Annotated in this window: 50 protein-coding genes and 4 pseudogenes (1 of these 54 only partly in view); 26 read left to right on the top strand and 28 right to left on the bottom strand. The window is 64.0% G+C overall.

Annotated elements, in window-relative coordinates; genetic code table 11:
• On the bottom strand, positions 1-228 hold the 5' portion of the coding sequence (locus IOC82_RS16080; RefSeq protein WP_290547213.1) for a RidA family protein. Its footprint begins 177 nt before the window's first position; 228 of the gene's 405 nt are visible here — the first part of the coding sequence; it begins with the start codon at positions 226-228; its stop codon lies off the left edge, out of view.
• A 164-nt stretch (positions 229-392) separates the two neighbouring features.
• On the opposite strand from IOC82_RS16080, the gene IOC82_RS16075 reads away from it, so the two are divergent.
• The 9 genes from IOC82_RS16075 (at position 393) to IOC82_RS16035 (ending at position 8837) form a co-directional block, all read left to right on the top strand.
• Positions 393-887 carry a single-stranded DNA-binding protein gene (locus IOC82_RS16075; protein ID WP_290547212.1) on the top strand — a complete coding sequence of 165 codons (495 nt, stop codon included), beginning with the start codon at positions 393-395 and terminating at the stop codon, positions 885-887.
• Between the two features lie 185 nt (positions 888-1072).
• Positions 1073-3790, top strand: coding sequence for a DNA gyrase subunit A (gene gyrA, locus IOC82_RS16070; RefSeq protein WP_290547211.1), 2718 nt, complete (start codon positions 1073-1075; stop codon positions 3788-3790).
• A 101-nt stretch (positions 3791-3891) separates the two neighbouring features.
• On the top strand, positions 3892-4503 hold the full coding sequence (locus IOC82_RS16065) for a LysE family translocator (RefSeq protein WP_290547210.1): 612 nt from the start codon (positions 3892-3894) through the stop codon (positions 4501-4503).
• Position 4504: 1 nt separating this feature from the next.
• Positions 4505-5011, top strand: a complete 507-nt coding sequence (gene coaD / locus IOC82_RS16060) for a pantetheine-phosphate adenylyltransferase (protein ID WP_290547209.1) — start codon at positions 4505-4507, stop codon at positions 5009-5011.
• Between the two features lie 51 nt (positions 5012-5062).
• The gene (locus tag IOC82_RS16055; protein WP_290547208.1) at positions 5063-5575 is read left to right on the top strand and encodes a peptidylprolyl isomerase; all 513 of its coding nucleotides are present in this window, start codon (positions 5063-5065) and stop codon (positions 5573-5575) included.
• A 4-nt stretch (positions 5576-5579) separates the two neighbouring features.
• Positions 5580-6101 carry a peptidylprolyl isomerase gene (locus IOC82_RS16050; protein WP_290547207.1) on the top strand — a complete coding sequence of 174 codons (522 nt, stop codon included), beginning with the start codon at positions 5580-5582 and terminating at the stop codon, positions 6099-6101.
• 67 nt (positions 6102-6168) lie between these two features.
• Positions 6169-7227 (top strand): tRNA preQ1(34) S-adenosylmethionine ribosyltransferase-isomerase QueA, encoded by a 1059-nt coding sequence (gene queA / locus IOC82_RS16045; protein WP_290547206.1) that lies wholly within the window; start codon positions 6169-6171, stop codon positions 7225-7227.
• Positions 7224-8366 (top strand): tRNA guanosine(34) transglycosylase Tgt, encoded by a 1143-nt coding sequence (gene tgt / locus IOC82_RS16040; protein WP_290547205.1) that lies wholly within the window; start codon positions 7224-7226, stop codon positions 8364-8366. Before queA ends, tgt begins: the two co-directional genes overlap by 4 nt.
• A 24-nt stretch (positions 8367-8390) precedes the next feature.
• Positions 8391-8837, top strand: coding sequence for a CoxG family protein (locus IOC82_RS16035; protein WP_290547204.1), 447 nt, complete (start codon positions 8391-8393; stop codon positions 8835-8837).
• 129 nt (positions 8838-8966) lie between these two features.
• Here the strand turns inward: IOC82_RS16035 and IOC82_RS16030 are convergent, their stop codons facing one another.
• From IOC82_RS16030 to IOC82_RS16010, 5 genes are all read right to left on the bottom strand, one after another.
• Entirely contained in the window at positions 8967-10109 is a 1143-nt protein-coding gene (locus IOC82_RS16030) for a hypothetical protein (RefSeq protein WP_290547203.1), read from the bottom strand.
• Between the two features lie 203 nt (positions 10110-10312).
• Positions 10313-11125: an ABC transporter permease gene (locus tag IOC82_RS16025; protein WP_290547202.1), complete on the bottom strand. Its 813-nt coding sequence runs from the start codon at positions 11123-11125 to the stop codon at positions 10313-10315.
• Positions 11115-12041: an ABC transporter permease gene (locus IOC82_RS16020; protein WP_290547201.1), complete on the bottom strand. Its 927-nt coding sequence runs from the start codon at positions 12039-12041 to the stop codon at positions 11115-11117. The genes IOC82_RS16025 and IOC82_RS16020 overlap by 11 nt, the downstream gene beginning before the upstream one ends.
• A complete protein-coding gene (locus IOC82_RS16015) occupies positions 12038-13048 on the bottom strand; it encodes an ABC transporter ATP-binding protein (RefSeq protein WP_290547200.1) in 1011 nt (336 codons plus the stop codon). The genes IOC82_RS16020 and IOC82_RS16015 overlap by 4 nt, the downstream gene beginning before the upstream one ends.
• Before the next feature lie 65 nt (positions 13049-13113).
• Complete coding sequence (locus tag IOC82_RS16010; protein ID WP_290547255.1) at positions 13114-14259, bottom strand: ABC transporter substrate-binding protein; 1146 nt, start codon at positions 14257-14259, stop codon at positions 13114-13116.
• 126 nt (positions 14260-14385) lie between these two features.
• Between IOC82_RS16010 and IOC82_RS16005 the strand changes: the two genes are divergently transcribed.
• The 9 genes from IOC82_RS16005 to IOC82_RS15965 all read left to right on the top strand — a co-directional run bounded on the left by IOC82_RS16005 (position 14386) and on the right by IOC82_RS15965 (position 23903).
• On the top strand, positions 14386-15714 hold the full coding sequence (locus tag IOC82_RS16005; protein ID WP_290547199.1) for an 8-oxoguanine deaminase: 1329 nt from the start codon (positions 14386-14388) through the stop codon (positions 15712-15714).
• A gap of 15 nt (positions 15715-15729) precedes the next feature.
• Positions 15730-16545, top strand: coding sequence for an alpha/beta hydrolase (locus tag IOC82_RS16000; RefSeq protein ID WP_290547198.1), 816 nt, complete (start codon positions 15730-15732; stop codon positions 16543-16545).
• 227 nt (positions 16546-16772) lie between these two features.
• A complete protein-coding gene (gene clpS / locus IOC82_RS15995; protein WP_290547197.1) occupies positions 16773-17096 on the top strand; it encodes an ATP-dependent Clp protease adapter ClpS in 324 nt (107 codons plus the stop codon).
• A gap of 4 nt (positions 17097-17100) precedes the next feature.
• Positions 17101-19521, top strand: a complete 2421-nt coding sequence (gene clpA, locus IOC82_RS15990; RefSeq protein WP_290547196.1) for an ATP-dependent Clp protease ATP-binding subunit ClpA — start codon at positions 17101-17103, stop codon at positions 19519-19521.
• A gap of 129 nt (positions 19522-19650) precedes the next feature.
• Positions 19651-20448 carry an ABC transporter ATP-binding protein gene (locus tag IOC82_RS15985; RefSeq protein WP_290547195.1) on the top strand — a complete coding sequence of 266 codons (798 nt, stop codon included), beginning with the start codon at positions 19651-19653 and terminating at the stop codon, positions 20446-20448.
• 38 nt (positions 20449-20486) lie between these two features.
• On the top strand, positions 20487-21281 hold the full coding sequence (locus tag IOC82_RS15980) for a transporter substrate-binding domain-containing protein (protein ID WP_290547194.1): 795 nt from the start codon (positions 20487-20489) through the stop codon (positions 21279-21281).
• Positions 21282-21333: 52 nt separating this feature from the next.
• Positions 21334-22041 (top strand): ABC transporter permease subunit, encoded by a 708-nt coding sequence (locus IOC82_RS15975; RefSeq protein ID WP_290547254.1) that lies wholly within the window; start codon positions 21334-21336, stop codon positions 22039-22041.
• Between the two features lie 9 nt (positions 22042-22050).
• Positions 22051-22740 (top strand): ABC transporter permease, encoded by a 690-nt coding sequence (locus IOC82_RS15970; protein ID WP_290547193.1) that lies wholly within the window; start codon positions 22051-22053, stop codon positions 22738-22740.
• Positions 22737-23903 carry a M20 aminoacylase family protein gene (locus IOC82_RS15965; RefSeq protein WP_290547192.1) on the top strand — a complete coding sequence of 389 codons (1167 nt, stop codon included), beginning with the start codon at positions 22737-22739 and terminating at the stop codon, positions 23901-23903. Before IOC82_RS15970 ends, IOC82_RS15965 begins: the two co-directional genes overlap by 4 nt.
• Here the strand turns inward: IOC82_RS15965 and IOC82_RS15960 are convergent.
• Entirely contained in the window at positions 23894-26860 is a 2967-nt protein-coding gene (locus IOC82_RS15960) for an NAD(P)-dependent oxidoreductase (protein WP_290547191.1), read from the bottom strand. The two genes, IOC82_RS15965 and IOC82_RS15960, sit on opposite strands and share 10 nt — an antisense overlap.
• 410 nt (positions 26861-27270) lie before the next feature.
• Positions 27271-27777 (bottom strand): annotated as a pseudogene (locus IOC82_RS15955) (transposase); the annotation flags it as partial.
• Positions 27778-28316: 539 nt separating this feature from the next.
• Between IOC82_RS15955 and proS the strand changes: the two are divergent.
• The 4 genes from proS to dnaE all read left to right on the top strand — a co-directional run bounded on the left by proS (position 28317) and on the right by dnaE (position 35172).
• A complete protein-coding gene (proS, locus tag IOC82_RS15950) occupies positions 28317-29642 on the top strand; it encodes a proline--tRNA ligase (protein ID WP_290547190.1) in 1326 nt (441 codons plus the stop codon).
• A complete protein-coding gene (locus IOC82_RS15945) occupies positions 29642-30952 on the top strand; it encodes a lipoprotein-releasing ABC transporter permease subunit (RefSeq protein ID WP_290547189.1) in 1311 nt (436 codons plus the stop codon). Before proS ends, IOC82_RS15945 begins: the two co-directional genes overlap by 1 nt.
• A gap of 5 nt (positions 30953-30957) precedes the next feature.
• Positions 30958-31632 carry an ABC transporter ATP-binding protein gene (locus tag IOC82_RS15940; RefSeq protein ID WP_290547188.1) on the top strand — a complete coding sequence of 225 codons (675 nt, stop codon included), beginning with the start codon at positions 30958-30960 and terminating at the stop codon, positions 31630-31632.
• 105 nt (positions 31633-31737) lie between these two features.
• Positions 31738-35172 (top strand): DNA polymerase III subunit alpha, encoded by a 3435-nt coding sequence (dnaE, locus tag IOC82_RS15935; protein WP_290547187.1) that lies wholly within the window; start codon positions 31738-31740, stop codon positions 35170-35172.
• 78 nt (positions 35173-35250) lie between these two features.
• Here the strand turns inward: dnaE and IOC82_RS15930 are convergent, their stop codons facing one another.
• Both IOC82_RS15930 and ppnK read right to left on the bottom strand, forming a co-directional pair.
• Positions 35251-36390 (bottom strand): tail fiber domain-containing protein, encoded by a 1140-nt coding sequence (locus tag IOC82_RS15930; protein ID WP_290547186.1) that lies wholly within the window; start codon positions 36388-36390, stop codon positions 35251-35253.
• A gap of 550 nt (positions 36391-36940) precedes the next feature.
• Positions 36941-37162: pseudogene (ppnK, locus tag IOC82_RS15925) on the bottom strand (NAD(+) kinase); the annotation flags it as partial.
• On the opposite strand from ppnK, the pseudogene IOC82_RS15920 reads away from it, so the two are divergent.
• Together IOC82_RS15920 and IOC82_RS17205 are read left to right on the top strand one after the other, a co-directional pair.
• Positions 37147-37440, top strand: a pseudogene (locus IOC82_RS15920) (ATP-binding protein); the annotation flags it as partial. The pseudogenes ppnK and IOC82_RS15920 overlap by 16 nt on opposite strands.
• Positions 37323-37745, top strand: a complete 423-nt coding sequence (locus IOC82_RS17205) for a transposase family protein (RefSeq protein WP_366935692.1) — start codon at positions 37323-37325, stop codon at positions 37743-37745. The pseudogene IOC82_RS15920 and the gene IOC82_RS17205, both read left to right, overlap by 118 nt.
• Positions 37746-37911: 166 nt before the next feature.
• Here IOC82_RS17205 and IOC82_RS15915 read toward each other — a convergent pair whose 3' ends face one another.
• From IOC82_RS15915 to IOC82_RS15840, 16 genes and pseudogenes are all read right to left on the bottom strand, one after another.
• On the bottom strand, positions 37912-38487 hold the full coding sequence (locus tag IOC82_RS15915; RefSeq protein ID WP_290547185.1) for a hypothetical protein: 576 nt from the start codon (positions 38485-38487) through the stop codon (positions 37912-37914).
• A 46-nt stretch (positions 38488-38533) separates the two neighbouring features.
• On the bottom strand, positions 38534-39937 hold the full coding sequence (locus tag IOC82_RS15910; RefSeq protein ID WP_290547184.1) for a PucC family protein: 1404 nt from the start codon (positions 39935-39937) through the stop codon (positions 38534-38536).
• A 209-nt stretch (positions 39938-40146) separates the two neighbouring features.
• Positions 40147-40332, bottom strand: a pseudogene (locus tag IOC82_RS15905) (light-harvesting protein); the annotation flags it as partial.
• Positions 40333-40344: 12 nt separating this feature from the next.
• A complete protein-coding gene (gene pufB, locus IOC82_RS15900; protein WP_290547183.1) occupies positions 40345-40500 on the bottom strand; it encodes a light-harvesting antenna LH1, beta subunit in 156 nt (51 codons plus the stop codon).
• A gap of 96 nt (positions 40501-40596) precedes the next feature.
• The gene (gene pufC / locus IOC82_RS15895) at positions 40597-41655 is read right to left on the bottom strand and encodes a photosynthetic reaction center cytochrome PufC (RefSeq protein WP_290547182.1); all 1059 of its coding nucleotides are present in this window, start codon (positions 41653-41655) and stop codon (positions 40597-40599) included.
• A gap of 13 nt (positions 41656-41668) precedes the next feature.
• Complete coding sequence (gene pufM, locus IOC82_RS15890) at positions 41669-42637, bottom strand: photosynthetic reaction center subunit M (protein WP_290547253.1); 969 nt, start codon at positions 42635-42637, stop codon at positions 41669-41671.
• A gap of 13 nt (positions 42638-42650) precedes the next feature.
• On the bottom strand, positions 42651-43484 hold the full coding sequence (gene pufL / locus IOC82_RS15885; protein WP_290547181.1) for a photosynthetic reaction center subunit L: 834 nt from the start codon (positions 43482-43484) through the stop codon (positions 42651-42653).
• A gap of 109 nt (positions 43485-43593) precedes the next feature.
• On the bottom strand, positions 43594-43779 hold the full coding sequence (pufA, locus tag IOC82_RS15880; protein ID WP_290547180.1) for a light-harvesting antenna LH1, alpha subunit: 186 nt from the start codon (positions 43777-43779) through the stop codon (positions 43594-43596).
• Positions 43780-43791: 12 nt separating this feature from the next.
• Positions 43792-44010 (bottom strand): light-harvesting antenna LH1, beta subunit, encoded by a 219-nt coding sequence (pufB, locus tag IOC82_RS15875; protein WP_290547179.1) that lies wholly within the window; start codon positions 44008-44010, stop codon positions 43792-43794.
• A gap of 108 nt (positions 44011-44118) precedes the next feature.
• On the bottom strand, positions 44119-44334 hold the full coding sequence (locus tag IOC82_RS15870; protein ID WP_290547178.1) for a hypothetical protein: 216 nt from the start codon (positions 44332-44334) through the stop codon (positions 44119-44121).
• A 45-nt stretch (positions 44335-44379) separates the two neighbouring features.
• A complete protein-coding gene (gene bchZ / locus IOC82_RS15865) occupies positions 44380-45822 on the bottom strand; it encodes a chlorophyllide a reductase subunit Z (protein WP_290547177.1) in 1443 nt (480 codons plus the stop codon).
• Between the two features lie 190 nt (positions 45823-46012).
• Positions 46013-47551, bottom strand: coding sequence for a chlorophyllide a reductase subunit Y (gene bchY, locus IOC82_RS15860; RefSeq protein WP_290547176.1), 1539 nt, complete (start codon positions 47549-47551; stop codon positions 46013-46015).
• A 5-nt stretch (positions 47552-47556) separates the two neighbouring features.
• Positions 47557-48507 (bottom strand): chlorophyllide a reductase iron protein subunit X, encoded by a 951-nt coding sequence (locus IOC82_RS15855; protein ID WP_290547175.1) that lies wholly within the window; start codon positions 48505-48507, stop codon positions 47557-47559.
• Positions 48504-49430: a chlorophyll synthesis pathway protein BchC gene (gene bchC / locus IOC82_RS15850; RefSeq protein WP_290547174.1), complete on the bottom strand. Its 927-nt coding sequence runs from the start codon at positions 49428-49430 to the stop codon at positions 48504-48506. Before bchC ends, IOC82_RS15855 begins: the two co-directional genes overlap by 4 nt.
• A gap of 469 nt (positions 49431-49899) precedes the next feature.
• On the bottom strand, positions 49900-50901 hold the full coding sequence (locus IOC82_RS15845) for a methyltransferase (RefSeq protein WP_290547173.1): 1002 nt from the start codon (positions 50899-50901) through the stop codon (positions 49900-49902).
• A gap of 85 nt (positions 50902-50986) precedes the next feature.
• A complete protein-coding gene (locus tag IOC82_RS15840; RefSeq protein ID WP_290547172.1) occupies positions 50987-51958 on the bottom strand; it encodes a polyprenyl synthetase family protein in 972 nt (323 codons plus the stop codon).
• 101 nt (positions 51959-52059) lie between these two features.
• Between IOC82_RS15840 and crtD the strand changes: the two genes are divergently transcribed.
• Together crtD and IOC82_RS15830 are read left to right on the top strand one after the other, a co-directional pair.
• Positions 52060-53571: a 1-hydroxycarotenoid 3,4-desaturase CrtD gene (gene crtD / locus IOC82_RS15835; RefSeq protein ID WP_290547171.1), complete on the top strand. Its 1512-nt coding sequence runs from the start codon at positions 52060-52062 to the stop codon at positions 53569-53571.
• Complete coding sequence (locus IOC82_RS15830; RefSeq protein ID WP_290547252.1) at positions 53568-54428, top strand: carotenoid 1,2-hydratase; 861 nt, start codon at positions 53568-53570, stop codon at positions 54426-54428. The genes crtD and IOC82_RS15830 overlap by 4 nt, the downstream gene beginning before the upstream one ends.
• Positions 54429-54642: 214 nt before the next feature.
• On the opposite strand, the gene IOC82_RS15825 is transcribed toward IOC82_RS15830, so the two are convergent.
• Positions 54643-55671, bottom strand: coding sequence for a phytoene/squalene synthase family protein (locus IOC82_RS15825; protein WP_290547170.1), 1029 nt, complete (start codon positions 55669-55671; stop codon positions 54643-54645).
• On the bottom strand, positions 55652-57184 hold the full coding sequence (locus IOC82_RS15820) for a phytoene desaturase (RefSeq protein WP_290547169.1): 1533 nt from the start codon (positions 57182-57184) through the stop codon (positions 55652-55654). Before IOC82_RS15820 ends, IOC82_RS15825 begins: the two co-directional genes overlap by 20 nt.
• Positions 57185-57378 lie beyond the last annotated feature (194 nt).

The following is a 57378-nucleotide window of genomic DNA, read 5'->3' as shown; positions in this document are numbered from 1 at the left end:
CGCGTCCACGATGTGGCGGTGGTCCATGCCGGCGGCGGCCAGAACCGCGAGGGCGTTCTCCCACGCAAGTTCGTGTTGGCGGGCGGGGTCGGCCGGGATCTGACCGTCCAGCGTCACCCCCACCTGGCCGGACACATGTACCACGCGATGTCCCGGCGGGATTTCGATCCCCTGGGCATAATCGGAAAGTGGTTTAGGGGCGGTGCCGGTCTCAAGGGTTCGGATCATCGCGGTCTCCACGATACTTTTTCGGTCTATATGTAAGTTTTCAGCCTATGACGCTTGCGCAAGAACAAAAAGAGAACTATAGAAGCATTGTGGATAAGGCTGTGTGCGCCGCTGTGCGCCATGCCGTCAGCGATTAGGGTGCCCGGAAAGCGAGGAGTGGTGTCATGGCAGGATCGGTGAACAAGGTCATTCTCGTCGGCAATCTGGGCCGCGACCCGGAAGTGCGACACACTCAGGATGGCAAGCCCATCGTCAACCTGTCGATTGCAACCTCGGAATCCTGGCGCGACCGCAACACCGGCGAGCGCAAGGAAAAGACCGAGTGGCACCGCGTGGTGATCTTCAGTGAAGGACTTGCCAAGGTTGCTGAGCAATATCTCAAGAAGGGTTCGACCGTTTACATCGAAGGCCAGCTGCAGACGCGCAAGTACACCGACAAGGATGGCGTCGAGAAATATTCGACCGAAATCGTGCTGCAGGGCTTCAACAGCGTGCTCACCATGATCGGCGGCCGTGGTGGCGCGGGCGAGGGGGCAGGCGGCGGTTACGGCGGCGGCGACGAGTTTGGCCAGTCTGGCCCGATGGACCGTCCGCGTGGCGGCGCTGGCGGAAAGGCCACGATTCCGGCCCGCGACCTCGACGACGAAGTGCCGTTCTGAGGCGCTGCCCGAAGGGCAGAAGCGGGCTCTTTCCGGATGCGCGGAAAAGCGGTGTTTAGGCCCGAAAATCAACAGCTTTTCATTGTGCCGGCGGGCCCCGCCACCTAAGTTGGTTAGACCGCCGAATCGTTGCCTAGCCGGCTTCGGTCCGGAGCTTTTTCCCAGGGCTAGCTTGCAGGTTTTCCGTGGCCGATAACGACGACGAGAAGGGCACCCCCCCGCCCTCCAATCCTTCCGAGATCGCGCCCATCTCCATCGAAGAGGAGATGCGCAAGAGCTATCTCGATTACGCGATGAGCGTCATCGTCAGCCGCGCGCTTCCTGACGTGCGCGACGGGTTGAAGCCGGTCCACCGGCGCATCCTATACACCATGGACGAGAATGGCTTCTCGCCTGACAAGCCATACAAGAAATCGGCCCGTGTGGTCGGTGACGTGATGGGCAAGTATCACCCGCACGGCAACATCGCGATATACGATGCGCTTGTGCGCATGGCGCAGAGCTTTTCACTGCGGCTCCCGCTCATCGATGGCCAGGGGAATTTCGGCTCGGTTGACGGCGACCCGCCAGCGGCAGACCGTTACACGGAGGCTCGCCTTGCGAAGGCTGCTGTTCCGCTGCTCGACGACCTGGACAAGGACACGGTGGACTTCCAGCTAAACTACTCGAATGAATTCCGCGAACCTACGGTTCTTCCCGCCAAGTATCCCAACCTGCTGGTCAACGGTTCGGGCGGCATCGCCGTCGGCATGGCCACCAACATGGCGCCGCATAATCTGGGCGAGGCGATCGACGCCTGCATCGCGGTGATCGACAATCCGGAGATCGGCATCGACGATCTGATCGGGATCGTTCCGGGTCCGGACTTTCCCACGGGCGGCCTGATCCTCGGCCGGGCGGGCATCAAGTCGGCGGCGCACACCGGGCGCGGTTCCGTCGTTATGCGGGCCCGGGTCGAGGTGGAGGAAGTCCGCAAGGAACGCGAGGCGCTGATCGTCACCGAGATCCCCTATCAGGTGAACAAGGCGCTGATGATCGAGCGCATTGCGGAACTCGTCCGCGAGAAAAAGCTCGAGGGCATTTCCGACATCCGCGACGAGTCCGACCGCCAGGGCATGCGCGTCGTCATCGAGCTGAAGCGCGATGCGATGGCCGAGATCGTGCTGAACCAGCTCTATCGCTTCACGCCGCTGCAATCGACTTTCGGCATCAACAACGTCTGCCTGACAGGCGGCCGGCCCGAGCTGCTGAACCTGAAAGACCTGCTTCAGGCCTTCGTGACCTTCCGCGAGGAAGTCGTCACCCGCCGCACCAAGTTCCTGCTCAACAAGGCGCGCGACCGTGCGCATGTTTTGGTGGGTCTTGCCATTGCGGTCGCGAACATTGACGAGGTGATTCACCTCATCCGCACCTCGAAAGACGCGGCAGAGGCCCGCGAAGCTCTGATGGCGCGCGACTGGCCGGCCAAGGACATGGCGCCCCTCGTCGCGCTCATTGCCGATCCGCGCCATGCGCTGACGGAAGAGGGCACTTATCGTCTTTCGGAGGAGCAGGCCCGCGCCATTCTCGATTTGCGCCTGCAGCGCCTCACCGCTCTGGGCCGCGACGAGATCGGGGAGGAGCTGCAGAATCTCGCGGAGGAGATAAAGGACTACCTTGCGATCCTGCGCTCGCGCGCCCGCGTGTTCGGCATCATCAAGGATGAGCTCGCCGAAATTCGGAACGAGTTCGCCACCCCGCGCCGCACCGAGATTGTGGAGAATGAAGGCGAGGTCGAGGACGAGGACCTGATCCAGCGCGAGGACATGGTCGTCACGGTGAGCCACGCAGGTTATGTGAAGCGCGTGCCGCTCTCGACCTATCGCGCGCAGCGCCGCGGCGGCAAGGGCCGCGAGGCAGGCGGCACGCGCGAGGAGGATTTCGTAACGAAGCTGTTCGTCGCCTCGACCCACACGCCGATCCTGTTCTTCTCCTCCGCCGGCATGGTCTACCGCCTCAAGGTCTGGCGCCTGCCGCTGGGGACGCCGCAATCGCGCGGCAAGGCGCTGATCAACCTGCTGCCGCTGGAGCAGGACGAGCGCATAACCACCATCCTGCCCATGCCGGAGACGGCGGCGGAGGCTGAGGACCAGTTCCTCATGTTCGCCACGCGCTCCGGCACGGTGCGCCGCAACGAGATTTCGGATTTCGAGCAGATCAATCGCGCGGGCAAGATTGCCATGAAGCTGGACGACGGCGACATGATCGCCGGCGTCGAAGTCTGCACCGAGAGGGATGACGTGCTGCTCACCACAGCGCAGGGCCAGTGCATCCGCTTCCCCGTCGGGGAGGTTCGCGTCTTCAAGGGCCGTGATTCGACGGGCGTGCGCGGCATTAGGCTTGAGGGGGAGGATCACCTCATATCCATGTCGATCCTGCGGCATGTCAAGGCGACGCCGGATGAGCGCGCAGCATTCATCAAGATGTCGCGCGCCGTGGCAGGCGAGGAGCAGGACGCCAGTGGCAGCGACGAGGAGGCCTCCTCCGAGACGACCCTCGCCCAAGAGCGCTTTGCCGAGATGAGTGCGGCGGAGCAGGTGATCCTGACGGTTTCCGCCAATGGCTACGGCAAGCGCACCTCGTCCTACGAATACCGCATCACCGGCCGCGGCGGCAAAGGCATCGTCGCTATGGCAGTGAACGAGCGCAACGGACCGCTGGTGGCGAGCTTCCCGGTGGAGGACGCGGACCAGATCATGCTGGTGACGGACGGCGGACAGTTGATCCGCACCCCCGTCAATGGCATCCGTAAGGCTGGGCGATCCACCCAGGGCGTTATCATCATAAATGCGGCGGATGATAAGCACGTGGTCTCCGTCGAGCACATCACCGAGGAGGATGGCGACGAGAGCGAGGCTTTATGATTATCGTCCTCTCCTGATTTGGCGGGAGAAGACACTTGGAAGCGGCATGTTCCCTCGGGCTTGCCATTGCAGTAGAGTTGTGTGAGTTGGGGAAGCTGACAATGACCTTCGAATCCTACCTCGCCTTCACGGCCGCCGCCGCGGCGCTGGCCTTCGTGCCGGGGCCGACGGTGACGGTCATCATCGCCAACAGCCTGCGCTACGGTCACCGGGCTGGGCTCATGAACGTCGCCGGCACGCAAGCAGGCTTCGTCATCTGGCTGGCGATTGCTGCGCTGGGGCTGGGGGCCGCAATCAGTTTGATGGGCGTCTGGTTCGACGTGCTGCGCTGGGCGGGTGCACTCTACCTCGTCTGGCTGGCAATCAAGCTGTTCCGCTCCAATGGCGATCTTGCGGTGGCGGTGGACCGGGCCAGGCCCAGGGGCAGCTTCTTCCTGCAAGGCCTCTTCGTCATCATGTCCAACCCCAAGATGCTGGTGCTGTTCGGGGCGCTGATCCCGCCCTTCATCACACCCGATGCGTCCGCTATGCAGCAGATCCTGCTGCTGGGCGCTACTTTCATGGCGATCGCCGGCTTTGGCGACGTGATGTATGCGCTGATGGCGGGCAAGGCCGGCAGCTTGCTGTCGCGCTCGCGCATCCGCGCGCTGGAAATCGTCAGCGGCTGCTTCCTAATGGGCGGCGGCTTCTGGATGGCGCTGAGAGGACGTTGAGATGGCACGCACCGGTTTCTACCCCGGCTCCTTCGACCCCGTCACTTACGGCCATCTCGACATCATCACCCGGGCGGCGCGGCTTGTCGACACGCTGGTGCTGGGCGTCGGCGTGCATCATGGAAAGCAGGCGCTGATCCCGGCCGGCATCCGCATCGCGCTGCTCGAACAGGTGACCAAGCCCATTGCGGAGCACACCGGCGTCAAGATCGCGGTCACCACCTTCAACGGGCTCGCGGTGGATGCGGCGCGCAAGACCCATGCGGGCGTCATCATTCGCGGTCTCCGGGATGCGACCGACTTCGACTATGAGGTCCAGATGGGCCAGATGAACGGGGCCATGGCGCCCGACATTGAGACGGTTTTCCTTGCTGCCTCGCCGGCCACCCGCATGATTGCCTCTTCGCTGGTGAAGCAGATTGCCCTGATGGGGGGGGACATCACGCTGTTCATCCCGAAGGAGGCGCAGGAGGTGATCGCAGGGGCGCTAGCCAAGCCTTCGCATTGACATTTTGTTCCTGTCCCCTCAGGAACGGCATAGATAACAATGGGAGTTACCATGATCCGGAAACTGGCACTGGCCGCGTTTGCCGCGGGCCTCATCGCAACCCCGGCGCTGGCCGCCGGGAAGCTCAAGGTGGAGATCAGCAAGGGCTGCTCCTTCGACATCATGCTCAGACCGGACCTCGCGCCCAAGCACGTGGCGCAGATAACCCAGCTGGCCAAGGAGGGCTTCTACAACGGCATCGTCTTCCACCGCGTGATTGAAGGCTTCATGGCCCAGACGGGCGACCCGACGGGCACCGGCATGGGCGGCTCCAAGCTCCCCGACATCAAGGCGGAATTCACCCAGGAGCCGTTCAAGCGCGGCACCGTGGGCATGGCCCGCTCGTCCGACCCCGATTCCGGCAACAGTCAGTTCTTCATCATGTTCGCGCCGGGTGACTTCCTGAACGGGCAGTATACGGTCTGGGGCCAGATCGATGAACAAGGCATGGCCTGCGTCGACAAGATCGAGCGCGGCGAGCCGCCGGCGAACCCCGACAAGATGGTCAAGGTCATGGTGGAGTAAGAACATGGCCGAACCCGAAAACACCCTCTATCTCGACGTGGCCAACGCCAAGGGCGAGCCCAAGGGCCGCGTCACCATCGAACTCCGCCCCGACCTGGCGCCGAACCACGTCGCCCGCATCAAGGAACTGGCCCGCGAGGGCGCATATAACGGTGTCGTATTCCACCGCGTTATTGAGGGCTTCATGGCCCAGGGCGGCGACGTGCAGTATGGCAACACCACGTCAGCCAGCTTCAGCCCCGGCAGCGCCGGCACGGGCAGCTCCAAGAAGCCGAACCTGAAGCAGGAATTCTCGCGTGAGCCGCATGTCCGCGGCGTCTGCTCCATGGCGCGCTCGCAGAACCCAGATTCGGCCAACAGCCAGTTCTTCATCTGCTTCGATGACGCCACCTTCCTTGACCGCCAGTACACAGTGTGGGGCAAGGTGACGGACGGCATGGACATCGTCGACGGCATCAAGCGCGGCGAACCCGTGCGCGAGCCGGACAAGATCGCCAGGATGCAGGTCGCCGCGGACGCCAATTAACATCCGGCCGCTTCCCTTCTCCCCTCGCAAGACGAGGGGAGAAGGGCGGCACGTTGAGGGGCGTTTCATGCGCGTCTCCGACTTCGATTTCGAATTGCCGCCGGAGCGGATCGCTCTCCGGCCCGCGTCCCCGCGCGACTCATCCAAACTGCTGGTGGTCCGGCACGACGCCCTTAAGGACCGCATTTTCCGCGATCTTCCCAACCTTCTGCGCGCAGGCGATGTGCTGGTGTTCAACAACACCCGAGTTATCCCAGCGGCACTCTCAGGCCATCGGACCGGTCGCCTCGGCACCACGCCCAAGATCGAGGCGCTGCTGCATATGCGGCTCGACGGGAGCCGGTGGAAGGCTTTCGTGAAGCCCGCCAAGAAGCTGGAGAAGGGTGACCGGGTCCGCTTTGGTGGCGAGGGAAAAGCCCGTCTTCTCGATACCTTGGAGGCGACAGTTGAGGAAAGAGGCGAGGCGGGCGAGGTGACGCTTGCCTTCGATTCCCACGGTCCCGCGCTGGACGAGGCCATCGCCGCGGTGGGCGAGATGCCGCTGCCGCCCTATATCGCCAGCAAGCGCGGCACGGACGAACAGGACAAGGCGGACTATCAGACGATCTATGCCGAGAAGGGGGGTGCGGTTGCCGCCCCGACGGCCGGGCTGCACTTCACGCCGCAGGTGATGGAGCGGCTGCAGACTGCTGGAATATCGCAGGAATTCGTCACGCTGCATGTCGGTGCGGGCACCTTCCTGCCGGTCAAGGCGGAGGACACCAGGGACCATAAGATGCATGCCGAGTGGGGGGAGGTGACGGCCGCCACCTGTGAGCGCCTCAAGGCGGCGCGGGCCAAGGGCGGGCGGATTGTGGCGGTGGGGACCACCTCGCTGCGCCTGCTCGAAAGCTCCGGGCTCGAGCCCTTCTCGGGCACGACGGAGATCTTCATCACCCCGGGCTACCGGTTCCGGGCCACGGACCTGCTGATCACCAATTTCCATCTGCCGAAGTCGACGCTGTTCATGCTGGTCTCGGCCTTCGCCGGGCTCGACCGCATGCGCCAGGCCTATGCCCATGCCATCGCCAATGACTATCGGTTCTATTCCTATGGCGACTCGAGCCTGCTATTCCCCGCGCCATGACTCTCCAAGAAGAGACCCCTGAATTCGGCTTCACGCTTCACGGCACGGACGGTACTGCCCGGCTCGGCTCGGTCCACACGCTCCATGGCGACATTCGCACCCCCGCCTTCATGCCGGTCGGCACGGTGGGCACGGTGAAGGGCCTCTACCTCGACCAGGTCGAGGGCACGGGGGCGGATATCATCCTTGGCAACACCTATCACCTGATGCTGCGGCCCGGGGCGGAGGAGGTGGCGAAGCTGGGGGGCCTCCATCATTTCATTGGCTGGAAGCGGCCGATCCTCACGGACTCCGGCGGATTTCAGATCATGTCGCTGTCCAAGATCCGCAAGATCACCGAGCAGTCGGCCATGTTCCAGTCCCACATCGACGGGCGGAAATACGAGCTTTCGCCGGAGCGGGCGATGGAGATCCAGCGCCTGCTGGGCTCCGACATCCAGATGCAGCTCGACCAGTGCATCCAATATCCCCACACCGAGAAGGAAGCCGAGAAGGCCATGCAGCTGTCGCTGCGCTGGGCCGAGCGTTCCAGCAAGGCCTTCGGGCGCCAGCCGGGGCGGGGCAATTTCGGCATCGTGCAGGGCGGCATCAACCAGAAGCTCCGCAAGGAAAGTGCCGAGGGGCTGAAGGCGATCGGCTTCGAGGGCTATGCCATCGGCGGCCTCGCCGTGGGCGAGGGGCACCATCTGATGCTCGAGGCCATCGAGCACACCATTCCGCATCTGCCGGAGGACCGGCCGCGCTACCTGATGGGGGTGGGCACACCGGAGGACATTCTTGAGTCGGTGGCGCGGGGCATCGACATGTTCGATTGCGTGCTGCCCACGAGGTCCGGCCGCCATGGCCAGGCCTTCACCCGCTTCGGCAAGATCAACCTCCGGAATGCCAGGCACGCGGATGATCCGCGCCCGCTGGACCCGGAGCATCCGTGCCCGGCGCTGTCGCAGTATTCCCGGGCCTATCTGCACCACCTGATCCGTTCGGGTGAGCTTCTCGGCATGATGCTCCTGTCCTGGGCCAACATCGCCTATTACCAGTCGCTGATGCAGGCCATCCGGGCGGCCATCTCGGAAAACCGCTTCGAGGATTTTCGGCTTGCGACGAAGGAACAGTGGAAGCGCGGCGATATCGCGTCATAATCGCCCGAAACTTGGGAGGACAATATGAAGCTTTCGGACGAGGTGATCATTCCCGTGCCCCGCCAGAAGGTTTGGGCTGCGCTCAACGACCCTGAGGTGCTGCGCCAGGCCATTCCCGGCTGCGAGGAGATTGTCAAGAAATCCGACACCGAGATGGAAGCCAAGGTGACGGTGAAGCTGGGACCCGTGAAGGCGAGCTTCAAAGGTGCGGTCACCCTGTCCGATCTCGACCCGCCCAATGGCTATCGCATTTCGGGCGAGGGCAAGTCGATGATGGGCGGGGCCATCGGCGGCGCCAATGTGCGTCTTGAGGAGGTGCCCGAGGGCACCAAGATGATCTATGACGTCGATGCCCAGGTGACCGGCAAGATCGCCAGCCTCGCCCAGCGCTTCATCGAGCCGACGGCCCGGCAGCTTTCCGCCCAGTTCTTCGAAAGCTTCGCCAAGCTCGCCGTCAGCGAGCCGGGCTGATCACCTCCCCGGGCGCGGTGTTCGGGGTTCCAAATCAAGCGCAGAAACTCGCCCCCACGTGCATGTGCAGGTGAAGGCGAGTTGTGCCAGCCCCGGCTTCAAGTCGATCGGTATTCCCGCAGTCCGCAATCACTCTACGAAGGTACAGCGATCATCGACACCGAGATCGCCAATCGTCTTGCCAGCGGGAACTTGAACACCATTATTGACAATCGTGATTTTGCCTGCGTTGTCCGCACTCGCCTCTGAATTGGGCCAGCACCACAGTTCGCCATCGCCCGCATTGAATGCATCGGGAATGGCGTTCGGGCCATCCCAACCCTGAATCATGAACGTGTTTCCGGGACCGGATATGATGTCGGCGGAACTGTTGCCCGACAAGGACGAGCCGCCACCGATTTCGACGTTAGACAGCACTGCATCGATGCCTGTGCCGCCGTTACCCGTGATGGCGGCGGTTCTCAGAACGAGCATGCTGTGATTGGCGCCAACACCCCGGTTTGACATGCCGCTGATCTTCAAGTTGTTGGCGTCACCCGTCTTGTTGTCGAGGTAGGCGGAGCAGCCGGAGGAGAGGTCGAGCCCCCTGTAACTATCCTTGATCAGCACTTGCCCAGCGGTGCTCGCGTTCTTCCTGACGTCGATCCACAGGGAGCTGCCCACGCCGCAGCTGACCACCCCATCCTGTGCTGTCCGGCTGCTGGTGATGGTCGTTGTCGCGCCATCGGGGCCGCTTATGCGGTCTGGCCGGCCTTCGATCCGGAGCAGGCCGCGCTCCCAGATATTGATGCCTCCTTGAGTGCCCCCCGTCAGCCGCGAATTGCTGAGCCTGCCGGTTGAGCCCTGCCAGACGCCAAAGACGTAGTTCGCTTGCGGCGCAGAGAGCGTCGAGCCGAAAATCTCCAGCACACCCCCTTTCTCGACGGACACCAAGACGTCCGCCGTGCCGCTCGGGTTGACGATATTCATCGAATAGATATTAGTTCTTCCAATCGAGTTCACAGTGTCCCAGGCGCCATTTGCGGCTGTGATCGTGGCGCCGGACTTGCCGACCAGGTAGATCGTCTTGCCGGCCGGTATCTCCAAATTCTCCACGCAGTTGCCCGTCACGTTGATCGTCGTCTCGGAGCCGGCCTTGGCTTTGTCGATCGCCGCCTGTAGCTTTTTCTTGGCGGAGCAAGCGACGTTCACCGTCGGCCTGTCAACCGCCAGCGCCTGGCCCGCGGTCAAAGCCATCAACACACCCGCACTTCCCAAAATGAACCACTTCATCTGTCAGCCTCCCATTTTGCGGAAACTTCACTATACACGTAAGACCGGTCAGAGTCTGTGACAGCCATCACAGATGACAAAATAAATATATGCGGCCTGCTTGATGTGAAAGGCGGTGCGCGGATTGCGGGAAGTCTTGGGTGCTTACGCGCGACGCGTGTCGTTCGCGTCTCGCCCCCTCGGAGCGAGCGCGCCGGATGACCTTACTTCCCCGAGCCACCCGTATGCTCGCCCTCGCGCGTCAGGTAATAGGCGGCAAGGATCGGCAGGAAAGTGACGGCAATCACAATCAGCGCCACCACATTGGTGACCGGGCGCTGGCGCGGGCGGATCAGCTCGTTCAGCATCCAGATCGGCAATGTCGCCTGCTGGCCCGCGGTGAAGGTCGTCACGATCACCTCGTCGAAGGACAGCGCGAAGGCCAGCATGCCGCCGGCCAGCAGGGCGGAGCCGATCTGCGGCAGGATCACATGCCGGAAGGTCTGCGGCCCGTTTGCGCCCAGATCCATCGAGGCCTCGATCATGCTGCCCGAGAGGCGGCGGAAGCGGGCGAGCGCATTGTTGTAGACCACCACGATGCAGAAGGTGGCGTGGCCCAGCACGATGGTCCAGGTCGAGAACGGGATCGACATGATGTCGAAGGCCGAGCGCAGTGCGATGCCGGTGATGATGCCGGGGAGCGCGATCGGCAGGATGAAGAGGAGCGAGATCGAATCCTTGCCGAAGAAACGGGCGCGCCACAGGGCGGCGGCGGCCAGCGTGCCGAGCACCAGCGCAATCAGCGTGGCCAGCACCGCCACCTGCAGCGAGAGCCAGAGCGGCCCCCAGATATCCGGCCGGTCGAACCAGGCGGCCTGGAACCAGCGCAGCGTCAGCCCCGGGGGCGGGAACTGAAAGCTCTTCTCCTCCGTGGTGAAGGCATAGAGGATGATCAGCGCCAGCGGAATGTGCAGGAACAGCAGGCCGCCGATGGCAGCTGCCTTGAGCGGGAGCGTAGCGCCGCGTTCAGAGCGCATCGAAGGCTCCCATGCGGCGGGCGATCGTGAGGTAGAACCCCATGATGACGACCGGAACCACGGTGAAGGCGGCGGCCAGCGGAATGTCGCCCGCGGTGCCCTGCAGCGCATAGACCGCGGTGCCGATGAAGGGCCGCGAATTGCCGACAATCTGCGGAATGATGTAGTCGCCCAGCGTCAGCGAGAAGGTGAAGATCGAGCCCGCGATCACCCCGGGCAGCGCGAGGGGGAGGATCACCGTCCGGAAGGTTTGGCGCGGCGAGGCGCCCAAGTCGGCCGAGGCTTCGATGAAATTCTTCGGCACGCGCTCCAATGCGGCCTGCGTCGGCAGGATCATGTAGGGAAGCCAGATATAGACGAAGACGATGAAGGTGCCGATATAGCTGAAGGACAGGGAGGACCCCCCGATCACCGGCACGGCCAGCAGCGCGTCCAGCAGCCAGCCTATATGCAGCTTCTCCGCCATCCAGGTGATGATCCCTTCCTTGGCGAGGATCAGCTTCCAGGCATAGACCTTGACGAGATAGCTTGACCATAGCGGCATCATGACCGCGAGGTAGAACAGCGCCTTCCAGCCGCCCTTCGCATAGCGCGCCGCGTAATAGGCGATGGGGAAGGCGAGGATGGCGCTGGCCATGGTGACGACCGCCGCCATAACCGCCGTGCGCAGGATGATCGTCAGGTTCGAGGCGGTGAAAAGGTGCCCGTAGGTGGTGAGGGTAAACTCGTGGACGACAAGGCCTGAGAATTCATCGAGCGAGTAGAAGCTCTGCAGCAGCAGCGCGAAAAGCGAGCCGAGGTAGACGATGCCGATCCACAACAACGGCGGCAGCAGCAGCGCGAGAGTGAGCAGCCCCGAATGGCGGTAGAAGAAATCCGAAAGCCCGCCGCGCGGGTCCGTGGTGGCGGCGCTCATGCAGCATCCATTGCGACGAGGTTGTCGGCGCTCCATGCGAGTGTAACCGTTTCCCCTTCCTGAATGGCCGTGAGACCCGCCGGCAGAGCTGCCGCAATGCGGGTGCCGTTCGCATCGACGGCCACGCGTGTCATGGCGCCCTGATAGTTCACGGAGGCGACACGGCCCATGATGCCAAACTGGCCACTGGGCAGCGCCTCATCGGGGCTTACGATACGAATCTTTTCCGGCCGCAGGCTGGTCCAGGCACGGGTTCCGCCATGGGCAGCGGCAAAGTCCGGCGGCAGCACGTTGGAGGAGCCGACGAAATCGGCGACGAAGCGCGAGCGCGGACGCTCATAGACGTCTGCCGGCGAGCCCGCTTGTACGATCCGGCCGTCGTTGAAGATCGCCACCCGGTTGGCCATGGAGAGCGCTTCGCCCTGGTCATGGGTGACGAAGACGAAGGTGATGCCGAGCTGCTTCTGCAGCGCCTTCAGCTCCTCCTGCATCTGTTCGCGGAGCTTGAGATCGAGCGCGCCAAGGGGCTCGTCCAGCAGCAGCACCTTGGGCTGGTTGACAAGCGCCCGGGCGAGCGCCACGCGCTGGCGCTGGCCGCCCGAAAGCTGCGAGGGCCGGCGCTGCTCGAAGCCCCTGAGCTTGACCATGGCGAGCGCGTCAAGCGCCTTGGCCTCGCGCTCGGGCCGCGAGACACCCTTGATCATCAGGCCATAGGCGACGTTCTCGCCCACCGTCATGTGCGGGAACAGCGCATAGTCCTGGAACACGGTATTGACATTACGCTTGTAAGGCGGGAGTCCCTCTGCGGTCTCGCCGAAGATTTCGATATGGCCCGACGTCGGCTGTTCGAAACCGGCGATGAGGCGCAGGCAGGTGGTCTTGCCTGAACCGGACGGCCCCAGCATGGCGAAGAACTCGCCCCGGGCAATGTCGAGGGACACGTCATCGACGGCCTTTACCTGGCCGAAGTGGCGTGACACGTGCTGGAAACTGACGGCTGCTGGCATGACGGGTCCTGAATTGAAGACCCCGGCCTCTCGAGGCCGGGGTCAAGCTCTTTCTGTCTCGAGCCTTACTGACTCATGACTTCGCGGTAGGCCTTGTCCCACTGCGAATAGGGAACGCAGCCGCCTTCCACGCCGCACTTCGCGGTGGGCGTGCGCCAGAACCAGATCTTGTCGAAGTTCTCGAAGCCATTGGTGGCGCAGCCGGCATCGGTCAGCAGCTCGTTGCCCTTGCAGGCGGCGGGGACCGACGGCACGGAGCCGAACCAGGCGGCAAGGTCGCCCTGAAGCTTGGGGTTAAGCGAGTGGTTCAGCCAAAGATAGGCGCAGTTCGGATGCGGCGCCTCGGCGTGCATCATGGTGGTGTCCGCCCAGCCGGTGGCGCCTTCCGCCGGAATGGTCGACGAGATGGGCTGCTTGTCCGCTTCGAGCAGGTTCACCTGGAACGGCCACGAGCCGGAGGCGACCACGCCCTCGTTCTTGAAGTCGTCGATCTGCACCATGGCGTCGTGCCAGTAGCGGCCCACGAGCTGGCGCTGGTTCTTGAGCAGCGCGATGACGGCGTCGAACTGCGCCTGGTTCAGCTCATAGGGGTTCTTGATGCCGAGCTCCGGCTTGGTCTTCATCAGGTACAGCGCGCCGTCGGCCACATAGATCGGTCCGTCGAACGCCTGGACGCGGCCCTTGTTGGACTTGCCGTCGGGCAGCGTCTGCTCCTCGAACACCACGGACCAGCTCTTCGGCGCGTCCTTGAAGACCTTGGTGTTGTAGGCCAGCACGTTGGGGCCCCACTGATAGGGAACGCCATAATGCACGCCATCGACCGTGTGCCAGGGCGCCTCCTTCAGGCGGTCGTCCAGCGTGCCCCAGTCCTTGATGAGCGAGATGTTGATCGGCTGCACCTTCTTGCCCGCGACGAGGCGCAGCGAAGCGTCGCCCGAGGCTGTCACGAGGTCGAAGCCTCCCTGGTTCATCAGGGTCACCATCTCATCCGAGGTGGCCGCGGTCTTGACGTTGACCTTGCAGCCCGTCTCCTTCTCGAAGGCGGTCACCCAGTCGTAGTTCTTGTCGGTCTCGCCGCGCTCGATATAGCCCGGCCATGCCACGATATCGACCTGGCCTTCGCCCGGGCCGATTTCCTTCCTGGCCTCCTGCGCCATGGCAATGCCCGCCACGGCGGCGAGGGCGGCAAGCGATGCGATCGCTGTCTTCATAAAGGTCATGTGTCTGCTCCCTGTTGGGCCCCTGTGCGCGTCTTGGCAGCACCCTCGGGTCCGTGTCATGTATTGTGACCCGAAGTGGACCCGAAGTTCAACCCCGGCAGAATTCTAGGTAAAACCATGCGCAGCGTCTGGATTACCTCTCCGCTCGCCATTCTGGCGGATGCTCCCGGGGGAATTGTGCTGCGCAACGGGCGGATTGCGGAGCTGCTGACCCTGGGGCAGAAGCCGTCGCAGCCTGTTGACGACGTTTTCGATGCATCGCAGCACGTGGTGTTGCCGGGCCTCGTCAACACGCATCACCACTTCTACCAGACGCTGACCCGCGCCCATCCGGACGCCATCAACAAGAAGCTGTTCGACTGGCTGAAGGCGCTCTACCCGGTGTGGGCGCGGCTGACGCCCGACTCGCTGCGGCTGGCCACCAGGCTGGCGCTGACAGAGCTTCTGATGTGCGGCGTCACCACCACCTCGGACCATCACTATCTCTTTCCAGATGGCCTCGATGACGCGATGGACATCCAGGTCGAGGAAGCGCGGCGGCTGGGCATGCGGATGACCGTCACGCGTGGGGCCATGAACCTTTCGGTGAAGGATGGCGGCCTGCCGCCGGACTCCGTTGTGCAGGACGAGGACACGATCCTCGCCGACTGCGAGCGGGTGATTGGCAAGTATCATCAGCAGGGCGAGAACGCGATGATCCAGATCGCGCTCGCCCCATGTTCACCCTTCAGTGTGACCAAGTCGCTGATGTGCGCCTGTGGCGCTCTGGCGGAGAAGCATGATTGCCGTCTCCACACGCACCTGGCCGAAACCCATGATGAGGACGCATTTTGCAGATCGATGTTCGGCATGAGTCCGCTCGATTACCTCGAGGATGTGGGCTGGCTCAATGACCGCACCTGGCTCGCCCATGGCATCCATTTTTCCGACGGAGACGTGAAACGGCTTGGCCAGCACGGGGTGGGCGTGTGCCATTGCCCCACGTCCAACATGGTGCTCGCGTCGGGCCAGTGCCGCACGCGCGAGCTCGAGGCCGCCGGCACGCCGGTGGGGCTCGGCGTCGACGGGTCCGCCTCGAACGACTCGTCCAACCTCATGGAGGGCGTGCGCCATGCGCTGATGATCAACCGCATGACCTATGACGCCTCCGTCACCCATCTCGATGCGCTGCGCTGGGCGACGCAAGGTTCCGCCCGCTGCCTCGGGCGCGGCGATATCGGCGAGATTGCCGTGGGCAAACAGGCGGACCTGGCGTTGTTCAAGCTCGACGAATTGCGTTTCTCGGGCGCCGGCGATCCGCTGGCGGCCCTTGTGCTCTGCGGGGCCCACAGGGCTGACCGGGTGATGGTTGCGGGCGCCTGGCGCGTCGTTGACGGGATGCCCGTCGGCGTCGATATCGAAGCGCTGCGGGCCGCGCATAGCGCTGCGGCGAAGCGCTTCCTGTGAGGGGACCCTGAGGTGATGGACCTTGCCGCCGAATACAACAACCGGGCGCTGGCGCCGGACCATCCTGAGATCATCGCCCGGTGGCAACGCGACGCGGCGGCTTACCGGGCTGTGTATGGTGGAGACCTCGACATTGCCTATGGCGCCCGCCCGCGCAACCGGGTGGACCTGTTTCCGGCACACGGCGGCCAGGGGCAGGGGCCTGTCATCGTCTTCATCCACGGCGGTTACTGGCGGAGTTTCGACAAGTCCTCCTTCAGCCATGTGGCGGGACCGGCCAATGCCGCAGGTTTTGACGTCGCCGTTCCGGGCTATACGCTGTGCCCGGAGGTGACGCTGGCTGACATCATCGACGAGATCCGCCAGTGCTGCCTGTTTCTCGGTCAGCGCTTCGGCCGGCGCCTGGTGGTGACGGGGCACTCCGCTGGTGGTCATCTCGCTGCCGCAATGGCCGCCACCGAATGGCAGCTCCGTGGCGCCCGGGCGGACCTCATCCAGGCCTGTCTTTCAGTCAGCGGGCTCTTCGACCTCCGTCCGCTGATGGCGACGCCTTACAATGACGACCTGCGGCTTTCGCCCGTCGAGGCGATGGCAGCGAGCCCGCTGTTCTGGCCGGTGCCCAGCCACATCCTCTTCGACAGCTGGGTGGGTGCGGAGGAGAGCTTCGAGTTCCGCCGCCAGGCCCGGTCGCTGGCCGCCGCCTGGGCGGGGCTGGGGCTTGCCTGCCGCTATGAGGAGGTGGCCGGAGAGAATCACTTCAGCGTCGGCAGCTTGCTGTCCCAGGCGGACCACCCGATGACGCGCCGCTTGCTGGAACTTGCCCGCAGCTGATGATTGCAGATGAATCTGCCGCGGTGCACCATTTCCGAGCAAGCGTCAGCGGAGAACGCTCCCTGGTGAGGCGTATTTTGGCGTGAACCGGAGCCTTTCTCCCATGAGCCCCGTTTGAAGCGAAACCAAAGCCAGCCGCCATGCGTAATCGGCGAAAACTAGACGCCCGAATTTCGCCGCGAATAACCCCTCCACATTCGGGCCGAAGCACCTATATAATCGCTCTCATGCCGAAGCAGCCCAACCGCAAAGACGACAATCAGACAGGGGTGATTACCCGGACCGATGCGAAGACCAAGAAACCTTCGCTCTACAAGGTGCTGTTGCTCAACGACGACTACACGCCGATGGAATTCGTCGTGCACGTTCTGGAGCGGTTTTTCGGCAAGGGACGCGACGAGGCAACCCGCATCATGCTGCATGTCCATCAGAAGGGCGTCGGCGTCTGCGGGGTCTACACATTCGAGGTGGCGGAGACCAAGGTGACCCAGGTTATGGATTTCGCCCGGAACCACCAGCACCCCCTCCAGTGCACGATGGAAAAGGAATAGGCCAATGCCGACATTCTCCCGCAGTCTCGAAAAGGCGCTGCACCGCGCCCTTGCACTGGCCAATGAACGCCGCCACGAATATGCGACACTCGAACACCTGCTGCTGTCGCTCACCGACGACAAAGACGCCGCCGCGGTCATGAAGGCCTGCAACGTCGACCTTGACGTGCTGCGCCGCAGCCTGACAAATTACATCGATAATGAACTTGGCCAAATGATCTCGGCCGAGCGCGAGGATTCGAAACCCACCGCCGGCTTCCAGCGCGTCATCCAGCGCGCGGTGATCCATGTTCAGTCTTCGGGGCGCGAGGAGGTGACCGGCGCCAACGTGCTCGTCGCCATCTTTGCCGAGCGCGAGAGCCATGCCGCCTATTTCCTGCAGGAGCAGGACATGACGCGCTATGACGCGGTCAACTACATCTCGCATGGCATCGCCAAGCGTTCGGGCCTGTCGGAGACGCGGCCGGTGCGCGGCGTCGACCAGGATCAGCAGGGCGCCGGCAGCAATGACGGCGACGACGGTGGCGCAAAGAAAAAGGGCGAGGGCGACGCACTCGATGCCTACTGCATCAATCTCAACAAGAAGGCGGGCGAGGGCAAGATCGACCCGCTGATCGGCCGCGAGGCGGAGGTCCGGCGCACCATCCAGATCCTGTGCCGCCGCCAGAAGAACAACCCGCTGTTTGTGGGCGATCCCGGCGTCGGCAAGACGGCGATCGCCGAAGGCCTCGCCCGGAAGATCATCAATGGCGACGTACCGGAGGTGCTGCTGAACTGCACCGTCTACCAGCTCGACATGGGCGCGCTGCTGGCCGGCACCCGCTACCGCGGCGACTTCGAGGAGCGGCTGAAGGCGGTGGTGAAGGAAATCGAGTCCCGCCCCGGCGCCATTATGTTCATCGACGAGATTCACACGGTGATCGGTGCTGGCGCCACGTCGGGCGGCTCCATGGATGCCTCGAACCTGCTCAAGCCGGCATTGGCAAATGGCGCGCTCCGCTGCATCGGTTCCACCACCTACAAGGAATACCGCCAGCATTTCGAGAAGGATAGGGCGCTGGTCCGGCGCTTCCAGAAGATCGACGTGAACGAGCCGTCAATCCCGGATGCGATCGAAATCCTGAAAGGTCTCAAACCCTATTACGAGGAGTTCCACAAGGTCCGTTACACCGATGATGCCATCGAAACCGCGGTGCAGCTTTCGGCCCGCTACATGGCCGACCGGAAGCTGCCGGACAAGGCGATCGACGTGATCGACGAGACCGGCGCCTCGCAGATGCTGGTCACCGAGGACAAGCGCCTCAAGGTTATCGGCGTGCCGGAGATCGAGGCGACCATCGCCACCATGGCCCGCATCCCTGCCAAGACCGTATCGAAGGACGACGCCACGGTTCTGAAGAATCTCGACACTGAATTGAAGCGCATGGTGTTCGGCCAGGACAAGGCGATCGAGGCGCTCGCCGCCTCGATCAAACTTGCGCGTGCCGGCCTGCGCGAGCCTGAGAAGCCCATCGGCTGCTACCTTTTCTCCGGCCCCACGGGCGTTGGCAAGACCGAAGTCGCCAAGCGGCTGGCCGAAGTGATGGGCGTCAACATGCTGCGCTTCGACATGTCGGAATACATGGAGCGTCACTCGGTCTCGCGCCTGATCGGCGCCCCTCCCGGCTATGTCGGCTTCGACCAGGGCGGGTTGCTGACTGACGGCATCGACCAGCATCCCTATTCGGTGCTGCTGCTCGACGAGATCGAGAAGGCGCATCCGGACCTGTTCAACATCCTCCTGCAGGTGATGGACCACGGCAAGCTGACCGACCACAACGGCAAGTCCGTCGACTTCCGCAACGTGATCCTGATCATGACCACCAATGCCGGCGCCCAGGACATGGCGCGGGAGGCCATAGGTTTCGGCAATAGCGTCCGCCAGGGTGACGATATGGAGGCCATTCAGCGGTTGTTCACGCCGGAGTTCCGCAACCGGCTTGACGCAGTCATCCCCTTCGGCCACCTGCCGCCGTCCGTTGTGCGCATGGTGGTGGAGAAGTTCGTGCTGCAGCTTGAGGCTCAGCTGGCTGAGCGGCAGATCAACATCGAGCTTTCTTCCGAGGCGGCCGGCTGGCTGGCGAACAAGGGCTACGACCAGCAGATGGGTGCGCGGCCGCTCGCCCGGGTCATTCAGGAGCACGTCAAGAAGCCGCTGGCGGAAGAGGTACTGTTTGGCAAGCTGTCGAAGGGCGGCACGGTGCGCATTCTGCTGAAGGGCGATGCGCTGCACTTCGCGTATCTGAGCCGTGACGAGGAGAAGGCGCTGCCTGGCCTGCCGGAGCGCAAGGCCCTGCCGCGTGCCTCTACGGAAACTGACGATGAAGGTGACGGCAAGGCCGAGAAGAAGACGGCAAAGCGCAAGCCGAAGGCCAAGTCAGAGTGAGAGTGTCCGTCGAAGCGACGGGGAAATGATGGAAAACCGGCTTACTGTCTAATTGCAGTCGCCGGTTTTCTTGTTATGGTACGACATCGAATAACAAGGGACCCGGCGGTCCCCACGGGGAGTCAAGGCGTGGAAAACGCTGCAACGAAGGTCATTGTTGACCGTACGGTGGCGGTGCAGGTTACGGACCTTCACAAGAAATTCGGTGAACTTGAGGTCTTGAAGGGCGTGTCGCTCACGGCGCGCGAAGGCTCCGTCGTTTCGATGATCGGGGCGTCTGGTTCAGGAAAGTCCACTTTCCTCCGCTGCATCAACTTTCTCGAAATGCCGACCCAAGGTGAAATCGAGGTCACAGGCGAAAAAGTCTCGCTCGCCCGCCACAAGGACGGCGACCTGCATCCCTCGGACCGCAGACAGCTCGAGCGCATCCGCACCAGGCTCGGCATGGTGTTCCAGAGCTTCAACCTGTGGCAGCACATGACGGTGCTGCAGAACGTGATCGAGGCGCCCGTGCATGTGCTGGGCGTGCCGAAGGCCGAAGCCATCGATCGGGCCGAGAAGCTGCTGCACAAGGTAGGCCTCTTCGACAAGCGGGACCAGTATCCGGCCTTCCTGTCGGGTGGCCAGCAGCAGCGCGCCGCGATTGCGCGCGCGCTGTGCATGGAGCCGAAGGTCATGCTCTTCGACGAGCCCACCTCGGCGCTCGATCCGGAACTGGTGGGCGAGGTGCTTAAGGTCATCCGCGACCTCGCCGATGAAGGCCGCACCATGATCCTCGTCACCCATGAAATGAAATTTGCCCGCAGCGTCTCCAGCCACGTGATCTATCTCTACAAGGGTGTGATTGAGGAGCAGGGGCCGCCCGCGCAGGTCTTCGGTTCGCCAGCGAGCGACCGGTGCCGCCAGTTCGTTTCCGGAAGCCATTGAGATGTCCGGAGACGGAATAAATCCACATAACAGGGAGCATGGAAATGAACTTCAGGAGACTACTCGTCGCTGCCGCCGCCGCGTTGACGATCGGGGCAACGTCCGCCAGGGCGGACCTCGTCTTCGCAACCGACACTTCAGCCTACCCGCCGTTCACCTCAAGGAACGCCGCCGGCGAATGGGAGGGCTGGGAATATGAGTTCATGAACGCCCTCTGCGCCGAAATGAACGAGAAATGCACGATGATCGCGATCGCGTGGGACGGCATCATTCCCGCGCTGCTCGAAAAGAAGATGGACGGTATCCTCGGATCGATGTCGATCACCGACAAGCGCAAGGAAGTCATCGACTTCTCCGACATGTACTACAATTCCGCCGCGGTCATCATCGGCGCCAAGAACGGCGACATGGACTTCTCGCCCGAACATCTGTCCGGCAAGACGATCGGCGTTCAGGGAGCGACGATCCACCAAAACTACATCGACAAGTACTACGTGCCGAAGGGTGCGGTTTCGAAGGCCTATCAGAAGCAGGACGAGGCGAATGCCGATCTCGCCGCGGGCCGTGTCGACTATCTGATGGCGGACGGCGTGGCGTTGCGCGACTACCTGATGTCGGATGAGGGCAAGGCCTGCTGCGAGCTGAAGGGCGCCGTGCCGGACGACAAGGAAGTATTGGGGTACGGAGTGGGTGTTGGCCTCAGAAAGGAAGACACAGCCCTGCGCGACAAGATCAACGCGGCGATCAAGTCCCTCGCAGCTAAGGGTTACTTCGAAGAGTTGACGAAGAAATATGGCCTTGATGGTCTTATGACGCTTCCCCCCAGGGGCTGATGACCGGCGGCGGCCGCCCTCCGTGGCGGCCGCCGCCGATCTGGTGGGCGGAATGTTCCCTGAAATCCTGAGTTTTGGCGAGAAGGGCTTTGGAGATGAGCTTCTCCGCGGCACGCAATACACGCTTCTGATCGCAGCCTGCGCCTATCTTCTGGGTGTTGCCTTGGGCTTGCTCGGCGCGGCGGCCAAACTCTACGGCGGACCCATATCGCGGGGGATCGGCGTGTTGTACACCTCCATCGTCCGGTCGGTGCCGGAGCTGGTGCTCATCCTGATCCTCTACTTCGCAGGCACGCGCGGGTTCAACACGCTGCTCGGGTTCTTTGGCGCCGGCCCGGTTGAGGTAAACGCAACGCTGGCCGCCATTGTGGTGCTCGGGGTGGTGCAGGGCGCTTACCACACGGAGGTCTTTCGCGCCGCAATCCTCGCCGTTCCTCCCGGTCTGATCGAGGCCGGCCGCGCCTTTGGCATGGGCCGGCTGCTCATCTTCCGGCGCATCATTGGACCGGCAATGCTGCCGAACGCCATTCCCGGCCTCTCGAACCTCTGGCTGATCGTGATCAAGGACACGGCGCTCGTCGCCGTGGTCGGGAATGTCGAGCTTCTGTCCATCACCGCATCCGCCGCGGCGTTCACCAAAAAATACATGCTGTTCTATCTTACCACGGCGCTGATCTATCTGACCATCACGCTGGTCTCGGGCTACCTGATCTCCCTCTTGGAGCGCCATTACCGGCGCGGCCAAACGAGATTGGCTTGAGGTGCACAGATGAACTGGAGCTGGTTTCCCGAGTACTTTCCCCTCCTGCTTCAGGGCATGTGGCTGACGATCCAGCTTCTGGCGCTTTCGATGGTCTTTGGCCTGATCATCGCGGTGCCGGTTGGCCTGGTTCAGATAACAGGCCCCCGCTGGCTTGGCGCCATCGCGCGAGGCTACTGCACGGTGATGCGCGGGACGCCGCTCCTGGTGCAGCTCTGGTTGCTCTACTTCGGCCTCGGGTCGGTATTTGCATCATATCCCGAAATCCGGCAGAGCGTGTTCTGGCCCATCCTGCGGGAGGGGTACTTTTACGCGGTGCTCGCCTTCTCCCTGAATGAAGGGGGCTATGCCGGCGAGATCATGCGCGGCGCCTTCCTGTCGGTTCCGAGGGGCGAGTTGGAATCGGCCAGGGCCTTTGGCATGTCGCCGTGGCAGGTATTGCGGAGGATCTGGCTTCCGCGCGCCTTCCGCAATGTCCTTCCAACCCTTGCCGGCGAGACGGTTTTGATGCTCAAGGCGACTCCGCTCGCGGCGACCGTCACCGTTCTGGACATTTTCGGCGTCATTCTGCGCGTGCGGCAGAACACGTACCTCACTTACGAGCCATTGCTGCTGGCGGCAGCGCTTTACATGGTCCTCACGCTGATCGTCACACAGATGTTTTCCCGCATCGAGGGTCAGGTGCCCAGCCGCCGATGATCGAGGACATTCTCAGAAATCACCTGCCGGAATTGACCGCCGTCCGGCATGACCTGCACGCCCACCCGGAAATGCTGTTCCAGGAAGAGCGCACCGCGAAGATCGTGGCGGGCGAGTGCCGCCGCCTCGGCTTCGAGGTGGCGACGGGCATCGCCAAGACCGGCGTGGTTGCGTCGCTGACGAATGGCGCATCGAAGCGCGCCATCGGCATCCGCGCCGACATGGATGCGCTGCCGATCCAGGAGCAGACCAATCTGCCATATGCCTCGAAATACCCGGGCAAGATGCATGCCTGCGGCCATGACGGCCACACCACCATGCTGCTTGGACTTGCGCGTTATCTCGCCGAACACCGCAATTTCGACGGCACGGTGCGGCTGATCTTCCAGCCGTCGGAGGAAGACGAGGGCGGCGCCTTCCGCATGATCGAGGACGGGCTCTTCACCCGCTTTCCCTGCGATCGCGTTTTCGCGCTTCACAATCTGCCGGGCGAGGCGGAGGGCCAGATCATGGTGCGGCCGGGCCCCATCACCGCCTCCTGCGATGTCTTCACCATCGTGGTGCACGGCGTGGGCGGTCATGGCGCGCTGCCGCACAAGTCGGTTGACCCTGTCGTCGCCGCCTCCAGCATCGTGCTGGCGCTGCAGACTGTGGTGTCCCGCAACCTCGACCCACATGACCCGGCGGTGATCACCGTCGGCGCCATCAACGGCGGCTCGATGGCGACGGTCATTCCGGAAGAGGTGCGGCTGCTTGTCGGCGTGCGGACGGTGACCAAGCCGGTGCGCGACCTCATCCTCACGCGCATCAAGGACCTCGCGATGGCGCATGCCAAGTCCTATGGCTGCGCCGCGGATGTGCAGATCGGCCTCGACAGCTGGAGCTATCCGGCGGGCTTCAATACCGCGGAAGAGGCCGCACTGGTGCGCGCGGTGGCGCTGGAGATGGGGCAGGACCCTGCCAAGGTCGACATGCGCGGGCCCTTCATGTTCTCTGAGGATTTCTCCGCCATGCAGGAAGTGGTGCCCTCCTGCTACTTCGGCCTGGGTGCAGGGCCGGGGCCGATGCTTCACGATCCCGGCTATGATTTCAACGACGCGCTTCTGGTGAAAGGCCCCGCCTTCTGGGCGCGGCTCGTCGAGAAGGCGCTGCCTCAGGCATAAGGCCCTTCGAGGCCCAGCTTCCGCATCCGCGCGGAATAGCTGTTGAAGCTCTTCACCAGGGCCGCGCCGTGGCGCGCGACCAGCATCTGGAGGGCGTCCCCGGTCGAAGCTGTCGTCAGCGCTGCCCAGATCGCCGCCATTGCTTCCGCCTCGTTCCGCGCCACCATGGCATCACCGGTTTCGACTGCCTGCGCAATCGTCTGGCCATTGCACTTGCCGACCCCCGCCACCGTCCTGGAGCCGCCCAGTGTATAACCATCCGGCAGGTCGCCCTTGAGGTTCACAACTTCCCTGAAGCGGATGGCGGAAATGATCTGGTCCACCGCCTGCTTGGCGCCCTCGACTCGCGACACGTGCTCAGTGTCAGCCGCCGCATGCGGCAGCAGTTCGACGCGGCCCGGATATTTCCGCGCCAGCGGCAGGTAGGGAACCATCGGCCCGGTCGTGGCGCCGGTTTCTTCATTAACGAAGAGGTCGGCATCGATCGCCGCATGGCGCACCTTGCCGGATGCCATTGCGGCATCGAGGGCAGCAGCATCGACGCATTCCCCACGGTCATAGTTGAGCACGATGGCGCCATCGTTGAGTTGAGCCAGCACGGAGGAGTTCACCACATTGGCATTGGCGAATTTACCGGTGGCGGCGTTCAGGGGCCCGAGGCCAGTGTGCACCGAGACAACGTCCGCCCCCTTTGCCGCGTCTTCCGGTGTTGCCGCGAAAATGAAGCCTTCGGACTCGATCCACTCCTTGTGGCGGGGCCGCGCGTGGACGGCCACCACCATGCCGAAGGCCTGCGCGAGCTTCGCCATCTCGCGGCCGATGTTGCCATAGCCGATGATGCCGATGCGCTTGCCCTCGATCTTCTCGGTGGGGAACTTTGCGAGGTCGCGCCCGGTGTCGAACTGGCCTGCCGCGGTGAGCGTGTGCATCTCATCCACCGGCAGGTCGGGCAGGACTTTCAGCAGGGCCTTGAAGCCCATCTGCGCCGTGGCGCGGCTGTTGAAAGACGGCGTGTTCATCAGCGGCGCCACGCCGCCTTCGCCATTGCCGCCGCCCCATGAGGCAGAACCCATGTTGCCGGTGCCAGCCCCGATGCGCACGCCGCCCTCGCTGAACTGCGCTTCTTTCGGCAGGAAGGTGGCTGCGGCGATCACCGCGTCATACTGGCCTTTGCCGGTCAGCTGGCGGATCTCGTCCGGCTTCGACAACTGCGGCTGGTAGAAAAAGTGGATGCCGGGGGAAAGCTTCATGCCCTCCTTGTACGGAGCATCGTGGAAGGTGCTGCCCTGCGCCGCCACATGGGCCTTCACCGCCGAGTGGTCTGGCTTGCCATCCTTGCCGAACTTGAGCCCCACATGGTCGCAGATCAGCACCTTGTAGGCGCGCTTCGGATCGTCCTTGCGAACACGGCCTTCAGCCTGATCGGGACCGGGGAAGGTGACACCATGTTTGGCCAGCTCTTCCTCCATCACCACGATGCGGGCGCGGTGATAGGCGTATTTGATGCTGTCGAGAAGGGCGGGGATGTCCTCCACCGGGCGGATGCCGCCGATCCAGGCGCGATAGTCGCCGGGTGTTCCGGGGAAGGCGTTGATGTAGCGAGCAACATCCAGGCCCTCTTCATGCACACCGTTCGGATGGGTGATGCCGTCATAGGCGAGCAGCTGCTTCGAGTGCGCAACAATACGGGCGTGGAGCGCCGGATCGGTGATCTGGCCGTCCGTCACCTTGATGAGGGTGACGGCAGCCCCCCGGTGCTCCGCGCTGGTCACGCCCAGCTGGAACAGGTCCGAATTGCTCATCCATTCATTGAGGGCGGCGCGGTTCAGCTCCGAGCGGCGGTTCATCTCTTTCACCGGCCCGATCATCTTCTCGACGCGCAGCAGACCGAAAGTGGTCTCGGCGAAGGCAATGGTGGAGAAGGTGTTGATCACACCTCCCACCATCCTGTTCTCCTGCGGGTCGTAGAACGGCCCGAGGTTGACCTTGCGCTCGCCCGTGAGCGGCATCTTCGGGTCGACGGGTGCAGCGAGCTTCAGCTGGCGCGGAATGGCCCAGGACGGTTTCTTCTGGTTTTCCTCGACCAGCGCCAGGGCATGGGGCGTGAAGGAGACGAGGAAGTATCCGGAGACGCCGCCGATGGCCTTCTGAAAGGGCATGAACAGGCAGCACTTGGACATCACCTGCGCCACCAGCGCCTCGCCCCAGGGCATGGCGCCCAGCATTGAGGTGGCATCGAGGACGGCGTGGTGTTCGGCCGGGTTGCGGTCGATCCAGTCAATGAGGTTTTCGATGTCGGAGCGGGAATAGGTCGTGGCGCCCGTGGTCTCGTGACCGACGCCGAAAAACACCTTGACCCCTAAGCGTTCCAGCATGTCGGACGAGGGGATGGCGCCCTCCGCCCTGGCGAAGTGGAGCCGCGCCTCGTCGCCGTTGCGGGCATAGCGCATCATCTCGACGATCTGAGCCCCCCAGCTCTGGCGGAAAAAGCCCGACGCCTTGGCAAGTTCTGACTCGGGGGCAGGGGTATCGACATAGACATGCTGGGCGGGGTCGTTGACAGTCAGGACGTGCAGGGCGCACACGGTGAAGCCCGAATGCCCGCCACCCAGGCCCACCGCCAGGCGGTTCGATTTGGGGAACTCGAAATAGCGGTGGATCTCCCGCATCATGTCGAGCAAGAATTTGTCGGCCGGATAGCCGCGATGCATGGATCGGCCGATCTCGGCGGCGGTGAAGGGGCCGGTGTCGCGGCCGGTATCGTCGAGCTTGCGGTAGGTCTGCTCCAGCCAATGCTCGAAAGCGAAGCGCAGCATGCGGCTGTCGGCTTCATCCCGGGCCATGTCGGTGATGGGGCCAACCCCGAAGAAGGGGTTCTGCGTGCGGGGCGGGGGCCCGCCGGCCGTTGCCTTCAGTGACTCGTCCCGCGCCGTCCTCAGTTGATCGTCTGCCGACATGTGCCCAAATCCCTTGTTCTGTGCACGCTAGCGCAACGGGCCCTCAAGTGCATTCGCACTTGAGGACGTAAAGTTGCGCCAGCTTTTGATTCTGGAGCATCTTTCGCTTCGCAAGCGATTCCACTTGCTCGCACGATGCTCTAGTCGAGTTCCGGCTCGTGTGAGTTGCCCAAAAGCGTCATGTTCGGCAGGCTTGCGCCGCGGCAGTCCGCTTGCCGTCGTCTGCGTCGTATTGGTACACAGTCCACCGCCGTCAACCACCTTGAGCTTGTGAGCTTGATCATGTCCCTTTCCGTGGTGTAGCTGATGGCATTGATCGCCGAGCTTTACCGGCTTGGGCCGGGATGATCAGCTGGCCACGGCTGGCAGGCTGACGAGTGGATCATCGTTCATCAGGTTGATGGTTTCGCTTCGCTGACCTTCAGGTAGGTGGCATCGATCCAGAGATAGGGCCAATCACCCTCGATAGGCCGTTTGAGGAAGGCCTTCACCTTGCCGTCGATCTCCTCGCGCAGCCGCGATACCTGGCTCTTGGAGATGCCGCTCATCCCCATGGCTTTCACCAGATCGTCGACCGAGCGGGTCGATATCCCCTGCACATAGGCTTCCTGGATGACGGCGGTGAGCGCCTTCTCGGCCATGCGCCGGGGTTCGAGAAAGCCCGGGAAGTAGCTGCCCTTCCTGAGCTTCGGGATGCGCAGTTCCACCGTCCCGGCGCGCGTCTCCCAGTCCCTCTCGCGGTAGCCGTTACGCTGGGCCAGCCGCAGCGGGCTCTTCTCGCCGTGGGCCGCCCCGGTGAGCGCACCCACCTCCAGCTCCATCAGCCGCTCGCCGGCAAAGCCGATCATCTCGCGCACCAGGCCGCCATCCGCCTGCTTTTCGACAAGCTCCATAAGGGTCATTCTGTCGCCGGTCATCGTCGTCTCCGTTCCAGGTTACAGGTCTTCCAACCCGAACCTGCTCCGAAAGACCGGCGGTGGCCACCAGCCTCACCCACGGCTGCGCGCTGCGCTACGCCGGGGCTCCGCGCGCGGCCCCATACACCACGTCCCGGGACACTGCCTTCTCGAATATCCGTAATGAAAAAGGCGAGACCGAAGTCTCGCCTTTTTCGTCTACCATGTAGTTCCTTTTCGGCCGGTGACCGAACCGGCGGGGCAGCCACAACAGAAGCGCCCGGAACCTTGCCTCCCCAGACTTGGGTCACCTTTAAATGTACACGGTGATCCGCTTTCTTATTGAAAAAAGCTATCACAACACCTGAGCTTGTCACGTTAAAAATGTCACACGCCCGCCACAATTCATTACAAATGCAAGGCGAAGCGGTTTTGTAATCTTAGATTGTTGACTGAAGCCCGCTTCAACTCAGGCTTCTCCCCGGATTCACACGTCCTTGGCTTGAGTTCCGGGGCGTTTCCCGTAAAACAGCCGTAAACTCCTCCGAAGCAGGATTCTCATGCGCCTTTCCCAGTATTTCTTGCCCATCTTGCGCGACGATCCCAAGGAAGCGGAAATCGTTTCCCACAAGCTCATGCTGCGCTGCGGCATGATCCGCCAGGAGGCGGCGGGCAGCTATTCATGGCTACCGCTTGGGCTTCGGGTGCTGCGCAAGATCGAGCAGATCGTGCGCGAGGAGCAGAACCGGGCCGGCGCCATCGAGGTGCTTATGCCCACGATCCAGCCGGCCGGACTCTGGCGCAAGTCCGGCCGTTATGAAGCATATGGCAAGGAAATGCTGCGCATCAAGGACCGGCATGACCGCGACATGCTGTTCGGCCCCACCAACGAGGAGATGATCACCGATATCTTCGCCCAAGGTGTCCAGTCCTATAAGGACCTGCCGCGCAACCTCTATCACATCCAGTGGAAGTTCCGCGACGAGGTGCGCCCGCGCTTCGGCGTCATGCGCGGCCGCGAGTTCCTGATGAAGGACGCATATTCCTTCGACTTGACGCGCGAGGCCGGCCAGCATTCCTACAACAAGATGTTCGTGTCCTACCTCAAGACCTTCGCCCGCATGGGCCTCAAGGCCGTGCCGATGCGCGCCGAGACTGGCCCCATCGGCGGCAAGGACAGCCATGAATTCCTGATCCTCGCCGACACCGGCGAGTCGGAAGTCTTCTTCGACCGCGCCTTCCATGACATGGACTGGCAGGCCTTCGAGATCGACTATGACGATGTCGAAGCCGTGGCTAAGGTGGTGGACGACTTCACCTCGAAATACGCCGCCACCTCCGAGATGCATGACCAAGCCGACTACGAGAAGCGCGTGCCCGCCGACCGCCGCGTGACGGGCAGGGGCATCGAAGTGGGCCACATCTTCTTCTTTGGCACCAAGTATTCGGAGCCGCTGGGTGCCGAGGTGCAGGGGCCGGATGGCAAGATGGTGCCCGTGCAGTCGGGCTCCTATGGCATCGGCGTCTCCCGCCTCGTGGGCGGCATCATCGAAGCCAGCCACGACGAAGCCGGCATCATCTGGCCGGAGCCCGTCGCTCCCTTCAAGGTCGGCCTTATCAACCTCAAGGCCGGCGATGCCGGCACGGACGCGGCCTGCGAGCGGCTCTATCACGCGCTCGAGTGCAAGGGCGTCGACGTGCTCTATGACGACCGTGACGAGCGCGCCGGCGCCAAGTTCGGCGCCATGGACCTGATCGGTCTGCCCTGGCAGGTCATCGTCGGTCCACGCGGCTTGAAGGACGGCATCGCCGAAGTGAAGAACCGCCGCACCGGCGAGCGCGAGAATGCGGCGCTCGACCAGTTGGTGGGCCGCTTCGCGCGCTGATGGACACGAGCCTTCCCGACACCAAGCCCTTCGCGCCCTTCGAATGGATGCTCGCCGGGCGTTACCTAAGGGCGCGCCGCCGGGAGGGCTTCATCTCCGTCATCTCGCTCTTCTCCTTCCTCGGCATCCTGCTGGGCGTGGCCACGCTGATCGTCGTCATGGCGGTGCTCAACGGCTTCCGCGCCGAACTGCTGGACAAGATCCTCGGCTTCCAGGGCCACATAAGCGTCTATCATGCGGATGCGTCGCCCATTGACGATTACCAGGATCTCGCGGGCAAGCTCGCCAAGGCGCCGGGCGTCACCCGCGCCGTGCCGTTGGTGGAAGGCCAGGCCATGGCATCGAGCCTTCAAAACAACACCGGCGCGCTGGTGCGCGGCATTTCCGAGGCTGACATCCAGAAGCTGCCCAGCCTCAACAACAAGGACCTGCGCACCGCCTTCAACAAGGACCTTGTGCCGGACGAGACGCCGTCGTTCAAAGGCTTCGACACGGCCGGCGGTGTGGCCATCGGCGAGCGCATGGCCTGGCGCCATCAGCTGGGGTTGGGCTCCCGCATCACCATCATCTCGCCCGATGGGCCGGACACCGTCATCGGCAACGCCCCGCGCATCCGCGACTATCCGGTCGTCGCGATCTTCAAAGTCGGCATGTCGGATTATGACGAGAACGTCATCTACATGCCGCTCTCCGAAGCGCAGGACTATTTCGTCACCGGCAATGGCGTGAACCAGATCGAAGTGATGGTCGACGACCCGGACAATGTTGACCGGTACGCCATGCCGCTGATGACGGCTGCCGGCGACGGCATGGCGGTGTCCACCTGGCAGGAGCGCAACTCCACCTTTTTCAACGCGCTGGCGGTCGAACGCAACGTTATGTTCCTCGTGCTCACCATGATCATCCTGGTGGCGGCGCTCAACATCATCTCCGGTCTCATCATGCTGGTGAAGGACAAGGGCCACGACATCGCCATTCTGCGCACCATGGGCGCGACGCGCGGCACGATCCAGCGCGTGTTCTTCCTGACCGGTGCGGCCATCGGCACGGCTGGCACGCTCGGCGGCTTCATCGTCGGCCTGCTGATCTGCCTCAACACCGAGCGCATCCGCCAGTTCATCTCATGGGTCTCGGGTGTCGATCCCTTCAACCCCGAGCTCTATTACCTTGCTCAGCTTCCGGCCCGCATGGACAGCTACCAGACGGTGCTGATCGTCGCGATGTCGCTCGCGCTCTCCTTTGCGGCAACGCTTTACCCCTCCTGGCGGGCCGCCAAGCTCGATCCGGTCGAGGCGCTGCGTTACGAATGAGTCCGATGACGCCAGCCCTCGTACTCAAGAACGTCGCCCGCTCCTATCCGGAGGGCAAGGGCCGGCTCAACGTGTTCAAGGACCTGAATCTCACCGTCAGGGCAGGCGAGATCGTGGCTCTCGCCGGCCAGTCAGGTTCTGGCAAGTCATCCTTGCTGCACATTGCGGGCCTTCTGGAAGCGCCCAGTGCGGGTGAAGTCTTCATCGCCGGCCAGAACTGCTCGAAACTCGACGATAAGGCGAGAACGCGCATCCGCCGCATCGGCATCGGCTTCGTCTACCAGTTCCACCATCTGTTGCCCGAATTCTCCGCCCTTGAGAACGTGATGATGCCGCAGCTCATCGCCGGCACGGCGAAGCCCGTGGCGAAGGACCGGGCCCGGGAGCTCCTCTCCCGCCTGGGCCTCGAACCGCGTCTCGAACACCGCCCCTCGGAGCTCTCCGGCGGCGAACAGCAGCGCGTCGCCATCGCCCGTGCCCTTGCCAACCGGCCGCTGCTGCTTCTGGCCGACGAGCCAACCGGCAACCTCGATCCCGAAACAGCCGCCCGCGTCCATGAAGAACTCCTCCGCCTGATCCGCGACGAGGGCCTGGGCGCCCTCGTCGCCACCCACAATCTGGAACTGGCCCAAGGCATGAGCCGGATTGCAAGGCTGGAGCGGGGGATGATCGTCGCCTAGTTCCTTCATCAGGGCTTTCGTGAGGGTGACGGTTGTTGACGTTGGCTGTTCATCACTCCACCTCCCCACGTGCATCCACCCTGCAAGCTGCCCTATACTCCCCCCATGTCCGAATCCCATCCTATCTTCGTGCATCTCCGCATGCATACGGCGTATTCTCTCTCTGAGGGTGCGCTCCAGATCAAGGCTCTCGCCGGGCTGGCGAAGGAGGCGAAGATGCCGGCGGTGGCCATCACCGACACCGGCAATCTCTTCGGCGCGCTCGAGTTCTCGGATGCCATGTGGGACAAGGGCATCCAGCCCATCATCGGCTGCACGCTCAGGGTTGACCTTGCGGAGCAGAAGGAGGGCGGCCTGAAGCAGGGTGGGGGCCTCCGCCGTGTCCCCTCGCTCGCCTTTCTCGCCAAGGATGAGCAGGGCTACCAAAACCTGATGAAGCTCTCCTCCCGGGCCTATCTTTCGAGCCCCGAGAATGCCGAGCACCATGTCGCCTGGGACTATCTCTGCGAGTATGCCTCCGGTCTCATCTGCCTCACCGGCGGTCCCGACGGCCCGGTCAATGATGCAGTGCTGGCGGGCCAGGGCACGCTGGCGGCGGAACACATCGAGCGCCTCAAGGGCCTGTTCGGCGACCGCCTCTATATCGAGCTGCAGCGCCACGGCGCCGCCAATGAGCGCCAGACTGAGCAGGGACTGATCGACCTTGCCTACCGGCTTGGCGTCCCATTGGTCGCCACCAACGAGCCCTATTTCGCCAAGGCCGAGGATTATGCCGCGCACGATGCGCTGATTTGCATCGCCGAGGGCGAGGTGCTGATCACCGAGGAGCGCCGCCGCCTGACGCCGGAGCACTATTTCAAGAGCCAGCAGGAAATGGCGGCCCTCTTCGCTGACATGCCGGAGGCGGTCGAGAACACCATCGAGATCGCCATGCGCTGCGCCTATCGGGTGAAGTCCCGCGCTCCCATCCTGCCGCGCTTTGCCGAGGGCGATGAGGCGGAGGAGCTGAAACGCCAGGCATTGGAAGGATTGTTGAAGCGGCTTGCCGTGACCGGCCCGGCCGCCGGCTTCTCGGAGCAGGATTACCGGGATAGGCTCGCCTTCGAGTTAGACGTCATCATACGGATGAAATATCCCGGCTACTTTCTAATCGTCGCGGATTTCATCAAATGGGCGAAGTCGCAGCAGATACCCGTGGGGCCCGGGCGCGGCTCGGGCGCGGGTTCGCTGGTGGCCTATTCGCTGACCATCACCGACCTCGATCCCTTGCGTTTCAAACTTCTGTTCGAGCGTTTTCTCAATCCGGACCGCGTGTCGATGCCGGATTTCGACATCGACTTCTGCCAGGACCGGCGCGATGAAGTGATCGGTTACGTGCAGCAAAAATACGGCGCGGACCGGGTTGCGCAAATCATTACCTTCGGCAAGCTGCAGGCGCGCATGGTGACGCGCGATGTGGGCCGCGTTCTCCAAATGCCCTATGGCCAGGTCGACCGGCTGTCGAAGCTCATTCCCAACAACCCGGCCAATCCGGTCAGCCTGGCGCAGGCCATCGAAAGCGAGCCGCGGCTTCAGGAGGAGCGCGACAAGGACGCAACCGTCCGCGCCCTCTTCGATCTCGCGCTGAAACTTGAAGGTCTCTACCGCAACGCGTCCACCCATGCGGCAGGGGTGGTTATCGGAGACCGTCCGCTTGAAGAATTGGTGCCGCTTTACCGCGACCCGCGCTCAAGCATTCCGGCCACGCAATTCAACATGAAATATGTCGAGAAGGCGGGCCTCGTAAAATTCGATTTTCTCGGCCTCAAGACGCTGACGGTCATCGACAAGGCACGGGCGCTGATCCGCAAGCGCCTGCCGGATTTCGACATGTCGGGAATCCCGCTGGTCGATCAGCCCACCTACCGCATGCTGGCGCAGGGCGACACCGTCGGCGTGTTCCAGCTGGAAAGTGCGGGCATGCGGGACGCGGTGAGAAGCATGCAAGCCGACAGGTTCGAGGACCTCATTGCGCTGGTGGCGCTCTACCGTCCTGGTCCCATGGCGAACATTCCGGTCTACTGCGCGCGCAAGCTTGGCCGCGAGACGGTGGAGTATATCCACCCGCTCACCGAACCGATTCTGAAGGAAACCTTCGGCGTCATCACCTACCAGGAGCAGGTGCAGCAGATCGCCAAGGATCTGGCGGGCTACACCTTGGCCGAAGCCGATCTTCTGCGCCGCGCCATGGGCAAGAAGATCAAGTCTGAAATGGATGCCCAGCGCCAGCGCTTCCAGTCTGGCGCCGTCAGCCGGGGCGTTGAGGCGGAGACCGCCGAGCGCATCTTCGATGCCTGCGCGAAATTCGCCGAATATGGCTTCAACAAGTCCCATTCCGCGCCCTACGCCTACATCACTTACCAGACGGCCTGGCTCAAGGCCAATCACCCCGTCGAGTTCCTCGCCGCCTCGATGACGCTCGACATGGGCAACACCGACAAGCTGATGCTGTTCCGGCGTGAGGCGCAGCGTATGGGCGTCAAGGTCATCCCGCCGTCCGTCAACGAGAGTGGCGTGGACTTCGCCGTGATCGAAGGAGCCATCCTCTATTCGCTCGCGGCCTTGAAGAATGTGGGCTCCGGCGCCATCGAGCACATCGTGAAGGCGCGTGACGAGGGCGGCCCGTTCACGTCACTGGGCGATTTCGCCGGGCGCATCGATGCCCGCCTCGTCAACAAGCGCGCGCTCGAGAGCCTCGCCAGGGCCGGCGCCTTCGATTGCCTTAACCCCAACCGCGCGGCGGTGCTGGATGCGGTCGAGTCCATCCTCTCCATGGCCAACCGCGCGGCGAGTGCGGCGCAGGCGGGGCAGAACGATCTCTTCGGCGGCGCGGCGAGCAGCCCGGACGATCTCGTGCTGCCGCGCCGCGATGCGTGGCTGCCGATGGAGCGGCTCGCCCAGGAGTTCGAGGCCGTCGGATTCTATCTCTCCGGCCACCCGCTCGACGACTATATGAAGCCGCTGCAGAAGCTCTCAGTCGACACCTATCAAGTCTTCCACGAAAAAGCCCTCACCAAGGGCGCGCGCGCCGCAAAACTCGCCGGCACCATCACCCACCGCCAGGAACGCCGCTCCAAGTCCGGCAACAAGTTCGCCTTCGTCGGTTTTTCCGATCCGACGGGCCAGTTCGAAGCCATCTGCTTCTCCGACACGCTCGCCGCCTGCCGCGATCTGCTCGAACCCGGCAAGGCGGTCATCGCCCGTGTCGAGGCCGACGTCGAGGGCGAAGAGGTGAAGCTGCGGCTGCAGGGTGTGGAGATGCTGGACAAGGCCGCAGCCCAGATGGCCGCCGGGCTCGAAATCTTCGTGCGCGATTCAAAACCGCTCGAGTCCATCGCCGCCCGCCTCACCAACGGCGGCCGCGCGCCGGTGCGCCTCGTCATGCTGATGGACCAGGGCCGGGAGGTCCACATCTCTCTCGGCAGCGCCTTCACCGTGACGCCGCAGATCCGCGGCGGCATCAAGGCCATTTCCGGCGTGGTGGACGTGCAGGACTTATAGGATTGATTTCTACTGCCCTCTCTGGTGAAGGTCGTAGAGGACCCCCGGATCAAGTCCGGGGGGTGGAAGGGGAAGCGCTCAGGGCGCAGTCGTGGCGAGCTTCACGCCAGAGGGCGCGGCGGCGAGACGGCTCATGGCCAGCTTGAGCGCGGCCAGTTCGGCCTCCATGGCAACGAAACGCGCATCTGAGGCGGCCAGCCTGGCTTCGGCATTGGCCAGCTTCGCTTCCGCGTCAGCCAGCTTGCGCCCCTGCTTCTGATATTCATTGAGCAGCAGGCTGGGGAGCGTCTCATAGGCCACCGACTCGGGCGTGCCCTGGTCGTTGTAGATCACCAGGTCCGGCATCACCTTCTCCACCTCCTCGGCGATCAGGCCATACTGAATGGGCTTGCTGCCGTCGGGGGCCGCTTCCTTATAGCGGAAGGTGACGGGGCGCAGGTTCATCAGCGGGCTGCTGGCGTCGCCCATGCTGTGCACGTCTTCCTTGTAGCGGATCGAGCTCTTGGTGGTGCCGATCTGACCATTGGCGTCCACCATCACCGCCTGGCCCTTGAGAACCTTGACGTTGCGGACACCGGCAATGAAAGTGCGGCTCTGCACGCCCGGCGTGCCGATGCGGATGGTGTTCAGATCGGCGGCATTGCCCACATTGCCGATGACGATGTTGTTGCTGCCATTGCCCCACTGCGAGCCCGCCCGATATCCAAGCGCGATGTTGTTGCTTCCGGTAAGGCGGATATCGTCTGAAAAGTCGCCGCGCCAGCCGGCTTCTGCGCCAAGAGAGGTGTTGTTACTGCCGGTCTGCTTGCCTCCCGCCTGATAGCCGCTAGCGGTGTTGTTGCTGCCGTCAGTATTGCCCCACAGAGCCGCGCTGCCGCTTGCGGTGTTGAAGCTGCCAGTCTGGTTCCTATTCAGTGCCGAGATGCCAGTCGCCGTATTCTCACTGCCCGAAACATTGTTGAAAAGTGCGAATGCGCCGCTCCCCGTGTTACCTCTGCCCTCCTTGTTTTTTATCATCGTAGCAAAGCCGATCGCGGTGTTGCTCTGACCTGTGGTGTTTGCTTCCAGAGTATACAATCCGATACAGGTCAGCGTGGAGCCAGGGCCAGAGCTTCCGACCCCCGGCTCACAGGGACCGGCACTGGCGCCGGTGGAAAGCGTTGTAACTATCGCCATGACGGCAAGGCCGGTGACGGTTAGCTGGGTGAGTTTTGCCATCGATCTTCTCCCTTGTCATCTTTTGGCTTTGAGCGTCGCGGCGGGACGCACCGCGTGGTGCAAGAAGCTTGATTATATAACTATGTCTAATTATGCGAAATGCGCAATCGTTTTCTCGCCCCCGCGGAGGTTGCGCACGTCACAGGTGGTTGTGGTTTGAGTCAATCATCCAACAGAAAACCTAAGGCCCTCAGCCCACGCGGTCTGTGATGGCCATCACACTTCATCAAAACTTTTGGCAAACTGGTATCACGTTAGGTAAGAGAAACGCGACTGTTCGCCATGACCGTTTGGCGGCGGAAAAACAAGAAGACCCCCGGATCAAGTCCGGGGTTGATGAGAGCGGAGCGGAAAGACCCCACGGGCAGGCCCGGCCGTCAGGAGAAGGGGGAGGGCTTGGCCGTGGCCCCGCCCAGCGCGTCCGGCCGGCTGGACAGTCGCCGCCGTCAGCCCGCGCTGACGCCGTTCTGCTCGTGCCGCAAGGTGGCGTCATTTCTTGTCATCCGGCAGCAACATCTTGGCATCCGAAACGCAACAAATGGCACGCGTTTCAGAACCGGAACTGCTCCCGCAGCACGCGCTCGGCCAGGCTGTGGCCGGGGTCGAACAGAATGCGCACCGCCTTGCTCTGGTCCTGGGCGATCTCCACCTCGCGGACGTGGCGGACCTCGACATGATTGGCGACCGCCGCCACCGGCCGCTTGTCGCCTTCCAGAATCGTGATGGTCACCTTGGCCTGATGCGGCAGGCTGGCGCCGCGCCAGCCGCGCCGGCCGCCTTGCCGAGCATCTGATGCGCCTCGACTTCCCCATACTCGACGAACTCGGCTATCTCCCCTTCGCCCAGTCCGGCGGCCAACTGCTGTTCCACCTGGTCAGCAAGCTCTAGGAACAGACCTCCATCATCGTCACGACGAACCTTGCCTTCGGGGAGTGGCCGACGGTCTTCGGCGACGCCAAGATGACCACCGCGCTGCTCGACCGGCTCACCCATCACTGCGACATCACCGAAACCGGCGACGACGGCTGGCGGCTCAAGAACCGGGCCTGACAAGACATCCCCAGGGCGCCCTCCGGCGATCCGCTGCGCTAAACGGTTTTTCTGGGATTGAGGACCCGCGTGCGGGTCACTGCACCTATCGCCTGGGCGATCTGATCGTGCTGATGGTCGCGGGGAGCCTGTGCGGGCTTGAGACTGCGGTTGACATGGCGCACTTCGCGGCAATGCGCAGGCCGGTCCTGAACCAGCGCGTGCCCTGTCGGCGGGCACCCAGCCACGACACCTTCTCCAGGCCCTCGCGTTTGCTTGATCCGCAGGCCCTCGCCAGTTCGGCGGTCGACGCGGTGCTCGCCTGATTGTTGTCCCCGGCCATCGAGGTGGTGGTGGCATTCGGTTGACGCTCGATCAACAAGAGAGGCGCTCCCGATACCAAGACAGCACCAACACCACACCCGGACGATCAAGCCAACCATCCGGGACACTACACTTGCCGGGATGACGGAGTTGGGGAGCGCGCGCTGCCTACTGCCGCCTGGTGAGCAGCGGCAGGCCCAGTGCGGAGGAGAGCGGCGCCGGATTGCTTGAGAGATAGGGCAGGCCGACACGGCCCCTGTCGCCAAGTTCGCCATTGGTCAGCAGCTGCATGCCGATCATGCCGGAGAAGCTGCAATTACCCGAGGTGACCGCGGGGATGCCGAAAATCTTCGATATCGGGTCCGGGTCATTGATGATGGTGGCCATGCCGAGGGTGCTGGAGAGCGGGGCCGCTTCGTCCCACATCGGGGGCGGATCGGTGTGGACGATGCCGGAGTTCACCGGAGAATGCGAGTCGAGGATCGTTTCCGCCAGCTTGCCGGCGCCGAAGGGGGCATAGACCGTCACCAGCGCACGGCCAGCGGCGACACCCTTGGCATAGATCCTGGCATCCGGCAGATGGACGCGGCCGAGCGCGATTTGTGCCGCTATGGCCGAAAGCGGCACGTCCGGCGTCGAGGGATTGACGACGTGGATGTCGTCATAGCCTTCTTCGCGCAGCTCCTCGACGGCCTTGGCGGCGGTGGCGGCGTCTGCGAACATCCGGGTGATTTCATTGCTCATTTCGGCTCCTTGTCAGTGCGGTGTCGGTTCGGGTTGGCGGTGCGGATCATCGGATAGGGGCGGTGGGAGAAGGGGCAGGTCCGGCGGGGCTCTTGATCAGGGCCGTGATGGTAACGATGGCGGCGATCAGCAGGATCACCTCCAGAATATAGACCGAGAGATAAGGCGTCAGCACTGCGCCGCCGTCAAGCGAAGAGAGCGCATCGCGGATGACGCCGCCCAGCGCCACGCCGATGCCGGCGGCGGTCGCCTGCACTGCGCCCCAAGCGCCCAGCGCAAGGCCGCGCTGCTCCTTGGGCGCGCTGTTCATGGTGGCGGTGAGCGTGCCATGGCCGAAAAGGCCAGCGCCGAAGCCAATGAGGAAGGTGCCCAGCCCGAAGAGCAGGGGCGACAAGAGCGGTGCAGCAAGAATGATCATCAGGAAGGCGGGAACACCGGCCATGGCGCCGAGCGAGGCCATGCGGAAGGCATCGAAGCCGCGGCTCAGCACATAAGATGCGAGGCTGAAGCCGATGAGGCCGCCCGCCGCCATGGCCGCCGTCAACAGCGTGGTGCGCGACACGGCAAGGCCCAGCACCTGGCCGCCATAGGGCTCCAGCATCACGTCCTGCATGGAGAAGGCCAGCGTTCCCACGCCCACCGCGATGAGGCGGGCCAGCGCCCTGTCGCCAGCCATGAAACTCGTCCAGCTTTCCTCGAAGGTCGGGTCCGGGGCAGCGCCGTGGCGCCGCTTGGCCGGACCGCGCGCCTCTTGCTTCCAAACGGCGATGCCGTTGAGCAGCAGCGTGGCGACACCGGCGCCCTGGATCACCTGCACGAGGCGGCCGGGCGAGAAATTGTAGAGGAGCGCTCCGAAGATCAGCGCACTGACGATCGAGCCCGCCAGCAGCGCCACATACATGAGGCCCACCACATTGGGCTGCTTCTCGGGCGGCGTGAGGTCGGTGGCCAGCGCCAGGCCCACGGTTTGCGTGGTGTTGAGGCCTGCGCCCACCAGCAGGAAGGCCAGCGCCGCGGCGATCTGGCCGATTATCGGCGGAATGCTGGCGGCATGTCCCTGCCGCGCCAGCACCAGCAGCGCGAAGGGCATGATGGCAAGGCCGCCGAACTGCACCAAGGCGCCCTTGTAGAAATAAGGCACGCGCTTCCAGCCGAGTTCCGACTTGTGAGTATCCGACTTGAAACCGATGAGCGCCCGGAACGGGGCGAAGACCAGCGGCATGGCAAGCATCACGGCGACGAGCGAGGCGGGAACGCCGAGTTCGACGATCATCACACGGTTCAGCGTGCCGACCAGCAGCACCAGCGTCATGCCGGCGCTGACCTGGAAGAGCGAGAGGCGCAGCAGGCGCGACAGTGGCACGTCCTCGGTTGCCGCATCCGCGAAGGGCAGATATTTGGCGCCGAGCCCGGTCCAGGCTCTCATCATGCTCTGGCTGATGCGGTTCATGGCGTATTGACGCTCAGGTGATGAAGATGGTCGTGCGGGAGGAGAGCCGGCCCATGGGGCGAACGCACCTCCCGCGCTGTCGTTGCCGTTCGGTCACGAACGGCCGCGTCATGTTACTTCGCGGCCAGTTTCGAGCCGCCGATGCTGTCATCGGGCGTCACTTTGACGGTGATGACGTAGCCGTCACCTGTCTTGGTGACATTCGACGCCACCGGAGCGATGGTGGTGTCGGCGGCCGCCATCTTGGCCTTGCCGCCCTGCCAGAAGTCCGACACCCAGGTGGTGTGCGTCATCACTGACGCATGGACCACGAGAGACGTCACCGCCACGCCGCCGATGAACAGCGGAAGGCCGACAGTCGGGTTGACGACGCACCAGATTCTACCTTGGTTCATGTCATGTCCCTCCTAGCCGAACCACGGCGAGTAGATATACGCCAAGAGATGAGCGAAGAGGGCGATCACAAAGAACACCCGCGAGCCATCGATGACGTGCTTATGCAGCTCTTCTGATTCCTTGATGGTGAGGCCGGTGGGCCACACCCTGTTCGGATCGTCCGACATTCTGCTATCCTCCAGACTGAGGTTGAGTTCGTGCTGGACCTGCACGCAGGTGCCCCGCCGCCTCTTCGGTGGCGGGACGTGGTTTCCTCGCGGTCCTCATGGATTGGGAACCGAGAGTTCGGGGTAGCTCTTGGCCATCGAGAAGCCATAGAGCGGTTTGTTCACGCCGTTGTGGCAGGTGGCGCAGTTGGTCTTGTAGACGTCGCCCATCGGACCCTTGCGGTTGGCGGGGAAGACGCCGGAGAGCGAAGAGATGTAGTTGGCGTTGATATCGCGCACCATCTGGATGCCGTGCCAGGCGGTGACGCGCTGCGGCCGGCTCTGCTCCCAGTTCGAAAAGGCGCGCGAGTTGTGGCAGAAGGTGCAGTTGACGCCGAGCGCGGTCGACATGTGCATCATCAGCGCATAGGTCGTCTCGGTCTTCTTGAAGTCGGAGCCTGTGTTGCCCGGCAGCGCCGTGGTGGCCTGGACGCGGATCGCCTCGCCCGGCTTGCTGATGAGCGGCGTGAACGGGTCATAGGGCAGCGACGCGAAGGCCGGGACCGGCTGGCCGGCGAGGTTCTGGCCGTCGCGGCTGGCCGCCATGCCGCCCGCCTGCCTGGGGCCGGGGTTGGTGTACCAGATATTGGCCGGCACCGGTTGCCCGCGGTGGCAGGTGTAACAGGTCACGCCCGTCCCGGCGACGTGGGTCTTGTAGGTTGAGTTGATGGTCCTGGTCATCTGCAGCATGCGCCGCGCCACGACCTTGGTGTAGACCTCGTCCGAGGCCATGTTCTCGACGTTATGGCAATAGGCGCAGCCGGCGTTGTCGCCCTCCTGCGGGGCCACCCACAGCGTGATGGCGCCCATCAGCCGGTTGAACTGCGCGGTGTCGAGATCGCCCAGCACCTGCACGTTCTTGTAGTTTTCCTTATCGTCCTTGACGAGCACGCCGTCGTTGGGAACGGGGTCGTCGGGCGTGGGCAGGGGGTTCGCCGCCTTGACCTTGGCCGCGAGTCGCGGGTTGACGGTGTGCTCCATGCCTGTGCCGCGGAAGCCCCATTGGGCCGACTCCATCGGCGGGCGCTCCCACTGCAGCATCATGGGAATGACGAGCAGGATGCCGATGACGCTGACGAGCAGCGAGGCGGTGAGGGTGGTTGCCGAGAGTTTCATGATCCGCTCGCTCCTATTGCGCCGCCGCCGGGTCGGCGATGGGGGCCGTCAGGTCGAAGGGATACATGGGCGCCACATGATGCTTCACCGCCCAGAGATACCAGTTGTCGACGACCGTGCCGGTCAAGAGAATGCCGATGCCGCCGACAAGCGGGCAGAGCACCGCGAACCACCAGGCCCAGCGGTGGATCGACTCCATGGTGGCGTTGAAGCCCATGGTCCAGCGCCAGAACAGGGCCGCGCGCTCGGACGCCGTGCCGCGGTCGATGATCTGCTCGATCTCGCGCTCGCCGCCCAGGCGCGACACAGAGAGGATGGTCGCGCCATGCATGGCGAAGAGCAGGGCCGAACCATAGAGGAAGGCGATCGAGAGCATGTGGAAGGGGTTGTAGAAAAGGTTGCCGTAGCGGATCGAGAAGGCCGCCGTCCAGTCGAGGTGCGGGAAGATGCCGAAGGGCACGGCTTCCGAGAAATTGCCCATCAGCAGCGGGCGGATGAAGCCCAGCACCAGGTAGAGCCAGATCGCCGCGGCGAAGGCCCAGGCGATATGCGTGCCCATGCCGAGCGCGCGGGCGCGCCGGTAGGTTCTGAGCCACCACAGCAGGATGGACGCGGTGAGGAAGAAGCCCGCCATCTGCCACCAGCCGCCTTCGCGCAAAGGCGCCAGGCCCAGGCCATATTTCGCCGGCGGCGGCTCGAGGCCCAGCCAGAACAGCTGGCGCACGAACTGGATCGGGTTCCAGTTCACCGAGGCCAGCATGTTGAGGCCGATGATCTCGATGGCGATGAAGCCGCAGAGCAGCGACATGATGCCGAGGCCGCCCAGATAAATGGGGCCGAGCTGCGCGTCGCCGATGACGCCCAAAAGCCAGTTGGTGGTGATGCCCTTTTCGCGCGGCCAGCTGCCGGGCTTCAAGGGCACGCCCAGATCGTCTGGTCCGTGAACCTGAACGCGGGTGAATATATTCTGATATTCGATCATCATGATATGAGTCCTATCCCGCCCGCGGCCATACCGGCAGGTCGAGCCACCAGTTCCACCATTCGGGCCAGCCGCGCGTCCAGAAGGGTCCGGAGATCACGATGCAGACGGCGCTGAAGAAGACAGCGCCCAGGGCCAGGAAAAGCCCCAGGCGGTGAATGCCGAGCGTGCCGATCGAGTAGCCGATGTGATCGCGGAAGAAGCTGTTTTCGTGTTCCGCTGTTTTCACCGGCTCGCCCTTGGCCGGGTTGGTGGCCGACAGCACGAGGCCGCCATGCATCGCCAGCGCCAGCGTGCAGGTGAAGAACAGGGTGATGGCGATCATATGCGCCGGATTGTAGTGGAAGTGGAGATACTGATAGCCGACGTTGGACACCCAATCGAGATGGCTGATGATGCCATAGGGAAAACCGTGGCCCCAGGCGCCCAGGAGGAAGGGCCGGATGATCTCGAGCGTCACATAGGCCAGGATGGCGAAGGAAAAGGCGACCGGCACATGAAGGCCGATGCCGAGCTTGCGGCAAATCTCCACCTCGCGCAGCGCCCAGGAGACGAAGGCGCCCGTGGCGCAGACGGTGATGATCTGCCAGAGGCCGCCCTGCTTCAGCGGCGCCAGTGCAAGGCCATAGCTGAGGTCCGGCGGCGCGATGTTGATCTGCCAGAGGTTCCATGTGCCGCCGATCGCCGCGCCATAGACGATGAGGGCGGTTCCGAGGACGGCGAAGAAGGCCGTGAGCACGCCGAAGAAGCCGACATAGAAGGGCCCGGCCCAGAAATCGAACAGGTCGCCGCCGATCAGCGTTCCGCCGCGGACGCGGTATTTCTTCTCGAAGCTCAGCATGGCCATGGTGGTCGCTCCTGCCGGTCCAACCGGCCCTCAAGTCCTGGGGTGGTCACGTGGACGGAACGCGCGGGGGAGGCACGTTCCGTCCACAAGGGTTGCGGAATGGACGGCCTCAGCCGGCCATCTCGCCGATCGTCACGTCCAGGCTCGCGGCCTTCTTCGCCACGCCGCCCTCGAGCCAGTTGAACCGGTCGGTGGACAGCAGGATGAAGTGGATGACGAGAGCGAGAACGAACAGGAAAGTCGCCATCGCGACGAGCGTCCTGCGCGGATCGAACAACAGCCAAATGCGCCACATGTCCAATCCTCCTTATGTGAACATCGACGTGAGCTGGTGCAGAAGCGGGCTCAGGTCGCTGCTTTGATAGCCATCGGGTCCAGGGATCCACGGGCGCCATTGCCACGCCAGGAAGTGGGCGGCGATCGCCACCAGCGTGAAACCAATGAAGCTCGTCATGAAGATCGAGTGGAATTCCTTGGCTTCGGCTTCGGTCAGGCCGGAAATGCCCGACCCTTTGTTATCGGCCATGTTACTGACCTCCGTCTGAGGGCCTTGTTGAAGGGCCTGTTACCGCTGAGTGACCGCGCGGCCCGGTTACCCGCCTTGCTCCGGAGAGCGCAGCGAATAGGAAACCCTTCACATGAAGACGAAGGGAATTGAGTTGTAGGTCGCGGCCTTGGCGGCGGCGAAGATCGACTTGCCGTCGTCATGGCCGCCGACCCGCGGGCGAACGCTTCGCGGCACGAGCCGGGTGGCGGCGATCGCCACGAAGAACACTGCGAAGGCCAGCCACATGAGGAGGCTGAACTCCAGTTTCGAGTCTTCCTGGCGGTGGGCGTTGATCATCGACATGCTGTTATCTCCCGATGTCAGATGGAAAAGGATGAGAGCTGGCCATCACGCGAGCTCCCGTGTTGCGTTGCGGACGTCGGCCTCGCCGACGCTAGGCGAACCATGTTTGCGCGCCTGGGCCTCGGCCCCGTCACGCAGGCGCTTGGCCGCCGATATGCGGACGAGCACCGGCTGGCGCTCCAGCCATTCATCGAGGAAGGACTTGGCCTCCGCATCCCAGGCGATCTCCTGCTCGCGCCTGGCCGGTGTGGCCTCCACCTTGTCCATGTCGGGGGCCAGCGGCAGAATGTTGAAAAGCGCATCGAACAGCGCGTTGCACACGTCCTGGATGAGATAGGTCGCCCCGGCATAACCCATGAAAGGCGTGCCCGTGTGGCGGCGGATGATGGCGCCGGGGAAGGAGGCAGGGATATACATGGCGCGGCCGCCGGCCTCGGCCGCATACATGCGCTCGTTGTAGCTGCCGAACAGGATGAGGGGCGTCTTTTCCTTCACCAGCTTGCGGATCGTCTCGTTGTCGGTCTTCTCGCCTGACTTGCGGGAAACCGCGAAGTTGCAGGGAAGCCCCATCTCCTCGCCGAGGAAATGCTCCAGCCCGCGGGCATAGGTTTCGGACGCCACCACGCCGAAGCTCGCCGTGCCGAAGAAGTCCTGCGTGACGGAGCGCCACAGGTCCCACAGCGGCTTGATGGTGGTGTGCTTCTCGCGTTCGATGAAGGGCTCGGGGTCCAGCCCCAGGATCTCGCCCAGCTTGCGCAGGAACTTGGTGGTGGAGTGCAGCCCGATGGGCGCCTGCAGATAGGGCCGGTCGAGGGCCTCGCACAGCTTGCGGCCGAATTCGCGGTACATGCAGATATTGGCATCAGCATTGACCAGCTTCGGCACGTCGGCCAAGTGGCTGCCGAGCGGGAAGCACATGTTCACGTCCGCACCGATGCCTTCGACGAGGCGGCGGATCTCGGCCAGGTCGGAAGCCGAGTTGAAGGTGCCGTAGATGGCGCCGATGATGTTGACCCGGGGGCGCTCGCCCTCCTTGCGCGGCTTCTGCGTCGGCACCTGCTTCTTCTTGGAGCCGAATTCCGTCCACAGCCAATAGAGCGCGCGGTCGGCCGACTGCCACTGGTCCTCGTCGATGGTGCGCGGCAGGAAGCGCTGGATGCCGGTGCCCTGCGGAGTCACACCGCCACCGATCATCTCGGCGATGGAGCCGGTGACCACCACGCTGGGCATGGACGGGTCGAGCGTCTTGTGGGCGCGCCGCATGGCGCCTTCGGTGCCATGCTGGCCGAGTTCTTCTTCGGACAAGCCCGTGACGACGATCGGCAGCTCATGCGGCGGCAGCGCGTCGGTATAGTGCAGAACGGAGGTGACGGGCAGGTTCTCGCAGCCCACCGGGCCGTCGATGATCACCTGCAGGCCCTTGATGGCGGTGAAGGCATAGACAGAGCCCCAGTAGCCCCCGGCGCGGTCGTGGTCGAGGACTAGCATGGCAGCACCTCGTACGTCACGGCGCCGGCCTCACCCATTAAAGCTCCGACATTCCGGCGAAAGCCGGGATGACGGCGAGTAGGGGCGCCCTCACCTGGAGCACCGTCATGTCGGCCTTCGCCGGGATGACGCCATTGGGGGGCAGTGCGCAACGGCTGATGACCGATAACGTGAATGGGCCTGACGTCTCTCATGTCCCCACCGCCTCTTCCGCCTTGGCCTTGGCCGCCAGCATGCCGGCATATTTCTTGCGGAAGTCGGGGCGGTCGACCGGGGTCTCCTCCCACACGCCCGCGGCATGGCCTTCGCCGACGCCGTTGAAGAAGTCCCGCATCTCGTCGAAGCGGCTCTTGTTGCCGAGAGCGGCGTTGATGACTTGCGCGAGCGAGCCCGCACCGGCAGGCCCCATGAGAGGCCGCGCCGAGATCAGGTTGGTGAAATAGAGCGCAGGCGTCGACAGCGACTTGGCCTTCTGCACCACCGGCGTGGTGCCGATGGCGAGGTCCGGCTTCACGTCCATCATCGCCGCAATGTCCTGCTCGAGCGACGCGCGATACTGGATGGTCACGCCACGGGCCTCGAGCCACTCGCGGTCGGCATCCGACCAGCGGGTCTTGGGGCAGGCGGTGCCGACGTAGGGAACGTCAGCACCACTCTCGATCAGCAGGCGCGCCACCAGAAGCTCGGAGCCTTCATAGCCCGACACCGTGATGCGGCCCTTGATGGGCTTCGCCGCCAGCGCACCCTTGATGGCGGGCAGGATGGCGTTCTGCGCCGCCGCGATCTTGGCCGGCGAAACATTGCAGGCATCGCCGATCGCCTGCAGCCAAGCGGCCGTGCCGTCATGGCCGACGGGGGCGGAGCCCACCACCGTGCGCCCGGCCTGCTCGAATTCGCGGATCGAGGCCGTGTAGAAGGGATGGATTGCCGCCACCGCGGCGCAGTCCAGGCCTGCGAACAACTCGCGCCATTCGCGCACGGGCACGACGGGGCCGGCGGCGAGACCCATCGGCTCCAGCATGCGGCCGATGGAGACCGGATCGACGGGGAACATTTCGCCGAGCAGCGTGACGCTTGGGAGGCTCCCACGCGCCGTGCGCGGAGCGGCGACGGGACCCTGCCGGATTTCTTCCGCCGCATATCGCAGCATGGCCCCCGAGAGCACGTCCTTCGCTTCCGCGTGAGTCGGAACGCCGAAGCCCGGCACGTCGATGCCGATGATGCGCACGCCGTTGATCTCCTTCGGGAGCAGCTGCAGCGGCACGCCGGAGGCCGTGGGAACGCAGAGATTGGTGATGACGATGGTGTCGTAATCCTCAGGCTTCGCCAGGTTGAACACCGCTTCGCGGATATCCTCGAACAGCTTGCCGGTGACGAGCGTTTCGGAATTGAAGGGCACGTAGCCAACACTGCGGCGCGCGCCATAGAAGTGCGAGGTGAAGGTCAGTCCATAGACGCAGCAGGCCGATCCGGAAAGGATGGTTGCGGTGCGGCGCATGCGGAGGCCAACGCGCAAGCTGCCGAAGGCGGGGCACATGCTCTGCGGCTGGTCATGGGGCCCGAGCGCATAGTCGCGCGCATATTGCTCGAGCACGTCGCTCTTGCCCGCGGCGGCCGCGGCCTTGCTCAGCTCCTCCTTGCCCGCATGGCAGGACATGCCGGAGACGTCCGCCGGTTTGGGCGCCGGCTCCGCTCCGGGTCTTGTCCTGTCGATGAGGGTGGTTGCCATGTGCCTTACACCGCGTCGTAGATGACTTCGAGGGACGGCTTCACGATCGGCATGCCGCCGCACATGTCTTCGAGCGAGGCGGGCTCCAGCACCACATTGCGGCCCACCGAGTCGCCCGAGAACAGGCCCAAGAGCCCGTCCTGGTCCAGCGGTGTGGGCCGCTGCGGGGGCGCGGTGGCCACATTTTCGGCGAGTTCGGCGAACATGGTGCCCCATTCGCCGCCCGGTCGGCCGATGATTTCGTAATTCGCGCTCTTGCGGCGGATGTCCTCATTCGCCGGAATGGCGGAGAGCACGGGAATGCCAACCTTCCCGGCGAAGGCCGCGGCCTCGCCTGTGCCGTCATCCTTGTTGATGACAATGCCGGCCACGCCGACATTGCCGCCGAGCTTGCGGAAATACTCGACCGCCGAGCAGACATTGTTGGCGACGTAAAGCGACTGGAGGTCGTTCGAGCCGACGATGATCACCTTTTGGCACATGTCGCGGGCAATCGGCAGGCCGAAGCCGCCGCAGACCACGTCGCCCAAAAAGTCGAGCAGCACATAGTCGAAGCCCCATTCATGGAAGCCGAGCTTCTCGAGCAGCTCGAAACCGTGGATGATGCCGCGCCCCCCGCAGCCGCGGCCCACTTCCGGGCCGCCCAGCTCCATGGCGAAGACGCCGTCGCGCTTGAAGCACACATCGCCGATCTTCACCTCTTCGCCCGCCAGCTTCTTCTTGGCCGAGGTTTCGATGATGGTGGGGCAGGCCTTGCCGCCGAAGAGGAGCGAGGTCGTGTCGCTCTTCGGGTCGCAGCCGATCAGCAGCACGCGCTTTCCTTGCTGGGCCATCATGTAGGAGAGGTTGGCGAGGGTGAAGCTCTTGCCAATGCCGCCCTTGCCGTAGATCGCGATGATCTGCGTCTCCTTTTTAGGGGTCGCGCCGGCGTCGATATTGAGGTCGATGCTGTTCATGCGAGCGCACTCCAGTCGAGGGCCATCTTGATGCAGTGGGGGTCGGTGAAGGCCTGTTCATAGGCCTCGGCCGCCGTGGCGGCGGATGCGTGATGGCTGATGAGGCCCTTGAGACTCAACCGGCCAGTGGAAACGAGCGACTTCACCGCCTGCATGTCCGCCATGGTGAACTCGGCGGCGATGCGGATCCGAGCCTCGCGCATGAAGGCAGGCGGGAAGGTGAAGGAAAGGGGCTCCTCGTAAAAGCCCGCGAGCGTGATCTCGCCCTGCTTCCGGAGCTTGGGGATGATCTGGTCGAGCAGGCCCGCAGCACCCGAGGCATCGCAGATCGTTGCGTAGTCGCGGCGTGTGTCCTGCTCGGGTGTCACAACGGCGTAGCCGGCGGCGCCGTCGTGACGCGCGGCATTGGTTTCGATGACGGCCGGCGCGTCGCCGCCCAGCGCCAGCGTGATGCGCGCGATGAGCCGGCCGAGCAGGCCATGGCCGATGACGAGCTGGGGCAGCGCGTGTGCGACCGCGTGATGCGCGGTGGCGGCCAGTGCGATGAGAATGCCTTCCTCGCCGCCGATTCCGTCGAGCTTCACGGCGCGGGAGGCCTGCAGCACGATGCGCTTGGCGGCGCCGCCGAACAGGCCCCTCACGTCCTTGTAGCAATTGGCGCCGGGCACGAAGACGAGGTCGCCCTCGGCAAATCCCTCAGCGGGGTGGGTGACGCGCGCCACGGTCTCGTATCCGGGAACCAGCGGATAACCCATGCCGGGGAAGCTGGGCATGCGGCCCGCCCAGAGCAAGCGCTCGGTGCCCGACGAGATTCCGCTCCACACAGCATCGACGACAAGGTCGTCCGCCTTCGGCTCCTGTAATGCCACCGTCCTCAGCGCCAGTTTGCCCGGCTGTTCGAGAACGACTGCGACCGTTTCCATCCTCGGCCTCCCCGGAAAGTCCGGCCAGCTCCCCAGCCGGCCCACAGACTCCCTGACTGTCAGCTTACTCTTACACTCTTGTGTGTCAATAGTTAGATACAGTCTGTCCGCCATGCCGGACTGACAGTTCCGGTGCATGCCTGCGGCACTATCCCGGCCTGCCCCTCGATCTTCCCCTCCCCCTTGTGGGCAGGGGCAGCGGTGGGGGGGGCCGCGAGTCGGATTTTCATGAAGGGGGTGCGGGTCCGCGAGTTGGGCTTTTCATGACAGTCGATGCCCAGCTTCTGCCACCGGAAGGCCGCTGGACCGCCATGTGCAACGATGTCCACTCATCCGGCAGCAACCGGAACCGGTGACATTCGATAGCCTCCGGCAGCAACCGGAATGCGCTCGGGCAGCATCCGAAAAGCATCCGAAAAGCATCCAGAAAGCATCCCAAAAGCACCCAGCATGCATCCGCCTGAGCGTGCTACGGCATGGTCATCCGCAACAGGCCGGATACAACCGGATTGCGAGTCGCCACCACCTCGACTGACGCGAACCCGGCATCCTTCGCCATGCGGCCGATCTCGTCCGGGGTGCGGGTCTTGCCCTGGCCCATGGCGGCGAAGTAGAGGCCGAAATAGGCGTCCGCCACGGGGGCGGTGGCCGTCAAGCCCGACAGGGGTTCGGCCAGGATCAGCGTGCCGCCGGGCGGCAGCATGCGGGCCACGGCAGCAAGCAGCGTGCGCACCGCCGCGTCGTCATGATCGTGCGTGATGCGGATCAGGGTGGCGCAGTCGGGGCCCTTCGGCAGCTCATCGTCGAGGAAACTTCCTCCGTGAATTTCAAAGCGATCTCCGAGGTTTGCGCGTGCAAGTTCGGCCACTTTGGGAAGATCGAAGAGGCTCAGTTTCAGCTGTGGATAACGCGCCGCGGCGGCCTTCAGGAAGGCACCGTTGGAGCCACCGATGTCGATCACGTGGCTGTGGCGGCTGAAGTCGTAGGAGGCGAGGATCTCGGCGGCCACCGCAGCTTGCGAGGCGGCCATCAGTGCGGTGTAGCCGGCCGCGTTGCGCTGGTCGCCATAGCTCCAGAAGTCCTTCAGTTGGTTATCTTTCTTGGCGCCCGACAGCACGCCAATGGGGTCCGTCAGGTCGGCATAGAGCAGGCTGTGGTGGGTGATGAAGCGGGCGATCCAGGGGTTGCCGGCGAGTGCCGCGCCATGGATGCCCAGCGTCACCTCTCCGGTGCTGGTGCGTTCCAGAATGTCGAGCGATATCGCGGCCTTGAGCAGGCGTTCGGTGCGGTCCGCCGGCCAGCCGATGCGCGCGGCGATAGCGGCGGTGGAGAGGGGCTGGCCCTGCAGCATCTCGATGAGGCCCAGCTTCACCGTGCAGTAGAGGACCTGGGTATAGGTGAAGCCTGCGAGGAGGTCGAAGAGCTGCCGCGAGCGCGCCCGGCTCACCGGCCTAAAGGGCGGAAAATCCAAGGCAAATTTCTGGAAGCGGGGAGAGGCGAGCAGGCCGTTGCGCAAAGTTCGCCACCGGTCCCAGGCACCTCCAAGCAGGCTCATCTCACGCAGCGGCGGTGCGCGCCGAAAGGCCGGTGACGAGGCTCCGCGACACCCCTTCGATCTGCTTCGCCAGCACCTCGCGCCCCGGACAATCCGGAATGGCGTTCCGCGCTGCCTCGAGCAGGTCCTCGAAATGCGCCATGGCGCCGTCAAAGCCCAGTTCTGCAACGAAATTCGGGGCGTGATTGGCCTCGTCCTGGTGCACCGGCTTGCCCAGCTTTTCAGCCGATCCCGCCACGTCGCGCAGGTCATCCGCCACCTGGAAGGCCTCGCCGATGGCAAAGCCCAGCTTCTGCCAGCCGAAGGGTTCATAGCCCTGCGACGCCGCCCCACCCATGGTGCAGGCCGCAAACAGCGCCCCCGTCTTGGCCCGCTGGTAGCGCACGATATCGATTGAAGGCTCGCATTCCCACGCCTGGCCGGCGCAGATGCCCGACGGCCCGCCCACGCAGCGCGCGAGGATGCCGGAAAGCTGCGCCACCCGCTCTGTCCGGAGCGCCAGCCACTCGAAGCCGAGCACGATCAGCGCATCACCAGTCAGAACCGCAATCCTCTCCCCAAACGCCGCATGCACCGAGGGCTTCCCCCGCCGCAACTCTGAGTTGTCAAAGCAAGGCAAGTCATCATGCACCAGCGATGCGCAATGGAGGATCTCCACGGCGGATGCAAAAGCGATTGCGGCGGATGCATATTGCGTTGCCGCCGTTGCATTTTGCGTTGCTGCCGTTGCATTTCTGGATGCTTGTTGTTGTGCCGCCATTGCGCTCATGGATGCGCCTTGTCCGGTTGCCGCAGCATGTCCCGATGAGCCGCAGGCATTGCTGACCGCGAGCACCAGACGGGGGCGGATTCGGGCGCCGCCGGGGAAGACAGCGTGGCGGAGAGCCTGGCTCAGGAGGGGTGGGCAATCGCCGCCTGCGGCATGGCCCACTGCCTGTTCGAGTTCCTGTTCGAGGCGGAGTCCGATATCCATGGGGTATCTCCCGTAGTCGTCAGAATGAAACGTCACTTGCGACTGTAAAGGAATATTGACATAGTAATCGTAGCTCCGCAACAGGGAAGCCGCGGGACGGAATGTCAAGGGATCGCACCATCATCATTGGGGCCGGAATGGGCGGGCTCGCGGCCGCCCTGAGCCTCGCCGCGAAGGGCGAGGAGGTGCTGGTGATGGAGCGCCAGCAGGCCCCCGGAGGCAAGATGCGGCGGCTTGACGTGGCGGGCCATGGAATCGATGGCGGTCCCACCGTCTTCACCATGCGCTGGGTGCTGGAGCAGATCTTCGCCGAGGCGGGGGCCGAGCTTTCAGACCATGTGACGCTCGAACCCCTTTCCATCCTCGCGCGCCATGCCTGGAGCGCGACGGAGCGCCTCGACCTCCATGCCGACCTCGCGGCCTCGGCCGATTCGATCGGCGACTTTGCGGGGGCTGCGGAGGCGCAGCGATTCCTGACATTCAGTGCAGAGGCGAAGCGCATCTACCGGACGCTGGAGAAGCCCTTCCTTTGTGCGCAGCGGCCAAACCCGGTGTCGCTGGCGATGTCGAATGGCCTCTCCGGCATAAGGGACGTGGCGCGCATCAATCCCTTCGAGACGATGTGGAAGGGGCTCGCACGGCATTTCCGCGACCTGCGGCTGCGGCAGTTGTTCGGGCGCTATGCCACCTATTGCGGGTCATCGCCCTTCCTCGCCCCCGCCACGCTGATGCTGGTGGCGCATGTGGAGCAGGCGGGCGTGTGGAGTGTGAAGGGCGGCATGCATGAGCTGGCGCTGGCGCTGGAGGGGCTGGCGCGGCGCAAGGGTGTCAGTTTCCGCTATGGCGAGGATGTGACGGAGATCGGCACGGAGCGCGGACGCGTGGCGTGGGTGAGCACCGTCAAGGAGCGATTCGATTGCTCCGCGGTGATCGTAAATGCCGACTCGCAGGCGGTGGCGGCGGGGTTGCTTGGCGGCGGCGTGAAGTCCGCTGTTGCGTCCATTCGGCCGAAGCAGCGCTCGCTCTCCGCCATCACCTGGGCGGCGGTGGCGGAGACATCGGGCTTTCCGCTGGCGCGGCACAATGTGTTCTTCTCGCGCGACTATGCGCAAGAGTTCCGTACACTGAGCACCGGTTATCCGGACGAGCCCACCGTCTATATCTGCGCGCAGGACCGCGAGGGGCATCAGGGCGGGCCGGAGCGGCTGCTGCTGCTGGTCAACTCGCCGGCTAACGGCGATCATGCGCCGCAAGCCTGGGCCCGAGTCGAACTCGCCATGCGCGAGAAGCTCGCGCAATGCGGGCTCTGCGTCGATTTCAAACCTGACAGCACGATCATCACCGACCCAGCCCGCTTCCATGGCCTGTTTCCGGCCACCGGCGGCGCGCTTTATGGGAGGGCCTCGCACGGATGGATGGCATCATTTCAGCGGCCCGCGGCGCGCACGCGCATTCCGGGCCTGTTCCTCGCGGGGGGCAGCGTGCACCCGGGGCCGGGCGTGCCGATGGCCATGCTTTCGGGGCGGCTGGCGGCGCAAAGCCTGCTGGCGTCCAGGGCTTCGACGAGGGCGTTCCACAAGGCGGTTACCGTTGGTGGTATCTCGACGGCCTGAGCGATGACGGCCGCCACGGCCTCACCATCATCGGCTTCGTGGGCAGCGTGTTCTCGCCCTATTACGCGCGGGCGCGGCGCAGTGGCGATGCCGACCCCGAGAACCACTGCGCGCTGAATGTCGCGCTCTATGGCGCGGGCGGGCACCGCTGGGCCATGACGGAACGAGGGCGGCGCTGGATCTGCCGCGATGCGACGAAGTTTGTGATTGGCCCGAGTGCGATGCGCTGGGAGGATGGCGCGCTCATCATCGACATCGACGAGGTGACGGTGCCGATCCCCTCGCGGCTTCGGGGTCAGGTGCGACTGACGCCTTCGGCCATCTGTTCGCACGAGGTGCGGCTGGACTCCCAGGGCCTGCATGTGTGGCGGCCGGTGGCGCCTTTCTCGCGCATCGAGGCCGTGTTCGAGAAGCCGGCGCTGCGCTGGAGCGGCATTGGTTATCATGACTCCAACTGGGGAGCGGCGCCTCTGGAGGAGAGTTTCGAAAGCTGGGTGTGGTCGCGCGCGGCAATGAAGGATGGTGCGGCCATCGTCTATGACACCGTGCTGCGCGATGGTTCGAACGCTGCCTTCGCGCTGCATATCGGTGCCGAAGGTGGCGTGACGGAGATGCCCGTACCGCCACGCCGGGAAATGCCCACGACCTTCTGGCGCATGGCGCGGCACATGCGGGCGGAGCGGCACTTCGAGGCAGTGTCGCTGTTCGAGGACTCGCCGTTCTACACGCGCACGCTGCTGAAGGTGGAGACGGAGGAGGGAAGGGCGGATGCCTTCCACGAGAGCCTGTCGCTGACGCGGTTTAGGAACCCCGTGGTGCAACTGATGCTGCCGTTCAGGATGCCAAGAAGAGGGTGAGTATCAGTGCGTCGTTCGAGGTGAAGAAGAGGTCACTACTCTCACAGTGCGAGTGATCGAAGCATCTTTTTAATTGCCATATCGGGCAATACTAACTCAGCTCAACTTGTCTATGGCTTCTTATCCCGCTTCAGCTTCCACAATTCCCAGAAGGCCCAGCCGAGAACGACGCCGGCAACGAGGATACCTTCCGCGAGTGCGAGGCTGCCGCCACTCATTGATTCTGCCTTTCCAGCCGGGTGAAGAGGTCGGTGAGCCACTGGGCGCGTTCGTCAAGCGTGCGCGGGGGGTGGATGGGCTGGCCGGCGCTGGCCACGGCGTCGATGAGGAATTGCGCGGAGGCGATGGCGGGGACATCGGAGCGCGGCGCGGATGCGAGCGAGGCTGTGACAGCCTGTGCGAGGAGTGCGAGCTTGCGCGGCGTGGGAACGGTGGCGCGGCGGGTGATGCTGTCATGACCGTTTTTTTCCACCGCACGGCCGATCTCGGCATAGAGGAGGCGGGCTGCGTGGATCGACGGGCGGCAGGCCGCCGGCAAAACGGCGATGCCGGAGAGGCTCTGAACATAAAGCCGGCCGGCCTCCGCCAGCAGGCGCTGGAGAACCCCGGCGAGCGCAGGCGATGGACGTGGCGTTGCAACGAAGGCCCCGGCGTCAAGACCTGCCTCCGCCATCCAGTCCAGCGGCAGGTAGATGCGGCCGTTGCGCGCATCCTCGCCCACGTCGCGGGCGATGTTGGTGAGTTGCATGGCGACACCGAGATCGCAGGCGCGTGCGATGGCCGACGGGTTGCGCACCTGCATGACCAGCGACATCATCGCTCCCACCGTGCCGGCGACGCGCACAGCATAGGCGTGGAGATCGTCCAGCGTCGGGTAGCGGCGGCCCGCGGCATCCCAGGCGAAGCCCTCGATCAGGGCTTCGGGGATTTCCCGCGGAATGGCGAAACGCAGCGCCACGTCGGCGAAGGCGCGGTCGGCGGGTTCATTGTCCGGCTGACCCCGGTAGATGCGGTCGAGGCGCCCCAGCAGCATGTCCACCGCGGCGCGGCTGCCGGTCGAGCCATCCACCAGGTCATCCGCCACGCGGCAGAAGCCATAGAGCGAGCGTGACGCATCGCAGACGCGCTGCGGCAGCAGCAGCGAGGCGGTGTAGAAGGTCTTCGACCCGTCGCGGATCATCTGCCGGCACTGGGCGAGATCGGCGGGCGAGACGAGCGAACGGTCAGGCGAAGGCGGACGCATCGGGCACCACGGAATCGAGGATTCTTGCCGAAGAGATGACACCGGGAATGCCCGCACCCGGATGGGTGCCGGCGCCGACGATGAACAGGTTCCCGATGTCTTCCGAGCGGTTGTTGGGGCGGAACCAGGCGCTCTGCAGCAGCGTGGGCTCGAGCCCGAAGGCAGCGCCCTTGGTGGAGGAGAGACGGGTTTCGAAATCGATCGGGGTGATCAGCTTCTCGGTGACGATATGTTCCCGGAAACCGGGCATCAGGGTGCGGTCGAGGTGCCCGGCGATGGCGGCCTTGTAGGACGCCGCACGGCTCGTCCAGTCGATACCGGAATCCTGGTGCGGCACGGGCGAGAGCACATAGAAGGCATCGCAGCCAGCAGGCGCGAGGGCGGGATCCGTCGCGGTGGGGCGGTGGAGATAGAGGCTGAAGTCCTTGGCCAGGGTCTTCTTCTCGAAGATGTCGTGCAGCAGGCCGCGGTAGCGCGGTCCCATGAGGATGGTGTGGTGGGGAACGTCCGTGTACTGACGGTTAGTGCCGAAATACCAGACGAAGAGGCTCATGGAATAGCGGGCGCGGGCGAGCTTCGCATCCGACCAGCGCTTGCGCGGGGCGTTGGCGAGCAGCTTCGTGTAGGTGTGGGCGGTCTCGGCATTGGAGACGACGATATCGGCCTTGATGGCGCGGCCATCGGCGAGGCGCAGGCCGGTGGCCCGCGCGCCCTCGCAGGTGATCTCAGCCACCTCGCTGTTGAGCACGATACTGCCGCCCTGGCGCTCCACCAGCGCCGCCATGGCCTTGACGAGCGCGCCGGTGCCGCCCATGGCGAAGTGCACGCCATATTGCCGCTCGAGATAGGCGATCATGCTGTAGATCGCTGTGACCTTGAACGGGTTGCCGCCGATGAACAGCGGGTGGAAGCTGAGCGCCATGCGGATCTTCGGGTTCTTGACGCGCGCCGCCACGTGCTGGTGCACGGTGCGCCAGGCGCCGAGGCGCAGGAGGTCCGGCGCTATCTTCACCATGTCGAGCGGCGAGCCGAAGGGCACGTGGCCCAGCTGTTCGAAGCCGATGCGGTAGATCGCCTCGCTCTCCGCCATGAAGCGTTCATAGCCCTCGACGTCACCCGGCGAGATGCGCCGCACTTCCTCGCGCATGCGGGCGGGGTCGGCGCAGCAGCTGATCACCGTGCCGTCAGCGAAGCGGATGTCGTAGAAGGGGTCGACTGGCTTCAGCGTCACGTCGTCCGAGAGCTTCGCCCCTGCGAGCGACCACAGCTCGTCGAGGATGAAGGGTGCGGTGATGATGGTGGGGCCGGCATCGAAGGTGAAGCCGTCCTGGCGGAACACGCAGGCGCGGCCGCCGGGCTGCTCCAGCTTCTCGAACACGGTGACGCGATAGCCCCTGGCGCCCAGCCGGATGGCAGCCGCGAGTCCGCCGAGGCCACTGCCGATGACGGCGGCATGGGGCCGCCGGTCAGCCGTCTGGCCGGGCGGCGGGGGATGGTCGATGTCTGTAAACATCCGTTGACAGTAGAAACCGTCAGCCGGGATTTGGCAAGGGGGCAGAAGAAAGATTGTCGGTAGCACACGATATGACCGGTTTAAGTAGCACACGATCTGTCCGGTAGGCTGGCCCTTTTTTGGGGGTCAGCATGAGCCGGACGGAAGCCCGAAGGGTTGTGCGAATGATGAAGTTCATGAGCGTTTTTGGCCGT

Source organism: Aestuariivirga sp., assembly GCF_020252395.1.
In the GTDB taxonomy this organism is placed as follows: Bacteria; Pseudomonadota; Alphaproteobacteria; order Rhizobiales; family Aestuariivirgaceae; genus Aestuariivirga.
The sequence above is the reverse complement of the archived record's forward strand: the minus strand, read 5'-3'. Positions and strand labels throughout refer to the sequence as shown.

Bases quoted from the DNA above. Each gene is read 5' to 3' on its own strand.
- IOC82_RS16075 (WP_290547212.1), top strand. From the start codon at position 393: ATGGCAGGATCGGTGAACAAGGTCATTCTCGTCGGCAATCTGGGCCGC.
- IOC82_RS16065 (WP_290547210.1), top strand. From the start codon at position 3,892: ATGACCTTCGAATCCTACCTCGCCTTCACGGCCGCCGCCGCGGCGCTG.
- coaD (WP_290547209.1), top strand. From the start codon at position 4,505: ATGGCACGCACCGGTTTCTACCCCGGCTCCTTCGACCCCGTCACTTAC.
- IOC82_RS16055 (WP_290547208.1), top strand. From the start codon at position 5,063: ATGATCCGGAAACTGGCACTGGCCGCGTTTGCCGCGGGCCTCATCGCA.
- IOC82_RS16050 (WP_290547207.1), top strand. From the start codon at position 5,580: ATGGCCGAACCCGAAAACACCCTCTATCTCGACGTGGCCAACGCCAAG.
- queA (WP_290547206.1), top strand. From the start codon at position 6,169: ATGCGCGTCTCCGACTTCGATTTCGAATTGCCGCCGGAGCGGATCGCT.
- tgt (WP_290547205.1), top strand. From the start codon at position 7,224: ATGACTCTCCAAGAAGAGACCCCTGAATTCGGCTTCACGCTTCACGGC.
- IOC82_RS16035 (WP_290547204.1), top strand. From the start codon at position 8,391: ATGAAGCTTTCGGACGAGGTGATCATTCCCGTGCCCCGCCAGAAGGTT.
- IOC82_RS16030 (WP_290547203.1), bottom strand. From the start codon at position 10,109: ATGAAGTGGTTCATTTTGGGAAGTGCGGGTGTGTTGATGGCTTTGACC.
- IOC82_RS16025 (WP_290547202.1), bottom strand. From the start codon at position 11,125: ATGCGCTCTGAACGCGGCGCTACGCTCCCGCTCAAGGCAGCTGCCATC.
- IOC82_RS16020 (WP_290547201.1), bottom strand. From the start codon at position 12,041: ATGAGCGCCGCCACCACGGACCCGCGCGGCGGGCTTTCGGATTTCTTC.
- IOC82_RS16015 (WP_290547200.1), bottom strand. From the start codon at position 13,048: ATGCCAGCAGCCGTCAGTTTCCAGCACGTGTCACGCCACTTCGGCCAG.
- IOC82_RS16010 (WP_290547255.1), bottom strand. From the start codon at position 14,259: ATGAAGACAGCGATCGCATCGCTTGCCGCCCTCGCCGCCGTGGCGGGC.
- IOC82_RS16005 (WP_290547199.1), top strand. From the start codon at position 14,386: ATGCGCAGCGTCTGGATTACCTCTCCGCTCGCCATTCTGGCGGATGCT.
- IOC82_RS16000 (WP_290547198.1), top strand. From the start codon at position 15,730: ATGGACCTTGCCGCCGAATACAACAACCGGGCGCTGGCGCCGGACCAT.
- clpS (WP_290547197.1), top strand. From the start codon at position 16,773: ATGCCGAAGCAGCCCAACCGCAAAGACGACAATCAGACAGGGGTGATT.
- clpA (WP_290547196.1), top strand. From the start codon at position 17,101: ATGCCGACATTCTCCCGCAGTCTCGAAAAGGCGCTGCACCGCGCCCTT.
- IOC82_RS15980 (WP_290547194.1), top strand. From the start codon at position 20,487: ATGGAAATGAACTTCAGGAGACTACTCGTCGCTGCCGCCGCCGCGTTG.
- IOC82_RS15975 (WP_290547254.1), top strand. From the start codon at position 21,334: ATGTTCCCTGAAATCCTGAGTTTTGGCGAGAAGGGCTTTGGAGATGAG.
- IOC82_RS15970 (WP_290547193.1), top strand. From the start codon at position 22,051: ATGAACTGGAGCTGGTTTCCCGAGTACTTTCCCCTCCTGCTTCAGGGC.
- IOC82_RS15965 (WP_290547192.1), top strand. From the start codon at position 22,737: ATGATCGAGGACATTCTCAGAAATCACCTGCCGGAATTGACCGCCGTC.
- IOC82_RS15960 (WP_290547191.1), bottom strand. From the start codon at position 26,860: ATGTCGGCAGACGATCAACTGAGGACGGCGCGGGACGAGTCACTGAAG.
- proS (WP_290547190.1), top strand. From the start codon at position 28,317: ATGCGCCTTTCCCAGTATTTCTTGCCCATCTTGCGCGACGATCCCAAG.
- IOC82_RS15945 (WP_290547189.1), top strand. From the start codon at position 29,642: ATGGACACGAGCCTTCCCGACACCAAGCCCTTCGCGCCCTTCGAATGG.
- IOC82_RS15940 (WP_290547188.1), top strand. From the start codon at position 30,958: ATGACGCCAGCCCTCGTACTCAAGAACGTCGCCCGCTCCTATCCGGAG.
- dnaE (WP_290547187.1), top strand. From the start codon at position 31,738: ATGTCCGAATCCCATCCTATCTTCGTGCATCTCCGCATGCATACGGCG.
- IOC82_RS15930 (WP_290547186.1), bottom strand. From the start codon at position 36,390: ATGGCAAAACTCACCCAGCTAACCGTCACCGGCCTTGCCGTCATGGCG.
- IOC82_RS15915 (WP_290547185.1), bottom strand. From the start codon at position 38,487: ATGAGCAATGAAATCACCCGGATGTTCGCAGACGCCGCCACCGCCGCC.
- IOC82_RS15910 (WP_290547184.1), bottom strand. From the start codon at position 39,937: ATGAACCGCATCAGCCAGAGCATGATGAGAGCCTGGACCGGGCTCGGC.
- pufB (WP_290547183.1), bottom strand. From the start codon at position 40,500: ATGTCGGACGATCCGAACAGGGTGTGGCCCACCGGCCTCACCATCAAG.
- pufC (WP_290547182.1), bottom strand. From the start codon at position 41,655: ATGAAACTCTCGGCAACCACCCTCACCGCCTCGCTGCTCGTCAGCGTC.
- pufM (WP_290547253.1), bottom strand. From the start codon at position 42,637: ATGATCGAATATCAGAATATATTCACCCGCGTTCAGGTTCACGGACCA.
- pufL (WP_290547181.1), bottom strand. From the start codon at position 43,484: ATGGCCATGCTGAGCTTCGAGAAGAAATACCGCGTCCGCGGCGGAACG.
- pufA (WP_290547180.1), bottom strand. From the start codon at position 43,779: ATGTGGCGCATTTGGCTGTTGTTCGATCCGCGCAGGACGCTCGTCGCG.
- pufB (WP_290547179.1), bottom strand. From the start codon at position 44,010: ATGGCCGATAACAAAGGGTCGGGCATTTCCGGCCTGACCGAAGCCGAA.
- IOC82_RS15870 (WP_290547178.1), bottom strand. From the start codon at position 44,334: ATGTCGATGATCAACGCCCACCGCCAGGAAGACTCGAAACTGGAGTTC.
- bchZ (WP_290547177.1), bottom strand. From the start codon at position 45,822: ATGCTAGTCCTCGACCACGACCGCGCCGGGGGCTACTGGGGCTCTGTC.
- bchY (WP_290547176.1), bottom strand. From the start codon at position 47,551: ATGGCAACCACCCTCATCGACAGGACAAGACCCGGAGCGGAGCCGGCG.
- IOC82_RS15855 (WP_290547175.1), bottom strand. From the start codon at position 48,507: ATGAACAGCATCGACCTCAATATCGACGCCGGCGCGACCCCTAAAAAG.
- bchC (WP_290547174.1), bottom strand. From the start codon at position 49,430: ATGGAAACGGTCGCAGTCGTTCTCGAACAGCCGGGCAAACTGGCGCTG.
- IOC82_RS15840 (WP_290547172.1), bottom strand. From the start codon at position 51,958: ATGGATATCGGACTCCGCCTCGAACAGGAACTCGAACAGGCAGTGGGC.
- crtD (WP_290547171.1), top strand. From the start codon at position 52,060: ATGTCAAGGGATCGCACCATCATCATTGGGGCCGGAATGGGCGGGCTC.
- IOC82_RS15825 (WP_290547170.1), bottom strand. From the start codon at position 55,671: ATGCGTCCGCCTTCGCCTGACCGTTCGCTCGTCTCGCCCGCCGATCTC.
- IOC82_RS15820 (WP_290547169.1), bottom strand. From the start codon at position 57,184: ATGTTTACAGACATCGACCATCCCCCGCCGCCCGGCCAGACGGCTGAC.